The sequence below is a fragment of the Blautia aquisgranensis genome (assembly GCF_040096615.1).
In the GTDB taxonomy this organism is placed as follows: Bacteria; Bacillota; Clostridia; order Lachnospirales; family Lachnospiraceae; genus Blautia_A; species Blautia_A aquisgranensis.
In genome coordinates, this window is sequence record NZ_JBBMEJ010000006.1 from 1 (window position 1) to 57,671 (window position 57,671).

At 45.2% G+C, this 57,671-nt stretch carries 51 protein-coding genes and 1 rRNA gene (1 of these 52 running past the window's edge); 46 read left to right on the forward strand and 6 right to left on the reverse strand.

Translation table 11 applies throughout. The annotated features are described in order from the left end of the window. Positions 1-349 (forward strand): 23S ribosomal RNA (locus tag WMO28_RS06235); the annotation flags it as partial. A 504-nt stretch (positions 350-853) separates the two neighbouring features. After that, positions 854-1,552 (forward strand): energy-coupled thiamine transporter ThiT, encoded by a 699-nt coding sequence (locus WMO28_RS06240; protein ID WP_349056406.1) that lies wholly within the window; start codon positions 854-856, stop codon positions 1,550-1,552. A gap of 104 nt (positions 1,553-1,656) precedes the next feature. Here the strand turns inward: WMO28_RS06240 and WMO28_RS06245 are convergent, their stop codons facing one another. Next, positions 1,657-2,160 carry an Ig-like domain-containing protein gene (locus tag WMO28_RS06245; RefSeq protein WP_349056407.1) on the reverse strand — a complete coding sequence of 168 codons (504 nt, stop codon included), beginning with the start codon at positions 2,158-2,160 and terminating at the stop codon, positions 1,657-1,659. 216 nt (positions 2,161-2,376) lie between these two features. On the opposite strand from WMO28_RS06245, the gene WMO28_RS06250 reads away from it, so the two are divergent. From WMO28_RS06250 to pgeF, 7 genes are all read left to right on the forward strand, one after another. Next, a complete protein-coding gene (locus tag WMO28_RS06250) occupies positions 2,377-3,252 on the forward strand; it encodes a methionyl aminopeptidase (protein ID WP_349056408.1) in 876 nt (291 codons plus the stop codon). Between the two features lie 143 nt (positions 3,253-3,395). Next, positions 3,396-3,743 carry a 50S ribosomal protein L19 gene (gene rplS / locus WMO28_RS06255; RefSeq protein WP_178644269.1) on the forward strand — a complete coding sequence of 116 codons (348 nt, stop codon included), beginning with the start codon at positions 3,396-3,398 and terminating at the stop codon, positions 3,741-3,743. Positions 3,744-3,875: 132 nt separating this feature from the next. Continuing rightward, positions 3,876-4,484, forward strand: a complete 609-nt coding sequence (gene lepB / locus WMO28_RS06260; protein ID WP_349056409.1) for a signal peptidase I — start codon at positions 3,876-3,878, stop codon at positions 4,482-4,484. Positions 4,485-4,496: 12 nt separating this feature from the next. Continuing rightward, a complete protein-coding gene (ylqF, locus tag WMO28_RS06265; RefSeq protein WP_349056410.1) occupies positions 4,497-5,354 on the forward strand; it encodes a ribosome biogenesis GTPase YlqF in 858 nt (285 codons plus the stop codon). Further along, on the forward strand, positions 5,354-6,109 hold the full coding sequence (gene rnhB, locus WMO28_RS06270; protein ID WP_349056411.1) for a ribonuclease HII: 756 nt from the start codon (positions 5,354-5,356) through the stop codon (positions 6,107-6,109). The genes ylqF and rnhB overlap by 1 nt, the downstream gene beginning before the upstream one ends. Positions 6,110-6,159: 50 nt before the next feature. After that, complete coding sequence (locus WMO28_RS06275; protein WP_349056520.1) at positions 6,160-6,519, forward strand: YraN family protein; 360 nt, start codon at positions 6,160-6,162, stop codon at positions 6,517-6,519. Positions 6,520-6,537: 18 nt separating this feature from the next. Further along, positions 6,538-7,383, forward strand: coding sequence for a peptidoglycan editing factor PgeF (gene pgeF / locus WMO28_RS06280; protein ID WP_349056412.1), 846 nt, complete (start codon positions 6,538-6,540; stop codon positions 7,381-7,383). Here the strand turns inward: pgeF and WMO28_RS06285 are convergent. Continuing rightward, on the reverse strand, positions 7,370-8,542 hold the full coding sequence (locus WMO28_RS06285; protein WP_349056413.1) for a ribose-phosphate pyrophosphokinase: 1,173 nt from the start codon (positions 8,540-8,542) through the stop codon (positions 7,370-7,372). The two genes, pgeF and WMO28_RS06285, sit on opposite strands and share 14 nt — an antisense overlap. 145 nt (positions 8,543-8,687) lie before the next feature. On the opposite strand from WMO28_RS06285, the gene WMO28_RS06290 reads away from it, so the two are divergent. The 4 genes from WMO28_RS06290 to WMO28_RS06305 all read left to right on the forward strand — a co-directional run bounded on the left by WMO28_RS06290 (position 8,688) and on the right by WMO28_RS06305 (position 13,098). After that, on the forward strand, positions 8,688-10,073 hold the full coding sequence (locus tag WMO28_RS06290) for a DUF512 domain-containing protein (RefSeq protein ID WP_349056415.1): 1,386 nt from the start codon (positions 8,688-8,690) through the stop codon (positions 10,071-10,073). Further along, positions 10,036-11,361, forward strand: a complete 1,326-nt coding sequence (gene der / locus WMO28_RS06295) for a ribosome biogenesis GTPase Der (protein ID WP_178645219.1) — start codon at positions 10,036-10,038, stop codon at positions 11,359-11,361. Before WMO28_RS06290 ends, der begins: the two co-directional genes overlap by 38 nt. A 3-nt stretch (positions 11,362-11,364) precedes the next feature. Beyond that, entirely contained in the window at positions 11,365-12,012 is a 648-nt protein-coding gene (plsY, locus tag WMO28_RS06300) for a glycerol-3-phosphate 1-O-acyltransferase PlsY (RefSeq protein ID WP_178645220.1), read from the forward strand. Positions 12,013-12,087: 75 nt separating this feature from the next. Next, the gene (locus WMO28_RS06305; RefSeq protein WP_349056416.1) at positions 12,088-13,098 is read left to right on the forward strand and encodes an NAD(P)H-dependent glycerol-3-phosphate dehydrogenase; all 1,011 of its coding nucleotides are present in this window, start codon (positions 12,088-12,090) and stop codon (positions 13,096-13,098) included. 188 nt (positions 13,099-13,286) lie between these two features. Here WMO28_RS06305 and WMO28_RS06310 read toward each other — a convergent pair whose 3' ends face one another. Continuing rightward, the gene (locus tag WMO28_RS06310; RefSeq protein WP_349056417.1) at positions 13,287-14,114 is read right to left on the reverse strand and encodes an aldo/keto reductase; all 828 of its coding nucleotides are present in this window, start codon (positions 14,112-14,114) and stop codon (positions 13,287-13,289) included. A 347-nt stretch (positions 14,115-14,461) separates the two neighbouring features. Between WMO28_RS06310 and WMO28_RS06315 the strand changes: the two genes are divergently transcribed. From WMO28_RS06315 to WMO28_RS06395, 17 genes are all read left to right on the forward strand, one after another. Then, on the forward strand, positions 14,462-14,854 hold the full coding sequence (locus WMO28_RS06315; protein ID WP_349056418.1) for a DUF8180 domain-containing protein: 393 nt from the start codon (positions 14,462-14,464) through the stop codon (positions 14,852-14,854). Positions 14,855-14,914: 60 nt separating this feature from the next. Beyond that, positions 14,915-15,097, forward strand: coding sequence for a CooT family nickel-binding protein (locus tag WMO28_RS06320; RefSeq protein WP_178645223.1), 183 nt, complete (start codon positions 14,915-14,917; stop codon positions 15,095-15,097). 88 nt (positions 15,098-15,185) lie between these two features. After that, positions 15,186-16,118, forward strand: coding sequence for a methylenetetrahydrofolate reductase (locus WMO28_RS06325; protein ID WP_349056419.1), 933 nt, complete (start codon positions 15,186-15,188; stop codon positions 16,116-16,118). Positions 16,119-16,276: 158 nt separating this feature from the next. Beyond that, positions 16,277-17,047 (forward strand): ATP-binding protein, encoded by a 771-nt coding sequence (locus tag WMO28_RS06330; protein WP_349056420.1) that lies wholly within the window; start codon positions 16,277-16,279, stop codon positions 17,045-17,047. A 117-nt stretch (positions 17,048-17,164) separates the two neighbouring features. Further along, entirely contained in the window at positions 17,165-19,057 is a 1,893-nt protein-coding gene (gene cooS / locus WMO28_RS06335) for an anaerobic carbon-monoxide dehydrogenase catalytic subunit (protein ID WP_349056421.1), read from the forward strand. A gap of 44 nt (positions 19,058-19,101) precedes the next feature. Beyond that, positions 19,102-19,875 carry an ATP-binding protein gene (locus WMO28_RS06340; protein WP_349056423.1) on the forward strand — a complete coding sequence of 258 codons (774 nt, stop codon included), beginning with the start codon at positions 19,102-19,104 and terminating at the stop codon, positions 19,873-19,875. A gap of 17 nt (positions 19,876-19,892) precedes the next feature. Continuing rightward, positions 19,893-22,022, forward strand: a complete 2,130-nt coding sequence (acsB, locus tag WMO28_RS06345) for an acetyl-CoA decarbonylase/synthase complex subunit alpha/beta (RefSeq protein WP_349056425.1) — start codon at positions 19,893-19,895, stop codon at positions 22,020-22,022. A 186-nt stretch (positions 22,023-22,208) separates the two neighbouring features. Continuing rightward, on the forward strand, positions 22,209-24,335 hold the full coding sequence (acsB, locus tag WMO28_RS06350) for an acetyl-CoA decarbonylase/synthase complex subunit alpha/beta (protein WP_349056426.1): 2,127 nt from the start codon (positions 22,209-22,211) through the stop codon (positions 24,333-24,335). Positions 24,336-24,393: 58 nt separating this feature from the next. Then, on the forward strand, positions 24,394-25,335 hold the full coding sequence (gene acsD, locus WMO28_RS06355; protein WP_349056427.1) for an acetyl-CoA decarbonylase/synthase complex subunit delta: 942 nt from the start codon (positions 24,394-24,396) through the stop codon (positions 25,333-25,335). 19 nt (positions 25,336-25,354) lie between these two features. Next, the gene (gene acsC / locus WMO28_RS06360; RefSeq protein WP_349056428.1) at positions 25,355-26,701 is read left to right on the forward strand and encodes an acetyl-CoA decarbonylase/synthase complex subunit gamma; all 1,347 of its coding nucleotides are present in this window, start codon (positions 25,355-25,357) and stop codon (positions 26,699-26,701) included. A 109-nt stretch (positions 26,702-26,810) separates the two neighbouring features. Continuing rightward, positions 26,811-27,596, forward strand: a complete 786-nt coding sequence (gene acsE, locus WMO28_RS06365) for a carbon monoxide dehydrogenase/acetyl-CoA synthase methytransferase subunit (RefSeq protein ID WP_173737120.1) — start codon at positions 26,811-26,813, stop codon at positions 27,594-27,596. 149 nt (positions 27,597-27,745) lie between these two features. Next, on the forward strand, positions 27,746-29,686 hold the full coding sequence (gene acsV / locus WMO28_RS06370) for a corrinoid activation/regeneration protein AcsV (protein ID WP_349056429.1): 1,941 nt from the start codon (positions 27,746-27,748) through the stop codon (positions 29,684-29,686). A gap of 27 nt (positions 29,687-29,713) precedes the next feature. Then, positions 29,714-30,376: a DUF3786 domain-containing protein gene (locus tag WMO28_RS06375; RefSeq protein WP_349056430.1), complete on the forward strand. Its 663-nt coding sequence runs from the start codon at positions 29,714-29,716 to the stop codon at positions 30,374-30,376. A gap of 105 nt (positions 30,377-30,481) precedes the next feature. Continuing rightward, positions 30,482-32,167, forward strand: coding sequence for a formate--tetrahydrofolate ligase (locus tag WMO28_RS06380; RefSeq protein WP_349056431.1), 1,686 nt, complete (start codon positions 30,482-30,484; stop codon positions 32,165-32,167). Positions 32,168-32,266: 99 nt separating this feature from the next. Next, on the forward strand, positions 32,267-32,896 hold the full coding sequence (locus WMO28_RS06385) for a cyclodeaminase/cyclohydrolase family protein (RefSeq protein ID WP_021977714.1): 630 nt from the start codon (positions 32,267-32,269) through the stop codon (positions 32,894-32,896). An 11-nt stretch (positions 32,897-32,907) separates the two neighbouring features. Beyond that, positions 32,908-33,759: a bifunctional 5,10-methylenetetrahydrofolate dehydrogenase/5,10-methenyltetrahydrofolate cyclohydrolase gene (locus WMO28_RS06390; protein WP_178644328.1), complete on the forward strand. Its 852-nt coding sequence runs from the start codon at positions 32,908-32,910 to the stop codon at positions 33,757-33,759. 17 nt (positions 33,760-33,776) lie between these two features. Continuing rightward, entirely contained in the window at positions 33,777-34,541 is a 765-nt protein-coding gene (locus tag WMO28_RS06395) for a glucosaminidase domain-containing protein (RefSeq protein WP_349056432.1), read from the forward strand. A gap of 161 nt (positions 34,542-34,702) precedes the next feature. Here WMO28_RS06395 and WMO28_RS06400 read toward each other — a convergent pair whose 3' ends face one another. Further along, positions 34,703-36,211 (reverse strand): 4Fe-4S dicluster domain-containing protein, encoded by a 1,509-nt coding sequence (locus WMO28_RS06400; RefSeq protein WP_349056433.1) that lies wholly within the window; start codon positions 36,209-36,211, stop codon positions 34,703-34,705. Between the two features lie 382 nt (positions 36,212-36,593). On the opposite strand from WMO28_RS06400, the gene WMO28_RS06405 reads away from it, so the two are divergent. The 6 genes from WMO28_RS06405 to WMO28_RS06430 all read left to right on the forward strand — a co-directional run bounded on the left by WMO28_RS06405 (position 36,594) and on the right by WMO28_RS06430 (position 44,855). Beyond that, positions 36,594-37,073, forward strand: coding sequence for an NAD(P)H-dependent oxidoreductase subunit E (locus tag WMO28_RS06405; RefSeq protein WP_178644334.1), 480 nt, complete (start codon positions 36,594-36,596; stop codon positions 37,071-37,073). Next, positions 37,070-38,941: an NADH-quinone oxidoreductase subunit NuoF gene (locus WMO28_RS06410; RefSeq protein ID WP_021977709.1), complete on the forward strand. Its 1,872-nt coding sequence runs from the start codon at positions 37,070-37,072 to the stop codon at positions 38,939-38,941. The genes WMO28_RS06405 and WMO28_RS06410 overlap by 4 nt, the downstream gene beginning before the upstream one ends. Positions 38,942-38,956: 15 nt before the next feature. Then, positions 38,957-40,654 carry a [FeFe] hydrogenase, group A gene (locus WMO28_RS06415; protein ID WP_178644336.1) on the forward strand — a complete coding sequence of 566 codons (1,698 nt, stop codon included), beginning with the start codon at positions 38,957-38,959 and terminating at the stop codon, positions 40,652-40,654. 124 nt (positions 40,655-40,778) lie between these two features. Further along, positions 40,779-42,248, forward strand: a complete 1,470-nt coding sequence (gene spoIVA / locus WMO28_RS06420; RefSeq protein ID WP_349056434.1) for a stage IV sporulation protein A — start codon at positions 40,779-40,781, stop codon at positions 42,246-42,248. A gap of 437 nt (positions 42,249-42,685) precedes the next feature. Further along, a complete protein-coding gene (locus tag WMO28_RS06425; RefSeq protein WP_178641760.1) occupies positions 42,686-43,522 on the forward strand; it encodes a S8 family serine peptidase in 837 nt (278 codons plus the stop codon). A 121-nt stretch (positions 43,523-43,643) separates the two neighbouring features. Beyond that, positions 43,644-44,855 carry an NADP-dependent isocitrate dehydrogenase gene (locus WMO28_RS06430; protein ID WP_178641757.1) on the forward strand — a complete coding sequence of 404 codons (1,212 nt, stop codon included), beginning with the start codon at positions 43,644-43,646 and terminating at the stop codon, positions 44,853-44,855. An 84-nt stretch (positions 44,856-44,939) separates the two neighbouring features. Here WMO28_RS06430 and WMO28_RS06435 read toward each other — a convergent pair whose 3' ends face one another. After that, entirely contained in the window at positions 44,940-45,737 is a 798-nt protein-coding gene (locus tag WMO28_RS06435; protein ID WP_349056435.1) for a sirohydrochlorin cobaltochelatase, read from the reverse strand. 266 nt (positions 45,738-46,003) lie between these two features. Here WMO28_RS06435 and hemA point away from each other — a divergent pair, with 266 nt between their 5' ends. From hemA to WMO28_RS06470, 7 genes are all read left to right on the forward strand, one after another. Then, positions 46,004-47,233, forward strand: a complete 1,230-nt coding sequence (gene hemA / locus WMO28_RS06440) for a glutamyl-tRNA reductase (protein WP_349056436.1) — start codon at positions 46,004-46,006, stop codon at positions 47,231-47,233. Then, entirely contained in the window at positions 47,223-47,717 is a 495-nt protein-coding gene (locus tag WMO28_RS06445; protein WP_349056437.1) for a precorrin-2 dehydrogenase/sirohydrochlorin ferrochelatase family protein, read from the forward strand. The genes hemA and WMO28_RS06445 overlap by 11 nt, the downstream gene beginning before the upstream one ends. After that, complete coding sequence (hemC, locus tag WMO28_RS06450; RefSeq protein WP_349056438.1) at positions 47,698-48,597, forward strand: hydroxymethylbilane synthase; 900 nt, start codon at positions 47,698-47,700, stop codon at positions 48,595-48,597. Before WMO28_RS06445 ends, hemC begins: the two co-directional genes overlap by 20 nt. Beyond that, positions 48,594-50,099: a uroporphyrinogen-III C-methyltransferase gene (cobA, locus tag WMO28_RS06455; protein WP_178644410.1), complete on the forward strand. Its 1,506-nt coding sequence runs from the start codon at positions 48,594-48,596 to the stop codon at positions 50,097-50,099. Before hemC ends, cobA begins: the two co-directional genes overlap by 4 nt. Positions 50,100-50,101: 2 nt before the next feature. Beyond that, complete coding sequence (gene hemB / locus WMO28_RS06460) at positions 50,102-51,085, forward strand: porphobilinogen synthase (protein WP_178644408.1); 984 nt, start codon at positions 50,102-50,104, stop codon at positions 51,083-51,085. Beyond that, complete coding sequence (gene hemL / locus WMO28_RS06465; protein ID WP_178644406.1) at positions 51,085-52,365, forward strand: glutamate-1-semialdehyde 2,1-aminomutase; 1,281 nt, start codon at positions 51,085-51,087, stop codon at positions 52,363-52,365. The genes hemB and hemL overlap by 1 nt, the downstream gene beginning before the upstream one ends. 131 nt (positions 52,366-52,496) lie before the next feature. Next, positions 52,497-53,597: a beta-propeller fold lactonase family protein gene (locus WMO28_RS06470; RefSeq protein WP_178644403.1), complete on the forward strand. Its 1,101-nt coding sequence runs from the start codon at positions 52,497-52,499 to the stop codon at positions 53,595-53,597. An 85-nt stretch (positions 53,598-53,682) separates the two neighbouring features. Here the strand turns inward: WMO28_RS06470 and aroC are convergent, their stop codons facing one another. After that, positions 53,683-54,777 carry a chorismate synthase gene (gene aroC, locus WMO28_RS06475; protein WP_178644401.1) on the reverse strand — a complete coding sequence of 365 codons (1,095 nt, stop codon included), beginning with the start codon at positions 54,775-54,777 and terminating at the stop codon, positions 53,683-53,685. 227 nt (positions 54,778-55,004) lie between these two features. On the opposite strand from aroC, the gene WMO28_RS06480 reads away from it, so the two are divergent. The 3 genes in view from WMO28_RS06480 to pyk are tightly spaced (at most 31 nt apart) and all read left to right on the forward strand, a layout consistent with a single transcriptional unit that may run on beyond the window. Continuing rightward, complete coding sequence (locus tag WMO28_RS06480) at positions 55,005-55,946, forward strand: magnesium transporter CorA family protein (RefSeq protein ID WP_349056439.1); 942 nt, start codon at positions 55,005-55,007, stop codon at positions 55,944-55,946. 31 nt (positions 55,947-55,977) lie between these two features. Beyond that, a complete protein-coding gene (locus WMO28_RS06485) occupies positions 55,978-56,865 on the forward strand; it encodes a hypothetical protein (protein WP_178644399.1) in 888 nt (295 codons plus the stop codon). A 27-nt stretch (positions 56,866-56,892) separates the two neighbouring features. Further along, positions 56,893-57,671, forward strand: the 5' portion of a protein-coding gene (gene pyk / locus WMO28_RS06490; protein ID WP_349056440.1) for a pyruvate kinase. Its footprint extends 658 nt past the window's final position; only the first 779 of its 1,437 coding nucleotides appear in the window; it begins with the start codon at positions 56,893-56,895; its stop codon lies off the right edge, out of view.

A 57,671-nucleotide genomic window follows, 5' to 3' on the forward strand; every position in this document is an offset into this window, starting at 1 on the left:
CTGTTCGCCCATTAAAGCGGTACGCGAGCTGGGTTCAGAACGTCGTGAGACAGTTCGGTCCCTATCCGGCGTGGGCGCAGGATATCTGAGAGGAGCTGTCCTTAGTACGAGAGGACCGGGATGGACGGACCGCTGGTGGACCGGTTGGCTTGCCAAAGCCATGGCCGGGTAGCCAAGTCCGGAAGGGATAAACGCTGAAGGCATCTAAGCGTGAAGCCCCCCTCAAGATGAGATATCCCATTCTTTTAAGAAGTAAACCCCCTTGAAGACGACGAGGTAGATAGGGCAGGGGTGGAAGTGTGGTAACACATGGAGCTGACTGTTACTAATCGGGTGAGGGCTTGACCAAAAAGCCGAGGAAGCGGGCAGGGCAGATAAGGATCATACAGAAGCAAACTTGCTTGTGGACGTATGAGCATTAGCTGACTTGGACATTTGCGAAGCAAATGACATCGAGCAACGTAGTTGCGAGATGACCACCCGCTGGAGTAGCCAACAAAACAGGCGATGCAGCGAAGCTGCGAGCCCGTAAAAAAAGGCTGCACTCGACATGCAGGTTAAAACTTGATTCAAAAATCAAAAAAACGATTAATCATCAAATAAAACACATGTATGTAGTTTTCAAGCTACAAGGAAAGAGTAAACAGGAGAGCGGTTCATATAAATTGAATCTCTTTCCTGTTTTTATATTTTTCGTCATATTTTTTATCCAATATCAGAATATATTTACACCGGTTCATCTATATGCTACAATAGGCAGAATCAAGGGAGCCTGTCGAGGCTGAGAGGAAGTAAAAACTTCGACCTTTGAACTTGATTTGGGTAATCCCAACGAAGGAGGAGACGAAAGAGTATGTTTAATTTTCTTGTAACTGCCAATGGCGGTTTGACAACAGCTGGATACGTTGTATCCATTGTAGCAGTTCTGGTACTGGTTGTTCTGGTGGCAATACTGCTTCAAAAAAACACTTCAGCGTTGAAACTTACAACGCAGCAGCTGGTTACCTGCGCGGTAGCACTTGCACTTGCCTATGTAACTTCTTATATTAAATTATTTAAACTGCCATTTGGCGGTTCTGTAACCTTATTCAGTATGCTGTTCATTGTACTGATCGGTTACTGGTATGGCGTAAAAGTAGGAATTCTTACAGGGCTTGTGTATGGGATATTTCAGTTTCTTCAGGAGCCATATGTACTTTCATTTTTCCAGGTATGCTGTGATTATATTCTGGCATTTGGAGCAATGGGACTTTCCGGATTATTCAGAAATTCAAAAAAATATGGCCTTTTGAAAGCTTATATTGTAGCCATTCTTGCCAGAGGCGCTTTTCACGCATTAGGAGGATATCTGTACTGGATGGATTACATGCCGGACAATTTCCCAAAATCACTGACTGCATTATATCCGATCATTTATAACTACAGTTACATTCTTCTGGAAGGAGTACTGACGATTATAGTAATCTCTATTCCGGCAGTATCCAATGCACTGGGAAGAATGCGTGCAATGGCAACTGGCGGAAATCGACGCCCTGTGGCAGCAGAAAAATAAAGATAATAAAAAGGATCGCTTCATCATCTGATATTTATCAGAAGAAAGATGCAGGAGATCCTTTTTTTCATTAAACAGATATAAATTGTGTGGTAAGAAAATATTTACCGATAACATTTTTTGCAGGCAGTATAACCGCGCTGTTTAGCCTGACTCAAAGTAATTTTCCGGGCACGGTTTGGATTCATATTTCCACAATTTGAAATCCTGTGATATTTTTTGCCTGTAGCAGAGATCCATATAGAGGACTGAACCTGTGGTCTGGAAGCTTTTTTGGCCTTTACTGTAATCTGGCAACGTAAAGTATATTTACCGGTTTTGGCATAGATCGTTGTTTTTCCGGTAGATCTGGCTGTGATCTTTCCTTTGGAGTTTATGGTAGCAATACGTTTGTTCTGGCTGCTCCATTTGATTTTTCCAGAGGTATTTCTGACTTTTAATGTGGCAGATTTTCCAGCGTAGATGGAAAGCTTCTGGCTGCTTAGAGATGGCTTTTTCACAGTGGCGGCAGAAACGGTTGAAACAGTTCCGAGCACCGGAGCTGTGGCAGGAGCTGTCAGAGAAAGAGACAGCACCAGAATCAGTAAAAATTGCTTCAGTTTTTTCATTTGTAAGACTCCTTCCGTGAATAAGTTTATAGTTTCATTATAATTAAATAACAACAAAAAACAATAGGAACGCAGGAGTTTCGATAAAATTCGATATAATTAATATATAAAAGTTAAATGAAACAAACCAAAACAACAAACAAGACTTTCACATTTGAAGAAGTTGTGCTATGATAAAAAAGCAGAAAAATTTTCTGCGAAAAGGAGAGTAAAGAGATGTCTAAAAAAATCGAAAGAAATGATCCGTGCTGGTGCGGAAGTGGAAAAAAATATAAAAAATGCCATGAAGCATTTGATGAAAAAATGGAACTGATGAAAAAGAAGGGATATGCAGTTCTTGATCACGATCTGATCAAAACACCTGCACAGATTGAGAAAATCAAAGAGAGTTGTAAGATCAATATTGCAGTGCTTGATTATGTCGCAGAGCATATTGGACCAGGAGTAACTACACAGCAGATTGACGACTGGGTACATGAAGAGACGGTACGCCATGGGGGAATTCCGGCACCTCTTAATTATGAAGGCTTTCCAAAGAGCGTGTGTACTTCGATCAATGAGGTTGTATGCCACGGAATCCCGGATGAGGAGATTGTGCTTAAAGAAGGGGATATCGTCAATGTAGATGTATCTACGATCTATCAGGGATATTTTTCAGATTCTTCCCGTATGTTTTGTATCGGTAAGGTAAGTCCTGAGAAGGAGAAGCTTGTCCGCGTGACAAAAGAATGCGTAGAGCTTGGTCTTGAGCAGGTTAAGCCGTGGACTCCAATTGGAAACATGGGAAGTGCCGTACATAAGCATGCAGTTGAAAACGGTTATACTGTTGTAAGAGAAATCGGCGGTCACGGAGTTGGACTGGAATTTCACGAGGACCCGTGGGTAAGTTACACATCTAAGGAGAATACTGGTGTACTTATGGTACCTGGAATGATCTTTACGATCGAACCGATGGTAAACATGGGATCTGATGAGATCTATACAGATGAGATTGACGACTGGACAGTACGCACAGAGGACGGACAACCATCCGCACAGTGGGAGATCATGGTTCTTGTCACAGAGACAGGACACGAGGTTCTCTGTTGGTAGTCCGGAAAAAACGCCAAAATACGCAAAAAAATCCTTGCAATACAAACTTTTCTAGTGTATAATCAAATATGTTGTGAAAAAAGATGGTCCTCTGTTACCACATGGGTATTAAGAACATCCAGTATAATTAAGGAGAGAAAGACATGAACGAAATTATTAAGAACATTGAGTCTGCTCAGCTGAAAGCAGAAGTACCGCAGTTCCGCGTAGGAGACACAGTAAGAGTACATGCACTGATCAAAGAGGGAACACGTGAGCGTATTCAGATCTTCGAGGGTACAGTACTTAAGAGACAGGGCGGAAGCACAAGAGAGACTTTCACAGTAAGAAAGAGCTCCAACGGTGTTGGCGTTGAGAAGACATGGCCACTTCATTCCCCACACGTAGTTAAGGTTGAAGTTATCCGTCGTGGTAAAGTACGCCGTGCGAAACTGAACTACCTGAGAGATCGCGTAGGTAAAGCTGCTAAGGTTAAAGAGCTTGTAAAATAATTTCATATGTGAAGAGGCAGGGACAATAACATTTGCTATTGTCCCTCTTTTTACATCAGTATGAACGTGAACCGCATTCAGGAACAGACAGAGTTTTTTCCTTAATGGAGCGGTTCGTACAGGGGATAGAATATGAAATTAAATAAGAAGAAAACACTTGACGATCTGAAAGACAGCAGAGCGGTTTCCAAGGCAAGGGAGAGACTTCGGGATGACCGGACAAGAGGAATCGTCAAATGGATATTTGAGATCATTGTGACAGTTGTTTTTGCCGTGCTTGTGGCAATTTCCGCATTTCAGACAGTGACACTGCAGGAGAGTGCCATGGAGCCTACATATTCTGTAGGAGAGAAATTTTTTGTAAACAGAGCTGTTTATAAGATAAAATCACCGAAGCGTGGGGATGTGATCGTTTTCCGGACAAGTGTCAGTGATGATGCGGCACTTCATATCCGCAGAGTGATCGGACTTCCGGGTGAGACTGTTTTGATCAAGGATGGTCAGGTGTACATCAATGGAAAAGTATACGAAGAAAATGGTGCTTATCCGGATATTACGAACGCTGGTCTGGCTGACAGCTCGATCACACTGGAAAGTGGAGAATATTTTGTTCTGGGTGATAACCGGAATAACAGCGAGGACAGCCGTTTCAGTGACATCGGAAATATAAATAAGAAATACATTGTAGGAAAACTGTGGTTTACAGTTTCCCCGAAGAGTAAAATCGGATTTGTTAAATAAATGAGGTGAATTATGAACGTACAGTGGTATCCCGGACATATGACAAAGGCGAAGCGCCAGATGCAGGAAGATATCAAGCTGATCGATCTGATCATTGAGCTTGTTGATGCAAGAGTTCCGCTTTCCAGCCGTAATCCGGATATTGATGAGCTTGGAAAAAATAAAGCACGCATGATCCTTCTCAACAAAGCGGATCTTGCTGATGAGAAACAGAGCCGTGCCTGGATGGAATATTTCAAAGAAAAAGGATTTTATGCGGTAAGTATTGATTCCCGGAACAAAGGCTCCATGAAAGCAGTATCCGCAGCGATCACAGAAGCTTGTAAGGAGAAGACAGAGCGCGACCGGAGAAGAGGAATCAAGAACCGTCCGGTACGAGCTATGGTAGCTGGAATTCCAAATGTCGGTAAATCGACATTTATCAATACTTTTGCCGGAAAAGCCTGTGCAAAGACCGGAAATAAACCAGGTGTGACCAAGGGAAAGCAGTGGATCCGTCTGAATAAGAGTGTGGAGCTTCTGGATACACCTGGTATTCTCTGGCCGAAATTTGAGGATCAGGCAGTTGGTATGCGTCTTGCATATATTGGTTCGATCAAGGATGACATTCTGAATATCGAGGAGCTTGCACTTGGCCTGATCGGATATCTGCAGGAGTTTTATCCGGCAGCACTGACAGAGAGATACAGTCTGGAGGAAGACCAGAAGCCATTGGATATTCTTACATCTGTGGCGAAAGCAAGAGGCTGTCTCAAAAAAGGTGAGGAGCTTGATTACGAAAAAGCATCCAGACTTTTGCTGGAGGAATTCCGTTCCGGTAAGCTTGGCAGAGTTACCCTTGAGTTTCCGGAGAAACGTGAGGAAGCATAATGGAGACAATGAAAGATATCAAGGCGCGTTTTGCGTCAGCAGAAGAGGGCGATTATGACGCCCTTTTTCAGCACTATGAAAACGATGAGAGAAGCGGTGTACAGAAGCTGATCCAGCAGTACCGCAAAAAGCTGGAAGCTCTGGAAAAAGAACGTGCACGTACAGAGATCATGAAGGAGTATGAGCACAAGTATGAACACTTGGGTTATCTTTGTGGTATTGATGAAGTTGGAAGAGGCCCTCTTGCAGGCCCGGTGGTAGCCTGCGCGGTGATCCTGCCAAAAGACTGCGATATTCTCTGGCTTAATGATTCCAAGAAGCTGACAGCCAAAAAAAGAGAAGAACTTTATGATGTGATCCTGGACGGGGCAGTTTCTGTGGGAATCGGTATGACAAGTCCGGAGCGGATCGATGAGATCAATATTTTACAGGCTACCTATGAAGCCATGCGCCAGGCGGTAGGAAAGCTTTCTGTACAGCCACAGCTGCTTCTTAACGATGCGGTTACGATACCGGAGATCACGATTCCGCAGGTGCCGATCATCAAGGGAGATGCCAAAAGCGTATCCATTGCAGCGGCGAGTATTGTGGCCAAGGTAACGAGAGACCGTATGATGGAGGAATATGATAAAATTCTCCCGGAGTATGGTTTTGCATCCAACAAGGGGTATGGATCAGCTGCACATATAGAAGGACTGAAGAAGTACGGGCCAAGCCCGATACACAGAAAGACATTTATCACTCATTTTGTATAAAACAGAAATACAAAAGATACCTACACAGAGAGCAGAAAGGAAAAAAATTTCTGGAAGAAAATAAAAGAAAAACGGGCAGCTATTACGAAAGCCTTGCGGCAGATTTCCTGAAAAAAAGAGGATTACGTATTCTTGAGAGGAATTTCCGCAGCAGAAAAGGCGAGATCGATCTCATTGCCCGTGATGGGAAATATCTGGTATTTATCGAAGTAAAATATCGAAAAAATGGTTCCAGCGGAAGCTCTTTTGCAGCAGTCAGGAAAGAAAAACAGCGCACGATCAGTACAGTTGCGCTGTTTTATCTTATCCGGCATGGATATGGGGATAATGTCTGCTGCCGGTTTGATGTGGTAGGCATTGACGGAAAAGAGATCCACTGGATAAAAAACGCTTTTGATTTTTGCAGATGAAAGGGTTGAACACATAAAATGAAAATAAAATGGTATAGAGATAAACAGCTGATGAATGTAAAGGAGAAAGACGGAGTTACATGGCTTACATATCCGGATCTTGAGGTGCTTCCGGGAGTGGTACATGGCTTCAGTACGCGTCTTGGTGGCGTCAGTAAGGGAATTTACGAATCCATGAATTTAAGCTTTACAAGAGGCGATGACGAGGCAGCTGTACGGGAAAACTACCGGAGATTGTCTCAGGCGATGGGTTTTTCCATGGAAGATATCGTTACTTCAGATCAGACCCACACGACAAATGTGCGGGTAGTTACAGAAGAGGACAGGGGAAACGGTATTACGAAGCCACGACCATATACGGATGTGGACGGAATGATCACCAATGTTCCGGGACTGGTGCTGGCAACTTTCTATGCAGACTGTGTGCCGCTTTTCTTTGTGGATCCGGAGCATAATGCTGTTGGCCTTTCCCATTCCGGATGGATGGGCACTGTGGGTAAAATAGGAAAAGTAACTGTGGAAAAAATGACAGAAACATTTGGAACAGATCCGTCCAGACTTTATACAGCTATCGGTCCTTCAATCTGCCAGGACTGTTATGAAGTCGGTGAGGATGTGATTGACCAGTTTAAAGAAGCTTTTGAGGAAAAATACTGGGACGCACTTTTTTGCGAGAAACCAGATGGGAAATATCAGCTTAATCTGTGGGAGGCTAACAGAAGGATTTTTCTGGATGCAGGCATAAAAGAAGAGCGGATATCCATGCCGGGCATCTGCACCTGCTGTAATCCGCTCTTTCTTTATTCGCACAGGGCTTCTCACGGCAAACGTGGAAACCTGGGAGCATTTATTACTGTTCGTTGACTTTCTTCATGAGATCCATGATCTTTTCGTTGCTGGAACGAACTTTCTCAACGGATACATCATGATTGATGATATCAATGATACTTGCAAGATATTTGCTCATGTTCGCTTCGATATAGTAAGGACGTTCAAGAAGCTCAGGAGTACGGTAGTTAAGGTTGGTTGTGATAACTCTGTCCAGCCAGCCTTTTTCGTAGTATTCGTCGAATTTGGATAATCCGTCTGTGAACAGACCGTAGGTAGTGCAGACGAAGACACGTCCTGCTTTACGTTCTTTCAGCTGACGGGCAACATCGAGCATGCTTTCTCCGGAGGAAATCATATCGTCGATGATGACAACGTCCTTGCCTTCTACAGAGTCACCCAGGAACTCATGGGCAACGATCGGGTTCTTGCCGTTGACAACTGTGGAGTAATCACGACGTTTGTAGAACATACCCATATCGACTCCAAGAATATTGGAGAAATATACAGCACGTGACATAGCACCCTCATCAGGACTGATGATCATAAGATGATCATTGTCAAGCTTGAAATCCGGAATGTTCTTAACCAGTGCCTTCAGGAACTGATAAGTCGGGAAGAAGTTATCAAAGCCTTTCAGCGGAATGGAGTTCTGTACACGTGGATCATGTGCATCAAAAGTGATGATGTTGGAAACTCCCATCTCGCTTAATTCGCGAAGAGCAAGTGCACAGTCAAGGGATTCTCTCTTGGTACGTCTGTGCTGACGTCCTTCGTAAAGGAACGGCATGATGACATTGATACGGTGAGCTTTTCCGGTAGCTGCGGAGATGATTCTCTTAAGATCCTGATAATGATTATCCGGAGACATATGGTTCTCATGACCGCATACAGAATAGGTGAGACTGTAGTTGGTAACGTCTACCATGATGTAAAGATCAGTTCCGCGGACGGATTCCTTGATGTAACCCTTACCTTCACCGGTTCCAAAACGAGGGCATTCGCAGTCTACAAGGAAAGATTTCTCTGTATAGCCCTGAGGGATGATCGTGGATTTCTTGGCTGCTACAAGTTCTTTACGGAATTTAACCAGCTTTTTGTCAACCTCCTCGGCCAGGTCGCGGCATCCTGCGAGTGCTGCAATGCGGATCGGGGCAACAGGCATAGACTTTTCCAGCAATTCTATGTTTGGCATAATATTCCTCCTAAGTGTATGTCATAAAAAAATTCTCAGTCTATTTATAACATCAGACGCATGCGTCAGTCAAGGTGTTTTCTCAAAGTGTTGATTTTTCGAGCCAAAGTTGTTATTATATACGGGATAGAAAAGGGAGATAATGATGAAATTAAGAAAACATAAGATTTCCAGGGTGCTGCCCGACAGTATTGCCGAGGAGCTGGGGCTGGAGCCGGGGGACAGACTGATCTCTGTCAACGGACAGCTTGTGGAGGATGTCTTCGATTACCGGTATCTCATGAATGAAGAACTGGTCGTGCTTCTTGTGGAGAAGCCGGACGGTGAAGAATGGGAGCTGGAGGTAGAGAAGGAATATGAGGAAGACCTTGGAATAGAATTTGAGAACGGGGGACTGATGGATGACTATCGTTCCTGTTCAAATAAGTGCATTTTCTGTTTTATTGATCAGATGCCGCCGAATATGAGAGAGACCTTGTATTTCAAGGATGATGATTCTAGGCTTTCCTTTCTCCAGGGAAATTATGTGACGCTTACCAATATGAGTGAGCGGGATATCGAGAGGGTGATCCGCTATCATCTGGAACCGATCAATATTTCATTTCAGGCTATGAATCCGGAGCTTCGCTGCCGGATGTTGCATAACCGTTTTGCGGGAAAGGCACTTGAGAAGGTAGACACACTTTATAATGCAGGGATCACCATGAATGGGCAGATCGTACTGTGCAAGGGTGTGAACGACGGTGAAGAGCTGGAATACAGCCTTGAGAAGCTTTCCGCTTATGCACCTGTGCTTCAGAGTGTTTCTGTAGTTCCGGTAGGGCTTACGAAATACCGGGAGGGACTTTTTCCACTGAAATCTTTTGGCAAGGAAGATGCGGAGAAAGTACTGGAACAGATCGAACGCTGGCAGAAGATCATGATGGAAAGACATGGGATCCATTTTATCCATGCTTCCGATGAATGGTATATCCTGGCGGAAAGAGAGCTTCCCTGCGAGGAAGAGTATGATGGATATCTTCAGCTGGAGAACGGCGTGGGAATGTTAAGACTTCTGGAGACGGAAGTCCGGGAAACGCTTACAGAGCTTCAAGGAGATGACCGCCAGATAAAAGGAACCATTGCTACCGGCAAGCTGGCAGCACCTTTTATTCAGAAATATATCCGGGAGATTCAGAAGAAATTTCCTCAAGTAGAGATTCAGGTCAGAACCATAGAGAATCATTTCTTTGGAGAGGAGATCACGGTGTCCGGGCTTATCACAGGGCAGGATCTTAAAGGTCAGCTTTCCGGTCTCGACCTTGGAGAAAAACTGCTTCTTCCGTGCAGTATGATGAAAGGAGAGGAAGAGATCTTTCTGGATGATATGACGCTGGAGGAGCTTTCCGAGGCACTGGAAACAGAAATTGTAATCGTAGACACAGGAGGCTGTGATCTGGTGGAGGCCGTGATCAGTCCGCCGGAACATAAAAAAACAAGAAGGAGACAAATTTATGAGCAAACCAGTAGTAGCAATAGTGGGAAGGCCTAATGTAGGTAAGTCCACTCTGTTCAATGCACTGGCAGGTGATAATATTTCCATAGTAAAAGATACGCCAGGAGTAACACGAGACAGGATCTATGCAGATGTCACATGGCTTGACCGTACATTTACATTGATCGATACCGGTGGAATCGAGCCGGACAGCAGCGATATCATTCTTTCCAGAATGAGAGAGCAGGCTCAGATCGCAATTGATACCGCAGATGTGATCATTTTTATCACAGATGTACGCCAGGGACTTGTAGATTCTGATGCAAAGGTAGCAGATATGCTCCGCCGCAGCGGTAAGCCGGTACGACTTGTGGTAAACAAAGTAGACAGCCATCAGAAATATATGATGGATGTTTATGAATTCTATAATCTTGGAATCGGAGAGCCAATCCCTGTTTCCGCAGCAAACAGACAGGGACTTGGTGATATGTTGGATGAGGTGATCAAGGAGTTTCCGGACAAGAATGAGGAAGAGGATCAGGATGACATCCCGAAGATCGCTATCGTAGGTAAGCCTAACGTAGGAAAATCTTCTCTGATTAACAAGCTTCTGGGTGAGGAGCGAGTGATCGTATCCAATATTGCCGGAACCACACGAGACGCCATTGATACTAAGGTTACATGGAACAATAAGGACTATATATTTATTGATACAGCAGGACTTCGTCGTAAAGGTAAAGTCAAAGAAGAAATCGAGCGTTACAGTGTGATCCGTACAGTAACTGCTGTAGAGCGTGCAGATGTGGTTGTTGTTGTGATCGATGCGTCTGAGGGAGTAACCGAGCAGGATGCGAAGATCGCCGGAATCGCTCATGATAGAGGTAAGGGTATTATCGTAGCTGTAAACAAATGGGATGCCATTGAGAAGAATGATAAGACCATTTACAGGCATACAGAGAAGATCCGTCAGATTCTTTCCTTTATGCCATATGCACAGATCATTTTTATCTCTGCAAAAACAGGCCAGAGACTTCCGAAACTTTTCGAGAATATCGACATGGTCATTGAGAACCAGACACTTCGTATTCAGACAGGTGTTCTCAACGAGATTCTTTCCGAGGCCGTAGCGCTTCAGCAGCCGCCGTCTGACCGTGGACGCAGACTGAAGATCTTCTACATGACTCAGGTTGCGGTGAAGCCACCGACATTTGTTATTTTCGTTAACGATAAAGAACTTATGCACTTCTCCTATGTAAGATATCTGGAGAATAAGATCAGAGATGCCTTCGGATTTTCCGGAACTTCCCTGAAATTCATCATCCGCGAGCGCGGGGAAAAGGAATAAAATATGGAACGAATTATTTGTCTTGTTATCGGTTATATATGCGGACTTTTTCAGACTGGCTATATTATAGGAAAGGTTCACAAGACAGATATCAGGGAACATGGCAGCGGAAATGCAGGAACGACCAATGCTTTTCGTACCTTTGGAAAAAAAGCGGGAGCACTTACCCTGCTTGGGGACTGCCTGAAATGTGTGATCGCGATCGTGATCGTCCGGATGATCTATGGCAGATCCATGAGCAATATTCTTCCACTGCTGACACTTTATGGGGCATTCGGCTGTATTCTGGGACATAATTTTCCGATTTCCATGAACTTTCGTGGCGGTAAGGGAATCGCAGCTTCTGTTGGAATGATCCTTGCTTTTGACTGGAGAATTTTTATTGTCTGTGCAGCGATCTTTTTCGTTTTGTTTTTTGCAACGCATTATGTATCGCTCTGTTCACTTAGCGCTTATGCAGCTGCGCTTATTATGGTGATCGTTTTCGGCAGTATGGGATCTTATGGGATGGACCACTCACATACGATCGAGCTTTATATTGTGATGGCTGCGATGACAGCGATGGCATTTTACAGGCACAGAGCCAATATTGGAAGATTGCTCCATGGAACTGAGAGCAAAGTGTTCCTGAACAGTAAGAATAAAAAATAACGATGCCTGAGGTCAGGACGGTATCACAACAATAATAAAAATCATCAATCAGTAAAGAAATAAGAGGTAGAATTTATGGCAAAGATCAGCGTACTGGGTTCTGGAAGCTGGGGATCGGCTCTGGCACTTCTTCTCCATAATAATGGTCATGAAGTTCTTCTCTGGTCAGCGAGACCGGAGGATGCCAGAAAGCTCCGCGAGACGAGAGAAAATCCGACCAGACTTCCGGGAGTGCACCTTCCGGAAAAAATTGAGATCATGACAGATCTGGAGCGTGCGTTACGTGATGCGGATGCAGCAGTGCTGGCAGTAGCTTCCCCTTATATCAGAAGCACTGCACATAAGATGGCACCTTTTGTCAGGGAAGGTCAGAAGATCGTCAATGTTGCAAAAGGCATTGAGGAAAAAACGCTTAAGACACTCAGCGAAGTGATCGAAGAAGAAATTCCCCAGGGAGATGTTGCTGTGCTTTCCGGACCGAGCCATGCAGAGGAGGTAGGAAGAGGAATTCCTACAACCTGTGTGGTAAGCGCGCATACACAGGAAACAGCAGAGTATCTTCAGAGCATTTTTATGAGCCCTGTTTTCCGTGTATATACAACACCGGATCTTCTCGGCGTTGAGCTGGGTGGCTCTCTGAAGAATGTGATCGCACTGGCAGCAGGAACTGCGGACGGTCTGGGGTATGGAGATAATACAAAAGCGGCATTGATCACCAGAGGTATTACAGAGATCGCCAGACTTGGAAAGAAAATGGGAGCTCAGATGGAAACCTTCTACGGACTTTCCGGAATCGGAGATCTGATCGTTACCTGTGCAAGTGTACACAGCCGTAACCGAAAAGCCGGATACCTGATCGGCCAGGGACGGACAATGGAACAGGCTATGGATGAAGTACAGATGGTTGTGGAAGGTGTTTATTCCGCGAGAGCAGCGAGAGAGCTTGCTGAGAAGTATGAGGTTGAAATGCCGATCATAACAGAAGTGAATAAAGTGCTTTTTGAAGGGAAACCGGCAGCAGAAGCGGTTATGGATCTGATGCTGCGTGATAAGAAAGTCGAGACACCAATGCTTCCATGGAAATAGACTTCTGAGAATCTTATATAAGTATGCATAATAAAAAAGGATATCCGTATGGACCACATTTATATGGTCTTACAGGATATCCTTTTTGTTTATAATAAATTGTGGAACAGCTGTCTAACATGGAACTTACGCAGCGAAAGTGTATTGCAAAATCCGTCTGATTTAACTTAGGCAAACACCTGAAAAGATCAGAATTGAATATCCCGAAGGTCTTCAGGAACATGTGAGGTATGAAGATCTTCGTTTAAGGTATCGATGATTGCCATATCTTCATCCTCAATATTGAAATCAAAGATATCACCATTGCTTCGGATACGTTCAGGATTTACAGACTTCGGAATCACGGAAATTCCTTTCTGAATCGCCCAGCGAAGTCCGATCTGTGCCGGCGTTCTGGCGTATTTTGTTCCCAGAACACACATAACATCATTATCAAGATAGGCTCCCCGTGCCAGTGGAGCATAGGCCTGCACCTGAATTCCATAAGCCTTGCAGTATTCAATCAGCTCAGAAGGATAGCAGAGCGGATGACATTCAATCTGATTTACAGCCGGAACAATACCGGAAACCTTACGCAGCTCTTCCAGATGACGGATATCAAAATTGCTGACGCCGATACTTAAGGCACGCCCGGATTCCAGAATCTTCTCAAGCTCCTTCCAGGTGCTTAAGTAGCACCCCGGAACCGGCCAGTGGATCAGATAAAGATCTACATAGCTCAGTTTCAGACGATCCAGACTGCGGGAAAAAGCACCCTGCACATCACCAAGACGCTGGGCAGTATTCCAGATCTTACTTGTGATAAAGAGATCTTTACGAGGAATCCCGCATTTGGCGATTGCTTTACCGACACTTTCTTCGTTCTTGTAAACGGAAGCAGTATCAATCATACGGTAACCGGCGGAAATAGCAGAAGTAACGGCGGCTTCCGCCTGTACGTCATCGGGTAGTTTATATACACCAAGCCCCAGCAGGGGCATTTCTCTGTCGTTGTTCAGAAAAACAGTTTCTCTCAAAATAATTCCTCCTTGTATGTTCTGTTTCTCGCACTTTTTGCTATTATAGCACAAAAATATGAAAGAATCACATCAAATATATTACAAAAGTGATAAAGCTTGTACACTGTACAAATGTATATATAAGTAATATTTTGTGGTTTGGAGAAACTAACTTCGTTAAAATTGAAACAATCGGGTTAAAATGCTGTCAATGTTTTGAAAAAAGAGGAAAAAACGAGACGGAATTTTGGCTATTTTTTATAATAAATTTCTTGATAATGGAAGCGAAAAGATGTATAATGAATTTAATTGATAAATTCTTGTCATGAGCGTGTCCGCCATGCGGATACAGGAAAGGGGTATTTATGCATTTAATCAAAGATGAGAACGGCAATCTTGTTCAGCATGGACATGCTGACAGCCATGAACATACACATGAGCATACACATGAGGATGGTATGACTCACAGCCATACACACAGCCATGCAGAAGGAGACAGCCACTGCCATACACACGGAGAGGGACATTGCGGATCCTGTGAATCCGGAGACTGTAAGAATGAGACAGTAGCGCTTCTTACTTACATGCTGCAGCATAATGAACATCATGCAGCAGAATTGGATCAGATGGCAGACAATCTCAAAAAACTGAATATGGACGCAGCAGCAAAAACAATTAAAGAAGCCGTTGCTGATTTCCAGAAAGGAAATATGAGACTGGGACTTGCTCTTACACTGGTAAAAGAAGAGCTTAAATAAACGACAGAGAGATTTTGACAGCGCGGCAGCGGAACAGGCTGCTTATTGGAGGAAATGATTATGTGTCTTGCAACTGTTTATAAAGAGGAAGATAATTCTGTGATTTTTAAGAATGTAAGCCGTATTGACGTGGACGGAAATAAACTGATACTTCGCGATATCATGGGTGAAGAACGCGTGGTAGAGGGAAGCATTCTTATGGTGGATCTGGCAAACAGCATTGTGAAGCTTCAGTGCGATTAACACGATCAGCGATAGCTTTGCAAGATGTGATCTGAGGAGATGTTGGGAATCATCCTCAGAATAAAAGAAAAACGTGGAGGGACGATTCATGAAATTATCAGAGGCAATGCAGAAAAAAATGTTGCTTTCTTTTGAACTTTTTCCACCAAAAACCGAAAAAGGTATGACAAACCTGCCGGGAACCATCGAACATCTTATGAAGTACAGACCGGAATATATTTCCTGTACTTATGGCGCAGGCGGCGGAAATGTCGGCGCCAACAGGGAAGTATGCCAGATGATCAAGAATGCGGGAACGATTCCTGTGACGCATTTCACCGTGATCAAGAATACAAAAGAGGGAATCCGTGAGCAGCTTCAACAGTATCTTGCGGAAGGCGTTGATCATATGCTTGCTCTCAGAGGAGATATTCCTCTTGGTGAGACAACCACCTGTGGGGATTTCAACTATGCAACAGATCTGGTCAAGTTCGTGCGAGATGAGTTTGGCGATAAATTTGAGATTGCGGTCGCAGGTTCACCGGAAGGACATATTGCATGCAGAAGTCTGGATGCAGATATCGCAGTTCTGAGACAGAAGCAGGACAATGGCGCTGATTATATTATGACACAGCTCTGCTGGGATATGGAACAGTTTAAATACTGGCTGGATGCGATTCGTGAGGCCGGAATTACGATACCGGTAGATGTTGGCGTTATGCCAATTCTGGATCAGGCGGCGACCATTAACATGGCACTTTCACGTAATGGCTGTGTGATGGACAGAGAACTTTGCAGACTGATTTCCAGAAACTGGCTGTTCCCGAATCCGTTTAATGCGAAAGATTCAGACGGAAAACCGTTTGATATGTTCTATGAGGATAAGATCAGACGCTTTAAAGAAGAAGGAATCGAATATACGATCAGGCAGATCGATGAATATCGTGCGTTGGGAGTTGACGGAATTCATCTTTATGCACTGAATAAGTGGAAGGATGTATCGGAGATCATTGACCGATCCGGGCTTCGGACACTTATATAAGAAACATTAGAGATATTAATTAAATTGAATACGGATTTCCGGCACAGTGCGGAGGCGCCAGAATAAGAAAGATATGAACGTATCTATATATACGGGCACCTCCTATGTACGCCGAGCGTATGAGATTTTACTTACTAAAATCAGGAGGTGCCCGTTTTATGGCACATGTAATTGCAGTCGCTGGAAAAGGCGGCGTTGGAAAAACTACATTATGCGGAATGCTGATCCAGTATCTCTGCGAAAAGAAAAAAGGACCTGTACTGGCTGTAGATGCAGATGCCAATTCAAATCTGAATGAGGTTCTCGGTGTAGAAGTAGATACTACACTGGGAGACGTACGTGAGGAGATTGCTCACGCGGAGATGGCAGCGAAGAGCCCGATTCCGGCAGGAATGTCCAAAGCAGATTATGCGGAGGTACGTTTCGAGGACGCCCTTGCTGAGGAAGATGATTATGATCTTCTGGTAATGGGAAGAACACAGGGAAAAGGCTGCTACTGCTTTGTAAATGGCCTGCTTCAGGCACAGCTTGCCAAATACCAGAAGAATTATCCATATATTGTTGTGGATAATGAAGCAGGAATGGAACATATCAGCAGAGGAATCCTTCCAAGCATGGAGACAGCGATCCTTGTAAGCGATTGCTCCAGAAGAGGCGTACAGGCAGTGGGCAGAATCGCTGAACTTATTAAGGAATGCGATATGAAGCCTTCCCGTGTAGGACTTATCATCAATCGCGCACCAAAAGCAGAACTGAATCCTGGAATTCTTGAGGAAATCCAGAATCAGGGACTCGATCTGATCGGTGTAGTACCACAGGATGAGGCAGTCTATGAATATGACTGCGATGGTAAACCAACCGTTACTCTTCCTGAGGATAATCCGATGAGAAAAGCAGCTTTTGAAATTTTTGATAAATTAGGTTTATAATTAAATATAAACCTTTTTTTTAAAAAGAGAATAACCCATGGGTGGGGATGGGTTCCTGCCCGGGGCTTATTATAAAAAAGAAAAAATAAATAGATGTGCTATTAAAGGAGGTCTATAATGAGTGAATTCAAATTAACTACAGTGGAGGAATTTGAAGCCGCTACAGCCCGTCTTCTTGAGACAGGTGCAAAGGTAGGAGCAGATGCATGGCAGATCCGTGCAAAGAACCAGACTCCGCACTGTAAATTCGGTGAGCAGGGTATCTGCTGTCGTATCTGTGCAATGGGACCGTGCCGTATTACACCGAAGGCTCCAAGAGGAGTCTGCGGATGTGATGCTCATGGTATCGTAGGAAGAAACTTCCTTAAATTTACAGCTGGTGGTGCAGCTACTCACTCTGATCATGGTCGTGAGATCTGTCATACACTGTACTGCGCAAAAGAGGGCGGAAATTATCAGGTAAAAGATCCTGAGAAACTTCTTCGCATTGCTAAAGAGTGGGGCGTGGAAACAGAAGGCAAGGATATCTATGATCTGGCTCATGAGATGGCAGAGATCGGTCTTATGGAGTATGGTAAACCGTTCGGATATCAGAGATTCCTTGACAGAATGCCTGAAGGACAGAAAGAAAAGCTGATCGAGAACGAAATCGCACCACGTGCTATTGACCGTGAGGTTGCAAGTTCCCTGCATATGTCTCATATGGGATGTTCTTCTCTTCCGGAAGCACTTGTAAAACAGTCTCTTCGTTGCGGCATGGCTGATGGATGGGGCGGTTCCATGATGGGAACAGAGTTCTCTGATGTATTATTCGGAACTCCGAAGCCGATTGATACAGAGGCTAACCTTGGAGTAATGGTTGAAGAGAATGTCAACATTGTTGTACACGGACATGATCCGAGTCTTTCTGAGATGATCTGTGAGTATGCAGACAGCAAAGAAATGATCGATTATGCAAAATCCGTAGGAGCAAAAGGAATCACAGTTTCCGGTGTATGCTGTACTTCTAATGAGGTAGCTATGCGTCGTGGTGTTCCGATGGCTGGTAACTTCCTGCAGCAGGAGAACGTAGTACTGACAGGTGCCTGCGAGGCGATCGTAGTTGACGTTCAGTGTATCTTCCCTGCATTAGGACCTCTGAGCAAATGCTTCCATACCAAATTTGTTACAACTTCTCCGATCGCTCAGATGCCGGATTCTGAATTTATCAGATTCAACGCTGAGACAGCAGGAGAAAATGCAAAAGCAATCGTTAAGATGGCTATCGATAACTTCAAGAACAGAAAACCTGAGCTTGTACATATCCCACAGCTGAAACAGAAAGCTACTGTTGGTTACTCAGTAGAAGCGATCGTTAAAGTTCTTGATGGTGTTACAAACTCTCAGGTTGATGTGACAGGAACAACCAAACCATTACTTGAGTGCATCACTTCCGGTGTTATCCGTGGTGCTGTCGCTATGGTTGGATGTAACAATCCTAAGATCCGTCCTGACTATGCACATATCGAATTGATGAAGAAGTGTATCGCAAATGATATCGTTATCATTGCTTCCGGATGTTCAGCACAGGCAGCTGCAAAAGCTGGTCTGATGGACAAATCTGCAAGAGATCTCTGTGGTGCAGGTCTGAAACGTGTCTGTGAGCTGGCTGACATCCCGCCGGTACTTCATATGGGATCCTGTGTAGATATCTCCCGTATGATGATTCTGGCTGCTGAACTTGCAAAAGATTCAGGACTTCAGATCAATCAGCTTCCGGTAGTAGGATGTGCTCCTGAGTGGATGTCTGAAAAAGCTGTATCCATCGGTAACTACGTAGTTGGTACCGGTATTGATACATTCCTTGGTGTTGATCCATATGTTTCCGGTTCTTCAGAAATGTGTGAACTTCTTACAGAGGGAACAAGAAAATGGACAGGTGCTGCTTACACAGTAGAGACAGACATCGAGAAATTAGTTGATCTTATGATCGAGAGAATTGAAGAGAAGAGAACAGCATTAGGAATCTAATCCGTTGCGATCTTTAAAATGTTATAAAAGGTGGAAGACGTAAAATGAAAATAGCAGTAACCGGTAAAGGCGGAGTAGGAAAGACAACTTTCGCAGCAACACTTGCAAGATTGTACGCAGATGAGGGTAAAAAAGTCCTTGCGGCGGATGTGGATCCGGATGCGAACCTGGGTCTTGCCCTTGGATTTGACGAGGAAACATTGGATTCTATTGTTCCGATTTCAAAAATGCGTAAGCTTATAGAAGAACGTACCGGAGCCAACAGTCAGAATCAGTTTTATAAGCTGAACCCAAAGGTAGACGATATTCCGGATACTTATGGAAAAACCTGTAATGGCGTAAAGCTGCTTGTCCTTGGGACTGTGGAAACAGGTGGAGGCGGATGCGTCTGTCCTGAACATGTGATGCTTAAAAGAGTGATCAATAACCTTGTGATCCACAGAGACGATGTGGTGATCATGGATATGGAGGCCGGCCTGGAACATCTGGGCCGGGGCACCACGGAGAGCATGGATGAATTTATTGTAGTGATCGAACCAGGGGCAAGAAGTGTTCAGACCTATAAAAATGTCAAACGTCTTGCAAAAGATCTGGGAGTTTCCCAGGTCAAAGTCGTGGCCAATAAAGTAAGAAATCCGGAAGATGAAGAATTTGTCCGGAATAAGATTCCGGCAGAAGATCTGCTTGGGATGATCCACTACAATACAGAAGTTATAGATGCTGATCGTCAGGGAAAATCTCCCTACGATTTCAGTGAAACTGTAACAGCTGAAATCAGAAAAATCAAAGACAAAATTGATCAGAATTCAATTCTGTAAAAATAGGAGGTATTACAGTGACTTTATTTGATAGAGTATTCGGCGGAAACGATGCTGTATATGGTTTAACAGAGGGTGCTATTGACGGCGCGATCGCTCAGTATGGCGAAGATAAAGCTGTCAGCTTCCCGAATACCGCTTACAGCCTTCCTTGCTACTATGCTGTAACAGGAACAAAGGTTACAACCTTAAAAGAATTAAAAGAAGCTCTTGGCGTTGTTAAAACACTTATGACAAGAGAGAAAAGACTGAACGATGCATTCATGTCAGGTGTTGCTACAGCACTCTGTGCAGAGTTCATCGAGGTTCTGAAATATATCGACGGTGCTACTCCTTATGAAGAGCCATGCTACGGACATCTTGCAGATGCAGTGATCCGTGAGCTTGGTGTACCGCTTGTAACAGGCGATATCCCAGGTGTTGCTGTTATCCTTGGTGCTGCTCCTAGCGTAGAAGAGGGTGTTGCTCTTGTAAAGAGCTATCAGGCACAGGGTATCCTTGTAACACTGGTTGGCGGAATCATCGACCAGGTTGCCGAGGCTGGAATGAACACAGGGGCAAACGTTCGTGTTATCCCGCTTGGAAAAGATGTTACAGCTGTAATCCATGTAGTATCTGTAGCACTTCGTGCAGCCCTGATCTTCGGTAATGTAACTCCTGGAGATGCAGGAACACTTATGAAATATACAATGGATCGTGTACCGGCATTTGTTAACGCATTCAAACCTCTGGATGACGTTATTGTTGCATGCGGCGCAGGCGCTATCGCACTTGGCTTCCCGGTAATCACAAACGAAACAGAGAATATCTTCCGTGTACCGAAGAGCCTTATTGTTCAGGAAGATGTAAGCAAATTCAATGCAACATCTCTTGAAGCTCGTGACATTAAGATCAAGATCACAAACATCGATATTCCGGTTGCTTTCGCATCTGCATTCGAGGGTGAGATCATCCGTCGTAAAGACATGCAGGTTGAGTTCGATGGTTCCCGTGTAGACTGTGCAGAGCTTGTACATACATGTGATGCTTCAGAAATCGAAGACCATAAGATCACAGTTGTTGGTCCTGAGGTTGATGACATGGAGCTTGGAAGCAAGAACAGCATTGCTTACGTTGTAAAAGTTGCAGGCAAGAACATGCAGCCTGACTTTGAACCGGTTATCGAGCGTAAATTCCACAACTACATCAACTGCATCGAGGGTGTATATCATACAGGACAGCGTGATATGCAGCGTATCCGTATCAGCAAGACAGCATTCGAGGCTGGCTTCAAGATCAAACATATCGGTGAGGTTCTTTACGCATCTGTTAAGAACGAGTTCGATGCAGTCGTAGATAAATGTGAGGTTGTTATCTACACAGATCCTGCTGAGTGTACAAGAGTTCGTCATGAGGTTGCTATCCCGATCTTTGATAAACGTGATGAGCGTCTTGATACTCTGACAGATGAGTCTGTTGACGTATATTACAGCTGTATCCTCTGCCAGGCATTCTCCCCATCCCACGTATGCGTGGTAACACCGGAGAGACTTGGACTTTGCGGAGCTGTTTCATGGCTTGATGCAAAAGCTACACATCAGCTTGACCCGAACGGTCCTTGCCAGGTAATCACAAAAGAGCGTCCGATCAATGAAGAACTTGGTTCTTATGAAGATGTTGATGAGGCAGTTCAGAAACTTTCCCAGGGTGCTCTGGAGCACGTTACACTGTACTCCATCATGCAGGACCCGATGACTTCCTGCGGATGCTTCGAGTGTATCTGCGGTATCGAGCCATTCTCCAATGGTGTTGTTATCGCTAACCGTGAGTATGCAGGTATGACACCACTTGGAATGACATTCCCAGAGATGGCATCCATGACAGGTGGTGGAGTTCAGACTCCTGGATTCATGGGACATGGTAAACATTTCATTTCTTCCAAGAAGTTCATGAAGGCAGAGGGCGGTATCGAGCGTATCGTATGGATGCCTAAGGAACTGAAAGAGTTCGTTGCTGACAGACTTAATAAGACAGCAAAAGATCTCTACGGAATTGATAACTTCACAGATATGATCGGTGATGAGACAATCGCAGAAGATCCAGAGACACTGGTTGCATTCCTTACAGAGAAAGGACATCCGGCACTTGGACTTGATCCGATGATGTAATCCGACCAAATGCGGATATTTCATCCGTTTAACTTACTAGGGAAAGAATGCTTGCATTCTTTCCCTTACCGATTGAATAGTGCGCGAAATATCAATATGCTTGCGGAACATATTGAGAGAAACTTTATATATGACTGCCTCTGGCAGATCATATAAATAAAAAAACAGGAAATGGAGATGTGCAATATGTTGATTGACAGAATTTTCAACGGAAATGATGCTGTCTATGGCCTGACAGTACAGGCAGTAGACGGGGCAATTGCACAGCACGGAGCAGACAAAGCGGTGGGATTTCCGCATACAGCTTACTGCCTGCCCTGCTACTATGCAGTTACTGGCGTAAAAGTTAAGACCCTTGGTGAGATGAAAGAGGCTCTTGGGGTCGTGAAGACATTGATGACAAGAGAGCAGCAGCTTGATGACGCTTTGATGTCAGGTGTTGCAACTGCATTGTGTGCTGAATTTATTGAAGCTTTGAAATATCTGGATGGTGCGGAACCGTATAGTGAACCGTGCTACGGACATTTGGCAGACTCCATTATCCGAGAGATGGGTGTACCGCTTGTAACAGGTGATATTCCGGGTGTTGCAGTTATTCTTGGCTCTGCACCGACTGCGAAAGAAGGAGTGGATCTGATCAAGAGTTACCAGGCACAGGGTATTCTGGTAACACTGGTTGGCGGTATTATCAATCAGGCACAGGAGCTTGGCCTTAAGATGGGCTATAATGTAAGGATCGTACCTCTTGGAAAAGATGTTACATCTGTGATCCATGTAGTATCCGTTGCACTTCGTGCAGCACTGATCTTCGGTAATGTAACTCCTGGCGATGCAGCCAGCCTGCTTACTTATACGAAAGATCGTGTACCGGCATTTGTAAATGCGTTCAAACCGGTGGATGATGTGATCCTTGCAGCCGGAGCCGGAGCAATTAAGCTTGGTTTCCCGGTTATCACAAACGAAGACGAGAATGTGGAAGAGGTTCCGGGAGCTCTGATCGGCTGCGCGAATGTAGCCGACTTTAACAAGGTTTCCCTGGAAGCCAGAAATATCAAGATCAAGATCACGAAGATCGATATTCCGGTTGCCTTTGCTTCTGCATTTGAGGGCGAGATTATCAGACGTAAAGACATGCAGGTTGAGTTTGATGGTTCCCGTGTAGACTGCGCTGAGCTTGTCCAGACAAGAGACATGAGCGAAGTGGAAGATCATAAGATCACCGTCGTTGGTCCGGAAGTGGATGAGATGGAATTCGGCAGTAAGAACAGCATTGCATATGTTGTAGAAGTTGCCGGAAAAAAGATGCAGCCTGACTTTGAGCCTGTTATTGAGAGAAAGTTCCACAATTATATTAACTGCATTGAAGGTGTATATCACACAGGTCAGAGAGATATGCAGCGTATCCGTATCAGCATTGAAGCATTTAATGCTGGATTCCGTATCAAACATATCGGTGAAGTACTTTACAGTCAGGTCAAGAATGAGTTTGCGGCCGTAGTTGATAAATGTCAGGTTACGATCTATACAGATCCTGCTGAATGTACAAGAATCCGTCATGAAGTTGCCATTCCGGTATTCGACAAACGAGATGAGAGACTGGATAATCTGACAGATGAGTCTGTAGATGTATATTACAGCTGTATTCTCTGTCAGGCATTTTCACCGTCTCATGTATGCGTGGTAACGCCGGAGAGACTGGGACTTTGCGGAGCTGTTTCATGGCTTGATGCAAAAGCCACGAATCAGCTGGATCCGGCAGGTCCGTGTCAGGTGATCACGAAAGAACGTCCAATCGATGAGAATCTTGGTTCTTACGAGGATGTTGATGAAGCCGTCAGAAAATTCTCACAGGGTGCTCTTGAGCATGTTACACTTTATTCCATTATGCAGGATCCGATGACTTCCTGCGGATGCTTCGAGTGTATCTGCGGTATCGAGCCGTTTTCCAATGGTGTTGTTATTGCCAACAGAGAGTACGCAGGCATGACACCGCTTGGAATGACATTCCCGGAGATGGCTTCCATGACTGGTGGCGGAGTTCAGACACCTGGATTTATGGGACATGGCAAGCATTTCATTTCATCCAAGAAGTTCATGAAGGCAGAGGGCGGTATCGAGCGTATCGTATGGATGCCGAAGGAGTTGAAAGAGACAGTTGCGGAACGTCTCAATAAGACTGCGAAAGAGCTTTATGGTATCGATAATTTCACAGATATGGTCGGAGATGAGACTATCGCTACAGATCCTGAGGCACTTGTGGAATTTTTAACAGAAAAAGGCCATCCAGCCTTGTCAATGGACCCTATGATGTAGTATAATATAAGAAGCTCTGTAGTTTTTAATTATTATTTTTTAAGGAGGCTAACGAAAAATGCCGTTTAATCAGAAACCACAAAAGTTCAATGCAAAGATTAATGAAGTCACAATCGGAAGCGGAGATAAGACTGTGACTATTGGTGGGGATTGTACATTCCCGTTTTACTCTTTTGACGCAGAGTCAGAGAACTGCCCGAAGATCGGTGTAGAGATCTCTGATATGGGTCTTGAGGGTGTATCTGACGGTATCAAAGCATACTATGAAGGCGCTACAACAATGGGAGAGATCGCTAAGAAAGCTGCTGCAATGGAGGGTGCTGACTTTGTTGCACTTATCCTTGAGGGCGGAGATCCGAACGGTGTCAACAAATCCATTGATGAGCTGATCGAAGTTGTAAAAGAGGTTGCTGATGCAGTTGACTGTCCACTGGTTGTAGAGGGATGCAAGAACGTTGAGAAGGATGCAGAGCTCCTTCCGAAGGTTGCAGAGGCTCTTCAGGGCAGAAATGCACTGATCCTTTCTGAGAAGGAAGAGAACTACAAGGCAATCGGTGCAGCAGCAGGTCTTGCTTACAATCAGATCGTAGGCGCTGAGTCTGCCGTTGATATCAACCTTGCTAAACAGCTTAACGTTGTTACTACACAGCTTGGTGTAGATGCGAAGAAGATCGTTATGAATATCGGTAGTGCAGCAGCTGGATATGGATATGAGTACGTAGTTTCCACTATGGACCGTATCAAAGGTGCCGCTTTAGGACAGAATGATAACATGCTGCAGATGCCTATTATTACACCTGTTTCTGCTGAGACATGGAATGTTAAGGAAGCAACAGCTTCTGAGGCAGATATGCCTGAGTGGGGATCACAGGATGAGCGTGGAATCGACATGGAAGTTGAGACAGCAGCTGCTGACCTTGCAGCTGGTTCTGATGCAGTTATCTTAAGACATCCGGAATCTGTTAAAACAATTTCCAAACTGATCAAAGCACTCGCGTAATAAATAGGAGGATAGAGTTATGGCACTGAATGGTATTCAGATCTTTAAATTAACACCAAAGAAAAACTGTAAGGAATGTGGCTGCCCTACATGTATGGCTTTCTCCATGAAAGTTGCACAGGGCGCTATGAAAATTGAGCAGTGTCCTCATATGTCTGAGGAAGCATTAGCATCCCTTTCTGAGGCAACTGCACCGCCAATGAAAACAATCAAGATCGGAACAGGCGACGGAGAGTTTTCACTTGGTGGAGAGACTGTTCTTTTCAGACATGAGAAGACATTTGTAAGTAAAACAAGATATGCTGTATCACTTTGCACATGCATGAGTGATGAGGAAGTAGAAGCAAAACTTGCACAGATCCCACAGGTTGATTATGACCGTATCGGTGAGAGAATGCATGTAGAGCTTGTATATGTAAACTGCGATGAGAATGCAGATGCTGCTAAATTTACAGCACTTGTAGAGAAGGCTAAAGGACTTGGAAGAACACTGATCCTTGGCTGCACAGATCCTGAGATCGCAAAAGCTGCCCTTGAAGTATGCAAGGATGGCAAACCGGTTCTTAACGGAGCCAACGCTTCCAATTACGAGGCAATGAGCAAGGTTGCTACAGATGCAGGTGTGGTTCTTGGTGTATCCGGTAAGGACATCAACGAATTATACGATACTACAGCAGCACTGGAGAAACTTGGAAACAAGAATCTCGTACTTGATACAACAGGAGCTGACATTAAAGAGACCTTTGCAAATACTGTACAGGTTCGTCGTGCAGCTCTTAAGAATCAGGACAGAACATTTGGATATCCTTCTATCGTTAACCTTGTTAAGCTTGCGAAGGGTGACCATCATTTACAGGCAGCACTTGCTTCCCTGTTCACTATGAAATATGGTTCCATCGTTGTTATGGAGCAGATGACATATGCAGAGGCACTTCCGCTGTTCGGACTTCGTCAGAACGTATTCACAGACCCGCAGAAGCCAATGAAGGTAGAGCCGGGTATCTATCCTCTGAACGGAGCAGACGAGAATTCTCTCGTTGTAACAACAGTAGATTTCGCTCTTACATATTTCGTAGTTTCTGGCGAGCTGGAGCGTTCCGGTGTGCCGCTTAACCTGGTAATCAACGATGCAGGCGGACTTTCCGTACTGACATCCTGGGCAGCAGGTAAATTCTCCGGAAACAGCATCTCTGAGTACATCAAAGAGAATGTTGAGCCGAAGGTTAAATGCAGAAGACTGGTTATTCCTGGTAAAGTAGCAGTCCTTAAGGGAGATCTTGAGGCTAAGCTTCCTGGATGGGAGATCATCGTAGGACCAAGAGAAGCAGTACAGCTTGTGAAATTCTTAAAAGACCTGGATGCGTAAGCGATAAGGAAAATAAAAACTGACCGGTCAAAGAACCGGTAGTCATAAACGGCTGTGCAGTCAGTGCTGCACAGCCAAATCCTACAAACATGTAAAGGAGAACACGAGTATGGCAAAATTCGTAACAATTGGGGAGAGACTTTCAACAACAGCACCAGCAGTAAATAAGGCATTTACAGAGAGAGATCCTGAGCCGATCATCAAAAGAGCTAAACAGCAGCTTGATGCAGGCGCTACATATCTTGATGTAAATATCGGACCGGCTGAGAACGATGGCGAGGATCTTATGAAATGGGCAGTACAGCTTCTTCAGTCCGAGTTTGACAATGTTCCGCTTGCTCTGGATACAACAAACCAGAAAGCAATCGAGGCTGGTATTTCCGTATACAACAGAAGCAAAGGTAAACCGATCGTAAACTCAGCAGACGCTGGTGACAGAATCACAAATATCGATCTTGCAGCAGCTAACGACGCAATCTGTATCGCACTTTGCTCTTCCGGTATGGTTGCAGCAGACAATGATGAGCGTATGATGCACTGTCAGAACATGCTCGAGAGAGGTCTTGGACTTGGCATGGAAGCTGAGGATCTCTGGTTCGATCCGCTGTTCCTGGTTGTAAAAGGAATGCAGGACAAACAGATGGAAGTTCTTGAGGCAATCAAGATGTTCTCCGAGATGGGCCTGAACTCCACAGGTGGTCTTTCCAACAACAGTAACGGTATGCCGAAACATATCCGTCCGATCATGGACTCCGCTCTTGTAGCAATGGCTATGATGAATGGTCTTACATCTGCGATCGTTAACCCGAATGACCTTCGTCTTATGGAAACAATCAAATCCTGTGACGTATTCAAGGGTAACACACTTTACGCAGATTCTTACCTGGAAATCTAATTTGGCGTGTAAACAAAACAGGAGCGCTATTTCAGAGGCTGGGGGCTTCGGCCTTCAGTCTCTTTTTTAACTAATGTAGTTTAGTCTAACTCCCAGCGCCACGGTGAGAAGACAAAAAAGATTCACAGGGCGAGAAAGGTGGTTACCGGATGTTCAAGGTGACGTTTACATTTGAAAATGGCAGCAAGGTAGAAGCATTTGCCAATGCGGGGGATAATTTGCTTGAGGTTGCTCGTGGAGCCAATGTGGCTATCGATGCACCGTGTTCCGGAAACGGAGCCTGTGGAAAATGTCGGGTACAGTTAAAAGGCGGAGAACTGGACTCAAAGAAAACGCTTCATATTTCTGATGAAGAATATAATATCGGCTGGCGTCTGGCCTGCATGAGCAAAATCACTGCAGATGTGGAAGTTCTTGTTCCGGATATCGCATCCGCATATAAGAGCCGGATGAAAGTTGCCGACTTAAGCTCAAAAGAAGAAATCGCTATTTTTGAAAAAGCCAAGCATGATGTTGAAATGGCTGGCATAGAACTTACAAACAGTCTTGATGTTGTGGAAGTACATATGGATCCTCCGACTCTGGATGATACCATGCCGGATAATGAGAGACTGACACGTGCACTTCAGAAATTTATGAATCTAAAGCGCGTCAGAATTCCGTATGCTGTACTTAAAAAACTCCCGGATGTACTCCGCGAGAGTAAATTTAACGTAAAATGCGTACTTCGTACAACACCGAATGACATGTATGTATATGATATTTTTGACAGTAATAAAGATGTTGTGATCGGTGGTCTTGCCGTAGATATCGGTACCACAACAGTTTCTGCAGTTCTGATTAATATGGAGACAGGAGAGATCCTGGCAAAAAGTTCTTCCGGAAACGGACAGATCCGTTTTGGTGCGGATGTTATCAACCGTATCATTGAATCTCAGAAGCCGGGCGGAAAGAAGAAACTTCAAGACGCAGTGATCAAAGAGACTATTAACCCGATGATCCATGAGATGTGCAGAAGCATTCATTTTCCGGAGAATCAGATCTACCGGATGTGCGTGGCTTCCAACACTACAATGAATCATCTGTTTGCAGGAATCAATGCGGATCCGCTTAGAATGGAACCGTATATTCCGGCATTTTTCAAAACCAATTCTCTGTTTGCATCGGATGTGGGAATTGAGATCAATCCTGATGCACACATCATCATGGCTCCGAATATCGGAAGCTATGTAGGTGGAGATATCACAGCAGGTACACTGGTAAGTATGATCTGGAACAGACCGGAATTTTCTCTCTTTATTGACCTTGGTACGAACGGAGAGCTTGTATTCGGTAATTCTGATTTTATGATGAGTTGTGCATGTTCCGCAGGTCCGGCCTTTGAGGGTGGAGATATCAGCTGCGGTATGCGTGCTACAGATGGTGCTATTGAGGCATGTACGATTGATAAAGAGACTATGGAGCCGACGTATAAGGTTGTAGGCGAACCGGGAACTAAACCGGTAGGTCTTTGTGGTTCCGGTATCATTGATGTGATCAGCGAACTCTTTATGACAGGAATCATAAATCCGAAGGGCAAATTTGTCCGGGAAGGAAAGAGAATCCGTCATGATCATTATGGCATGGGAAGCTATGTGATCGCTTTTGAGGAGGAAGCAGGTTCTGTCAAGGATGTAGAGATCACAGAAGTCGATATTGACAACTTTATCCGTGCCAAGGGTGCTATTTTCTCAGCAATCCGTACGATGCTGAATTCTCTTGATTTCGACGTTTCCATGATCGACGATGTATATGTTGCCGGTGGAATCGGAAGTGGAATCAATATGGCCAATGCAGTGCATATCGGAATGTTCCCGGATATTCCTCTTGAGAAGTTCCATTACATCGGAAACTCTTCTCTTACAGGTGCATATCTGATGCTTCATTCTACACCGGCAGAGAAAAAGACTTACGAACTGGCAGCCAATATGACATATATGGAGCTTTCCACAGTTCCTACTTATATGGATGAGTTTGTAGGTGCGTGCTTTATTCCACATACAGATACGACATTATTCCCGTCTGTTATGGAAGAACAGCAGAAGAGATAAAGCAGACTAAAATGGCAGAGGTAAAACATGGCTTTTAGTATAAATGATTTGAACTATGAAAAAGACAGCAAGGAAAGGATGCCCTGGGAACATTACACAGAAGAGTTCCAGAAAGCAGATCCGGCAGAAATTGCCGGAAGGCTTTCCATTCCCTATGATGAGGAGAACAGACAATTAACTCTGAAATTTCTGGGAACAGTGTATCATATTTCTTGGCCGGATTTTCAGGTAACTCATGAAGATGATGATATGGGATTTTATCCTCTTGAAGAAATGATTTATGCGAAGATCCTTACGATTCGTTTTCTGCTGAACGGGACTGTTTCTCAGGGAAGCGGAAAATTCAAGACGTACAGGGAGATGCCCTGGGGAGAAGTGTATCTCCGTCAGTTTGACGGACGCTGCATCAAGCGTTTGGCCTTTACATATGGAAACAGGCTGAAAGATTTTCGCGGTATCATGGAGCATATCCACGCAACAGCTGTTGTCCATGGAGATGTTTCCTATCAGGTGGAGATATTCCCGGGATATCTGATTCAGATGATCCTGTGGGAGGGCGATGATGAATTTCCGCCGTCTTCACAGATTTTGTTTTCCGACAATTTTCCGGTTTCCTTTGCGGCTGAGGACATGGCTGTAATGGGAGACGTTATCATTGGATCTTTGAAGGCATTTCTGAAGTGCCTTTAAGACAGATTTACATTCTCTAGTTAAGAACAGGATGGGACCTGTTTTTATAGAATCGCAGTTTTAAGGGATTAAAAACTGTAAAAATACCTAAAGGGAGGTAACATTATGGGATTTAAAAGTGACATCGAGATTGCACAGGAGTGTGAAATGCTTCCAATCACACAGATTGCAGAGAAGGCAGGTATTGACGACAAATATCTGGAGCAGTACGGTAAGTACAAAGCAAAAATTGATTACAATCTGTTAAAAGAGAGTGACAAGAAAGATGGTAAGCTGATCCTCGTAACAGCTATCAACCCGACACCTGCAGGAGAGGGAAAAACAACAACAACCGTTGGTCTTGCAGATGCAATGCAGAAAATGGGCAAAAAAGTAATGGTAGCTCTTCGTGAGCCATCTCTCGGACCGGTATTCGGTGTAAAAGGTGGTGCAGCAGGCGGCGGTTATGCACAGGTAGTTCCGATGGAGGATATCAACCTTCACTTTACCGGTGACTTCCATGCGATCGGTGCGGCAAACAACCTTCTTGCAGCAATGATCGACAACCATATCTTCCAGGGCAATGACCTGAACATTGACCCGAGAAAGATCACATGGAGACGTTGCGTGGACATGAACGACCGTCAGCTTCGTAATGTAGTAGATGGTCTTGGCGGAAGAACAAACGGTATGCCTCGTGAAGACGGATACGACATCACAGTTGCATCTGAGATCATGGCAGTTCTTTGCCTCGCAAGTGACATCAAAGACCTGAAAGAGAGACTTTCCAGAATCATCATCGGATATACTTATGGTAAAGTTTCCGAGCAGAAACCGGTAACAGCTGGTGATCTTCATGCAGAGGGTGCTATGACAGCACTTCTGAAAGATGCCCTGAAACCAAACCTTGTACAGACACTGGAGCATGTTCCTGCAATCGTACACGGCGGACCATTCGCAAACATCGCTCATGGATGTAACTCCGTAACAGCTACAAAGATGGCTATGAAACTTGCAGATTATGCTATCACAGAGGCTGGATTCGGTGCTGACCTTGGTGCAGAGAAATTCCTTGACATCAAGTGTCGTATGGCAGATCTTCATCCAAGCGCAGTTGTTATCGTAGCTACTGTTCGTGCACTGAAATACAACGGTGGTGTTCCGAAGGCAGATCTGAACAACGAGAACCTTGAGGCTCTTGAGAAAGGTCTTCCAAACCTTCTGAAACATGTAAGCAATATCAAGAATGTATACAAACTTCCATGTGTAGTTGCTATCAATGCATTCCCGACCGATACCAAGGCAGAGCTTGACCTGGTTGAGGCAAAATGTAAAGAGCTTGGCGTTAACGTTGCACTTTCCGAGGTATGGGCAAAAGGCGGCGAAGGCGGCATGAAGCTTGCTGAGGAAGTAATCCGTCTTGTTGAGGAGCCGAATGACTTCACATATGCTTATGAGCTTGAGGGATCCATCGAGGATAAACTGAATAACATCGTACAGAAAGTTTACGGTGGTAAGAAAGTTGTTCTTACAGCAAATGCTCAGAAACAGGCAAAACAGCTGGAAGCACTTGGATTTGGCAACTGCCCGATCTGTGTTGCTAAGACACAGTACAGTCTGACTGATGATCAGACAAAACTTGGTGCACCGACAGACTTTGAGGTAACAGTACGTAACCTGAAGATTTCCGCAGGTGCAGGATTCATCGTTGCTCTGACAGGTGAGATCATGACTATGCCAGGTCTCCCGAAAGTTCCGGCAGCAACCAAGATCGATGTAGATGAGACAGGTAAGATCACAGGTCTCTTCTAATCGGAACATAAGATCAAAAACAACCGGAGGGGGGCTTTTTATAAAGCCCCCAATGGGCTCTAAAGAGTGCTAAAATAAGAATATAAGGAGGAGAGTCCTATGGGATTTTCTACCAGTACATGTACTGAATTTGTTGAGGTATTAAGCTCCAAGGCACCGGTTCCTGGCGGCGGCGGCGCTTCTGCTCTTGTAGGTGCGGTTGGTACAGCTCTTGGAAACATGGTTGGAAGCCTTACTGTTGGCAAGAAAAAATATGCAGATGTTGAGGACGAGATGTGGGAGCTGAAAAAGAAATGTGATCAGCTTCAGAAAGATTTCCTTCATCTGATCGAGAGAGACGCAGAAGTATTTGAGCCTCTTTCCAAAGCTTACGGAATGCCAAGAGAGACAGAGGAAGAGAAAGCTGAAAAAGCCCGTGTAATGGAGGCTGCTCTTAAGGAAGCATGCTCTGTTCCGATGGAGATCATGGAGAAATGCTGCGAGGCGATCGAGCTTATCGTTGAGTTCGGTGCAAAAGGTTCCAAGCTTGCGATCAGTGATGCCGGTGTAGGTGCCGCATTCTGCAAGGCTGCTCTTAAGGGAGCAAGCCTGAATGTGTACATCAACACAAAATCCATGGCTGACCGTGCGTATGCAGAGGAATTAAACAAAAAAGCAGACGCAATGCTTGAAAAATATACAAAGATCGCAGACGAGACATTCGACAGTGTGCTCGGACGTCTGAAATAGGAGGAACCAAAATGGCAAAGCAGTTATTAGGTAAAGAAGTTACAGCAGCTCTTAATGAGAAGATTAAAGCGAATGTGGCAGAGCTTCAGGCAAAGGGCATCAATCCTACACTTGGAATTATTCGTGTTGGTGAGAACCCAAGTGATATCTCTTATGAGAGAGGAGCTACCAAGCGTTGTGAGACACTTGGAGTTGCCTGCGAGAAGATCCTTCTTCCAGAGGACGTTTCTCAGGAAGAGCTTCTTGAAGTAATCGATAAAGTAAACAAAGATGATAAGATCCACGGTGTTCTTCTGTTCCGTCCGCTTCCGAAACATCTGGATCAGGCAGTGATCGAGAATGCACTTGCTCCGGAGAAAGATGTTGACTGTATGACAGATCTTTCCATGTCCGGTGTGTTCACTGGCAAAAAGATTGGATTCCCACCATGTACACCACAGGCATGCATGGAGATCCTGGATCACTACGGAATCGACTGCACAGGCAAGAAAGCAGTTGTTATTGGAAGAAGCCTTGTAGTTGGTAAACCGGCTGCAATGATGCTTGTTAAAAAGAATGCGACAGTTACCATCTGCCATACAAGAACTGTTGATATGCCATCTGTTGCAAAAGAGGCAGATATCGTGATCGTTGCAGCAGGACGTGCCGGTGTTGTTGGTGCTGATTATGTAAGAGCAGGACAGACAATTATTGATGTTGGTATCAATGTAAATGCGGAAGGCAAACTTTGTGGCGATGTTGATTACGCAGCAGTTGAACCGATCGTTGATGCGATCACACCGGTTCCGGGCGGAGTTGGAAGTGTTACAACATCTGTTCTTGTAGGCCATGTAGTTGAAGCAGCAATGAGAAAAGCTCAGTAATAAAGGAATATTTATATATGTACAGAATCCGAAATACTTTTTGTTTGCGGATGATGGTGCTTGCAGGCGTTCTGATAATCGGAACGCCTGTGGGCGTTTCTGCCAAAGAAGTAGACCATTCTATGGAAGGGCAGATCTCAAAACCACAGTCATCCGGGAAAAATAATGATGCAGACAGCTTTGTGGATGATTCTACAGATAACACCTATGGATACTATACGATCATGGGAGAAACTACTGTAAGCGTGGATGATATGGTGGCACAGTATGAAAAACAGAATGTGGAATATCCTTCTGCAGTTCTGAATGAAGGCGGTGCACCGGATATAGATACGTTCTGCTCGATCGTGACAGAGGAAGCAGACGCAGAAGGTGTCCGTGGTGAGGTCGTTTATGAGCAGGCCATGCTTGAGACCGGCTGGCTTCAGTTTCAGGGAGATGCCGGTGCAGGACAGTTTAATTTTTCCGGTCTTGGAACCACCGGCGGCGGTGTTGCAGGCAATTCTTTTCCGGATGTGAGGACGGGAATCCGCGCCCAGGTGCAGCACCTAAAGGCTTATGCATGTTCGGATGAGCTGAATCAGGCCTGTGTGGATAATCGTTTTCAGTATGTAACCAGAGAGAGTGCACCGTATGTAGAGTGGCTGGGTATACAGGAGAATCCCTATGGTGGCGGCTGGGCAGCAGGAAGAAGCTATGGTTATAAGCTTCGAAGTTTGCTTGCAGACCTGAAAGGCGAGGAATACACCTGGCCGGAGAGTACGGAGACTGTGGAGAAATGACAGAAATGGAGATATGTGCCGAATTCGGGCGCATGTCTCTTTTTTGGGGGAAAAAGTTGAATAGTTCATTTTGGGTAAGTAATATAAAAATCCTGCCGGTCAGATAAGTTCAGCTGACTGGCAGGATTTTTGAAATTATAAACAGATAATCGGTTGGAAAATCAATCCAGATTCAGATTTTCCAGTTTCTGAGAAGGAATTTTAGGATCAGAGGAGTCTACATATTTTTTCAGAGCTCTGGAGGTTTTCGCAAAGGCTGCATTTGTTCCTGCACCTCCGATACAGCCGCCCGGACAGGCCATGCCCTCGATCATACAGCCTTTGATCTTTCCGGCTTTTGCCAGAGTGAGGACTTTTTTGCATTCGGCAAGACTTTCGGCGTGTTCAATATGAACCGGGACATCCGGGTAATATTCTTTGAGGCAGGCTTCAATGGCACCGGCGACACCACCGGCGATCGCGTAGCCTCTTCCGGCAGCAGTGGCAGGTTGTGTTTTTTCCGGTGTGTCCTCACAATCTGACGGAACAATTTTTTTGGCGTCAAACATGCCCCAGAGTTCCTCAAAGGTGATAACAAAATCTACATCACTTCTTACAGAATGACGCATTGCTTCCAGCTTTTTCGAAGCACAGGGTCCGATAAATACAACCTTTGCATCCGGGTGCTCTTTTTTGACGATACGGGCGGTGGCTACCATCGGAGTCAGTTCCTGGGAGATGTTATCGATCATATCCGGAAAATATTTCTTTGCCATTACAGACCAGGATGGGCAGCAGGAGGTGAGCAGGAACGGAAGATTTCCGGTAGCTACTTCCTTAGCATAATGGTGAGCCTCAGAAATACAGCCGATATCAGCACCGAGAGCAACCTCATAAACATCAGAAAAACCAAGTCTGGTCAAAGCGGAACGGAATTTGCCTGGAGTGACATCCTCGCCGAACTGATTGATATAGGCAGGAGCCACCTCCGCTATAATTTCATTGCCTTCTCTGAGTGCATGTGCCAGCTGAAAAATCTGCGATTTGTCTGAAATAGCACCAAAAGGACAGCTTACCATACACATTCCGCAGGAAACGCACTTGTCCTGATTGATGGAAGCGCGGCCAAGTTCGTCACTTTCAATAGCCTTTACACCACAGGCACGTTCGCAGGGGCGTTCCTTATGAGCGATAGCATCATAGGGACAGACTGCCTTGCATCTTCCGCAGTGGATACATTTTTCCTGGTCGATAAAAGACCTTCCGTTGACCATGGAGATGGCACCCTTTGGACAGGTAAGCATACAGGGGTGTGCAACGCAGCCGCGGCACATATTGCTGACCTCGTATTTGTTGGATTCGCATGCGGAACATGCGGAAGGGATCACCTGCATAAGTGGCGGCTCGTAGTATTTCTCATCGATATTGCTGGCTTTTACACCATCGGTAAGATGAACCGAACGGTTCTCGGGACGAAGAGAAAGGCCCATGGCCAGACGGACACGCTCGCTTGCGACTGCACGTTCACGGTAGATGCTTTCACGGTATCTGGCCCGTTCCTCAACAATATTATACGGAATGGATTCAATATCGTGGATCAAAGATTCATCCGAGGAGTTAAATCCGATGCTGGCAATTTCTGTAAAAATCTTTCGTCGGATCTGTTTAACAGGGGTGTCAAAATTTCGCATAAGTATTCTCCTTTTATTATTGATAAATGTTTTCCACGCACTTTTCTTCATAGTATAGTAAATGAGAAATAAAATCAATAAGGAGATGAAAACTTTCGACAGGATATCGTTTTTTTTATATCAGGAATGTTAATAATTGAACATATTTTGAAGAAAATAGACACAAAACTGGTAAGCCTTTGTAAACATTTTAATATATTCTGAAAAAAGAGAAAAATCACTTGTGAAAAATGACGATGTAAGTTATAATTAAAAGCACGATAATAGTGCAAATTACTGGTTTGCACAACTGCGCGGCACTGACAGAGTGTTAAAAACCTGACTACTATATAAGGTCAGATCAATCAAGTGGAAAATCTATCAGAAACAAGGAGGGAACCGAATGTTAGACCAGACGTATTACAAAAAAACGGATGAGATCATCGAGCACTACGGCCGGAAAGCTGCATCGCTGATACCGATCATGCAGGATATTCAGGCTGAGTACCGTTATCTCCCGGGAGAGCTTCTTACTTATGTTGCGGAACAGATTGGTGTAAAAGAAGCAAAGGCGTACAGTGTAGCCACTTTCTATGAGAATTTTTCCTTTGAGCCGAAAGGCAAGTACATTATCAAGGTATGTGACGGAACTGCCTGTCATGTACGTAAGTCCATGCCTGTAAAGGAAGCAATGCTTAAAGAACTTGGGCTGAACCATAAGAAACACACAACCGATGATATGCTTTTTACAGTTGAGACAGTATCCTGTCTTGGTGCCTGCGGACTTGCACCGACCTTAACTGTAAATGATGAGGTTCACCCGAAAATGACACCTGAGAAGGCTATTGAGCTTTTAAATGAATTGAGAGGTGAGAGCGTATGAGTATAACCAGTATGGAAGATCTGAAAAACAAACAGGCTGAGGTTAAGAAGAATCTTGATGGCTATACCTGCCGTGTTCTCGTCTGTTCCGGTACCGGATGTATCGCTTCCGGTGCTCAGAAGATTTACGAAGAAATGTCAAGACTCTGTGAAGGTATCGAGGGTGTTGCGGTTGAGATGCAGAAGGATGTTCCTCATGTAGGTATCGTTAAGACCGGATGCCAGGGATTATGTGAACTTGGACCTCTTATGAGAATTGAGCCATATGATTATCAGTATGTTCATGTTCAGGTAGATGACTGCCGCGAGATCGTAGAGAAAACCGTGATCTGCGGACTGCCGGTTGACCGTCTGTTCTATCGTCATAATGATGAGGCCTGTCCACATCCAAGCGATATTCCGTTCCTGAACCAGCAGACAAGGATCGTTCTTGAGAACTGTGGTAAGATCGATGCAGAGTCTATTGATGAATATATTTCCGTAGGTGGATTTTCCGCTATGGCGAAGGCTTTCTTTGAGATGACCCCGCAGGGCGTTATTGATGAGATCACAAAATCCGGTCTCCGTGGCCGTGGTGGTGCAGGTTTCCCTGCTGGCAAGAAATGGTCACAGGTAGCACGCCAGCCGGAGAAAGTACGCTATGTAGTATGTAATGGTGATGAGGGTGACCCGGGAGCTTTCATGGATGGTTCCGTAATGGAAGGTGATCCTTACAAGATGATCGAGGGTATGGTGATCGCCGCTTATGCAGTAGGCGCAGAAGACGGTTACATTTATGTACGTGCCGAGTATCCTCTTTCTGTACAGAGACTTCGAATGGCCATTGAGCAGGCAGAGTCTTATGGCCTTCTTGGTGATAATATCCTTGGTTCCGGTATTAATTTCCACTTACATATCAACCGTGGTGCCGGAGCGTTCGTATGTGGTGAAGGTTCTGCCCTGACTGCATCCATCGAGGGTAACAGAGGTATGCCTCGAGTAAAACCTCCGAGAACTGTTGAGCAGGGTCTGTGGGGCAAACCTACGGTTCTTAATAACGTAGAGACTTATGCCAACGTACCGAAGATCATCCTTCAGGGTGCTGACTGGTTCCACACCATCGGTACAGAGGGAAGCCCTGGAACCAAGACCTTCTCACTTACAGGTTCCATTGAGAACACCGGTCTTATCGAGGTTCCAATGGGAACAAGCCTCCGTCATATCATTTATGATATCGGTGGTGGCCTTAAGAGTGGTGCTGCATTTAAGGGTGTACAGATCGGCGGTCCTTCCGGCGGATGTCTGATCGATGATCAGATCGATCATCCTCTTGATTTTGATTCTGTTAAAAAACTGGATGCCATCATGGGCTCCGGCGGACTTGTTGTTATGGATGAGAATACCTGTATGGTAGAGGTTGCACGTTTCTTCATGAGCTTTACACAGCGTGAGAGCTGCGGTAAATGTGTTCCTTGCCGTGAGGGTACCAAACGTATGCTTGAGATCCTGGAGAAGATCGTTGCAGGTAAAGGTGAGCTTTCCGATCTGGATGAGCTGGAAGAACTTGCAAACATGGTTCAGAGTATGGCTCTGTGCGGTCTAGGTAAGAGTGCGCCGCTTCCGGTCATCAGTACTCTGAAGCGTTTCCGTGACGAATATGTAGAGCATATCGTAGATAAGAAATGCCGCGCGAAGGTCTGCACGGCGCTCCGTCAATTCCATATCAATCCTGAGTTCTGTATCGGCTGTGGCAAGTGTGCGAAGAACTGTCCGGCAGGTGCGATTTCAGGAAAGATCAAGCATCCACATGTAATCAACAACGACGTATGTATCAAATGCGGTTCCTGTAAGGATAACTGTAACTTTGATGCGGTTTATGTGGAAGCATAGAAGGGAGGATATCTTATGGGTACAATGACAATTGACGGAAGAAAAGTAGAATTTACCGACGAAAAAAATGTCCTGACAGTCATCAGGAATGCCGGTATCAATATCCCCACACTGTGCTACCATTCAGAGCTTTCCACATTTGGAGCCTGTCGTCTCTGCACAGTTGAGGATGACAGAGGCAGGACTTTTGCATCCTGTTCCGAGCAGCCGAGAGATGGAATGGTGATCTATACCAACTCCGGCCGTATCAAGAAATATCGTAAACTGATCGTAGAGCTTCTGCTTGCAGCACATTGCCGTGACTGTACAACCTGTGTAAAGAGCGGTGAATGTATTCTTCAGGAGCTGGCACACCGCCTTGGTGTACGTAACATCCGTTTTGAAAATACGAGAGAGCAGCATGAGATCGATGAAAGCTCACCGTCCATTATCCGTGATCCGAATAAATGTATCCTCTGCGGTAACTGTGTACGTGCCTGTGAGGAACTTCAGGGAATCGGAGCTCTTGGTTTTGCGTTCCGTGGAACTGAGGCTATGGTCATGCCTGCATTTAACAAGAAGATCACAGAAACACAGTGTGTAAACTGTGGACAGTGTCGTGTTTACTGCCCGACAGGAGCTATTTCCATCCGTACACATATGGACGAGGTATGGGATGCTCTGGCTGATAAGGATACCCGTGTGGTTGCACAGATCGCGCCGGCAGTCCGTGTTGCAGTTGGTGATCATTATGGCCTTGCCAAAGGCAGAAGTGTAATGGGCAAGATCGTAAATGCTCTTCATAAGATGGGCTTTGATGAAGTCTATGATACAACCTTCAGTGCTGACCTTACCATTATGGAAGAGACCAAGGAGTTCTTAAACAGAGTGGAAAAAGGCGAGAACCTTCCACTCCTGACTTCCTGCTGTCCGGCATGGGTGAAATTTATCACCGATCAGTATAAGGAATACGTTCCAAATATCTCCACCTGCCGTTCCCCACAGGGAATGATGTCTGCAGTTATCAAGGAATACTTCCGTGATCCGGAGCATGCAGCAGGCAAGAAAACAGTTATGGTTTCCATTATGCCATGTACAGCCAAGAAGGCAGAGGCGATCCGGCCAAATAGCTTTACAGAAGGCGAGCAGGATACCGATATCGTTATCACAACCACAGAGCTTCTCCGCATGATCGACAACTTTGGTCTTGATTTTGCAACACTGGATCCGGAAGCATGTGATATGCCATTTGGATTTGGTTCCGGCGGTGGTGTTATCTTTGGTGTTACCGGTGGTGTTACCGAGGCCGTTCTTCGAAGACTGAGTCCGGATCACAGCAAGGAAGCCATGCATGAGATCGCAGAGTGCGGTGTCCGTGGTGAAGAGGGAATTAAGGAATTTACCGTTCCGTATAAGGGCATGGATATCAATGTATGCGTAGCCAGCGGCCTTGCAAATGCAAGAACCGTTATGGAACGTGTAAAGAACGGCGAAGCAAACTATCACCTGATCGAGGTTATGGCATGCCGCCGTGGATGTATTATGGGTGGCGGTCAGCCGACCAGATCCGGCGACAGAACCAAAGCTGCAAGAGCCAAAGGTCTGTATAATGCAGATAACACCATGATCATCAAGAAGTCGGATGAGAACCCACTTGTTCTGGAACTTTATCAGGGACTCCTCAAAGGAAAAGAGCATCATCTTCTTCATAATGATTTTTATATTCAGGATTAAATCCGGCTGCTTTTAGATGAGCAGAATATACGAAGCCTCTCAGGCATATACTGTGATATACGGGGACTGTCCGTCGGACAGTTCCCGGGATCACAGGCCAATATATGCAGGGAGGCTTTTTTATATGGAAAACTTTCAGGTTTACCATGATATCCAGGCGCGAACCGGCGGGGATATCTACATAGGGGTTGTGGGCCCGGTACGTACAGGAAAATCCACATTTATCCGAAGATTTATGGAGCTGGTTGCGCTGCCGGCTATGAGCCAGGAAAAAAAGGCGGAGCTGCAGGATGAGCTGCCCTTAAGCGGAGCCGGAAAAATGATCACAACCGTAGAACCGAAATTTATTCCGAAAGAAGCAGTGGAAGTTGCCATAGGAGAAAACCAGAAAATTTGGGTAAAGCTTATTGACTGTGTAGGTTTTCTGGTAAAGGATGCAGCTGGAAATATTGAAGAAGGCCGGGAGCGAATGGTAAAAACACCATGGTTGGAAAAGGCAATTCCTTTTCATGATGCAGCCAGGATCGGAACCGAGAAGGTAATCCGGGAACATTCCACAATAGGAATCCTGGTTACGACTGACGGAAGTTTTGGAGAGATTCCAAGAGAAAATTTTGTTCCGGCAGAGGAGCAGACAGTAAAAGAGCTGAAAGCACAGGGAAAGCCATTTCTGATACTGGTAAATTCTGAGAGCCCATACAGTGAAGAAACGGAAAAGCTTGTAAAAGAGCTGGAAGAAAAATATGGCGTTTCCGCTCTGGGAGTGAACTGCGAGCAGCTTCGCAGGGAAGATGTGACCCGAATCTTGGAAAAGATCCTCTATGAATTCCCAGTCAGTGAGATTGAACTGTTTGTTCCAAAGTGGGTGGAAATGCTTTCTCCGGAGAATGAAGTAAAGGCGGCACTTTTGAATGAGATCCGGGAAAAAATGACAAAGCTTGTTCATATGCGGGATGTAAATAAAGATGCCCTACGGCTGGAAAGCCCATATGTGGAAGATACTCTGCTGGAACAGATCAGCCTTTCCAATGGAACTGTGCGTGTTCGGATTTCTGTAAAAGACAGCTATTATTATCAGATGCTAAGTCATATGAGCGGGATTCCGATGGAAAGTGAATACGAACTGATCCAGACGATGAAAGAGCTTGCAGGAATGAAAGAACAGTTTGTGCGTGTTCAGGCAGCGCTGGAAGCAGTGCGGGGAACCGGTTACGGTGTGGTAATTCCGGAGCTTTCGGAGATTACGATCGAAGATCCGGAGGTGATCCGTCAGGGAAATAAGTTTGGAGTCAAGATCCGTTCCAAGAGTCCTTCGATTCATATGATCCGTGCAGGAATCGAAACAGAGATCGCACCGATCGTAGGAACGGAGCAGCAGGCAGAGGATCTGATCCGATATATCAAAGAGAGCCCCGAGCGTGGCGAAAGTATCTGGGAAACGAATATTTTTGGGAAATCGATCCAGCAGCTTGTAGAGGACGGAATCCGCAACAAGCTGACCATGATCAGCGAGGAAAGTCAGGTGAAGCTTCAGGATACCATGCAGAAGATTGTCAATGACAGTAAAGGCGGATTGGTATGTATCATTATATAAAATGATTGCTTGTAAAAAAAAGGACGTTCAGCAGGCGTCCTTTTTTTCATGATGTTTTTTCCATTCGGCGATAAACTGCAATTGTTCCTGGTCGGAAAGTTCCTGAGAAGCTGCATCATTACCCGCAGCCGCGCAGCAGAAAAGAATAAAAATCTGAATTCCAAAAAATATGAGAAAAAAGAAAAGCATAGAAAAACCTCCTTGATTTTCAGATATGGCATCTGGTTCCAGTTCATGAAAACATTTCTTGAACTATTACAAGTATGGGAGGAAAAAGTGGATTTTATACATTATATGACAGAAACTGGAAAAGATACGGTCATATATGTATGAGGAAACAGGACAAATTATAAAATTTTCATATCTGAAAAGTTGCGAGATGGAAACAGCAGGAATAAGCTAAAGGGAAACCATCTGTCCGGCAGGAGATTTTTTCCATGCATAAAAAAGTGTATACAGGAAAAGGCATCGGTGTGGCAGTATTGGACACCGGGATCTTTCCACATATAGATTTCGGCAGCCGAATCAGAGCTTTCTGTGACTTTACAAAAGGAAAAACAGGGCCGTATGATGATAACGGACATGGGACACATGTAAGTGGTATTCTGGGAGGAGATGGAAAAGCCTCTGAGGGCAGGTATAAAGGAGCGGCACCCGGCTGTGAACTCGTTGCTCTGAAAGTACTGGACCGGTTCGGGAACGGAAGCAGGGAAGATATATTGAAAGCTTTTGACTGGATCATGAATTTCGGGCAGATCTACAATGTCCGCATTGTTAACATCTCTGTAGGAACGACCTCCCGTGGCAGAAACGAGCAGCAGAAGTTACTTCGGGGAGTTGACGCACTCTGGGATGCAGGGTTTGTGGTGGTGGCAGCAGCCGGGAATCAGGGGCCTGGAAGTGGAACTGTGACAGCTCCGGGAAGCAGCCGGAAGATCATAACAGTGGGCTCCAGCGATATGCTTCAGGGGAAAAAAGCAGTTTCCGGAAGAGGCCCCACATTTGAATGTGTATGCAAACCGGATCTGGTGGCACCTGGAAACCGGATCATAGCCTGTGCCACAGGTTATCCTTACTCTTATGGCATTAAAAGCGGGACCTCCATGTCAACACCGTTAGTGTCCGGAGCAGTTGCCTGTCTCCTGGAAAAAGATCCGCAGCTTTCCAATGTGGATGTAAAGATGTTGTTAAGAGAAAGTGTGGACGATATGGGACTTCCCAGAAATCAGCAGGGGTGGGGAAAATTTAACTGTGAAAAGCTGATGAATGGTTAAATTATTATACAATTCTTATAAACATCACATGGTAAAGCATAAAAGCGTTGACGGAAATGGAAAATATGAGTACAATGTACAGTAAAAGTGCAAAAGAAAGACTCTAAAGGAGAAAAATATCATGGAAAAAATTAAAATGCAGACACCTTTAGTTGAGATGGATGGAGATGAGATGACACGAATCTTGTGGCAGATCATCAAGGATGAACTTCTCACACCGTATCTGGATCTGAATACAGAGTATTACGATCTTGGTCTTGAGCACAGAAACGAAACAGACGACCAGGTTACCATTGATGCGGCAGAAGCAACCAAGAAATACGGTGTTGCCGTAAAATGTGCTACGATCACACCGAATGCTGCCAGAATGGAAGAGTACGATCTGAAAAAAATGTACAAGAGCCCTAACGGAACAATCCGTGCTATTCTTGACGGAACCGTATTCCGTGCCCCGATTGTTGTAAAAGGGATTGAGCCATGTGTGAAGAACTGGGTGAAACCGATCACACTTGCACGTCACGCATATGGTGATATCTATAAGAACACAGAGTTTTATATCGATAAGCCAGGTGATGCGTATCTGGTATTTGAGGGCGAGGACGGAGAAGAGCGTAAGGAACTGATCCAGCATTTTGACGGAGCTGGTGTTCTTCGTGGTATGCATAATCTGGATGATTCTGTGAAGAGCTTTGCAAGAAGCTGCTTTAATTACGCGCTGGATACGAAACAGGATGTATGGTTTGGAAGCAAGGATACTATTTCCAAGACATACGACGGAAGATTCAAGGAGATTTTCCAGCAGATCTTTGACGCTGAGTTCAAGGATAAATTCGAGGAAGCAGGACTTACTTATTTCTACAGTCTGATCGACGATATTGTAGCCCGTGTCATGAAAGCAGACGGTGGATTTATCTGGGCATGCAAGAACTATGATGGCGATGTTATGAGTGATATGGTTTCTTCTGCATTCGGTTCCCTGGCCATGATGACTTCTGTTCTGGTATCCCCGAAGGGATATTTCGAGTATGAGGCAGCTCACGGAACTGTACAGAGACATTATTACCGTCATCTTGAGGGAAAAGAAACCTCAACGAACTCCGTTGCAACGATCTTTGCATGGACAGGAGCTCTTCGCAAGAGAGGCGAACTGGACGGAAATGACGCACTTGTAGATTTTGCAGGCAAGCTTGAGAAGGCAACTCTGGATACCATCGAGAGCGGAAAGATGACAAAGGATCTTGCACTGATCACAGCGCTTAAGGATGTACAGGTGCTGAACAGCAAGGACTTTATCCTTGCAGTGAAAGCAAAACTGGATGAGATGATGGCATAAGATTTTGAAACTTCAATTATAAGAAGATTAAAAAAACTGCACCGGAAGATTTCTGAAAGAAATCACGGTGCAGTTTTTTGTAACTTAAGCTTCCTGGTTCATGGCCTGCTGTACATGATCTACAAGGATGCGGCGTACTTCCGGGTATTCTCCCAGACCCTTAAGGACAGGCGTAACTTCATATCCTTCAGAAGAAAGACGGTTCAGCCAGGAATCCGGTTCCTCGCCGGCCAGATCATTCTGTGCATGGTCACCGGCTACGATCATAAAAGGAGCCAGCACGATCTTCTTCGGATGAAAGCTTCCTGTGGCACGGAGCAGGGAATCCAGTGCAGGATAGGCTTCCACAGTGCCAAGAAAAATATTTTTATGTCCGGTATCCTTGAAACGGTAATCCAGAGCAGCATAAACAGAGTTGGCGAAATGTTCGGTTCCGTGACCCATAAGAACAAGGGCTGTTTCCGAATCCATATCGCTGAACTCGTCTGCTACGGCCTGAACGACAGCCTGGTTGTCTTCTTCTGTGGTGAGAAGAGGATTTCCGAAAACAATACTATGAAACTGATCTTTAAAAGAAAGAGCATCTGCCTTCATCTGGTCATTCTCAATGCCGTTGATCACATGTGTGGGCTGTACTACAACATCTGTGATTCCGTCATGAAGCATCTGCTCCAGGGCTTCTTTTACTGTGTGGATAATGATTCCGTCACGTTTCTTAAGCTTGGAAATGATCATCTTGCTTGTCCATGCACGATAGGTGGGACAGGCAGGGAACGCATCGGCGATATCTTTTTCGATCGCGTCGATGGTAACTTTACGCGTATTCTCGTAGCTGGTGCCGAAGCTGACTACAAGGATCGCTTTTTTGGGCGCTGCATTCATACTGGGATTTCCTCCATCCTGAAATTTAAGCGGATATCCGCAATCCGCATTTGCTTTAATTCCGTATTTTCTACCTTAAAACATTATAAAAGGAGGGTGCGGGATTGTCAATCATAGTTGACTTTCCAGACGGAAATGTTTATCATAATATAAGACTGCGAAAATGTACGAAATATACATGAATACACGTATAAAAAAAGAAATTTTCAGCAGAAAAGTCCAGAGCGCAGGGCTTTTACCATAGAAACAAAGGAGAAACAAATGACATGAGTATATTCATGCTTGGAATCGACCATAATATGGCACCTGTAGATATCAGAGCTCTTTTTGCATTTACCAGAAAGAACACAGGGGAAGCACTGGAACAGCTTCGAAAAGAGCCGGGAATCTGCGGGTGTATTATTCTGTCAACCTGCAATCGACTGGAATTGTGGGTGAGTACAGATGGCGATGAGAAGCCACAGCTGTATCAGTGGCTTTGTGCCCTGAAAGGAGTACAGGGAGGAGATTATCAGAAATACTTCACCAGCAGGGAGAATGAAGATGCGGTAGAACACCTTTTTTATCTTACCAGCGGACTGAAATCCCAGATTCTCGGCGAGGATCAGATCCTTACCCAGGTGAAAGATGCCTTAAGCTTCGCGAGAGAGGCCTTTACAACGGACAGTGTTCTGGAAGTTCTGTTCCGTATGGCTGTTACAGCAGGTAAGAAGATCAAGACAGAGGTTCCTTTTTCCCATGGAAATCCTTCTGTGATCCATCAGGCGATCCGTTTCCTGGAGGATGGCGGCTATCATGTGCGTAATAAGGTCTGCATGGTGATCGGAAACGGAGAGATGGGAAAAATGGCTGCCCAGACGCTCAGAGAAGCAGGAGCAGATGTAACAGTTACTATCCGTCAGTACAGAAGCGGAGTGGTAAATATCCCTGTCGGATGCAATCGGATCAATTACGGCGAGAGAATGGATTATCTGCCGGAATGCGACCTGGTCGTCAGCGCAACTGCCAGCCCGAACTACACTCTTACAGAGGAGCTGTTCGAGGATGTGCGGATGGAGCGGCCAATGGTGCTGATCGATCTGGCAGTGCCAAGAGACATAGATCCCGAAATTGGAAAGAAAAACAACATTACGCTGTATGATATGGACAGCTTCCGTGTTGCGGAGACACCGAAGGAGCTGGCAGATAATCTGGAAGCAGCAGGCATGATCGTGAAAGCGCAGATGGATGAATTTTTTCAGTGGCTGGAGGGTCGTGACATCATTCCGCGTATCCAGGAGATCAAGGCGGATGCTGTGGAGGATCTGAATCTGAGAATCGAGAAGATTTTCCGGAAAACACCTATGGAAGATTCGGATCGTGAAAAATTAAAAAAAGCAGTGGATACTGCAGCCGGAAAAGTTGTGAACAAGCTGATCTTCGGACTCCGTGACAGTCTCAATCAGGAAGCTTTTCTGGAATGTGTGGAAGGACTGGAGAAACTTTATGAAGAATAAACCTTATTTCCCCATGTTTATAGACCTGTCAGATAAGAATATCGTTGTGGCAGGGGGTGGCAAGATCGCTACCAGAAGAATAAAAACGCTTCTGAAATTTACAAGAAATATCACAGTAGTGGCAACAAAGGTCACTCAGGAGCTTATGGATCTTGGAAAAGCCGGAACAGTAACTTTACATATCCGCCCGGTGAAGCGTTCGGATTTTGCCAGTGCGTATATGGTGATCGCGGCGACCAATGACTGGAAGCTGAACGATGAGATCCACCGCGTCTGTAAGGAGGAGGGCATTTATGTAAATGTAGCCTCCGACAGAGAAGCCTGTGATTTTTATTTTCCGGGCATCTATATGCGTGATGAGATGGTGGTCGGTGTTACTGCCAGTGGTCTTGACCACAAAAAAGCAAAGCTTATAAGGGAAGAGATCCAGAAAGCACTGGAAAAAGTATTAGAGGAGCAGGACGATGAAAACGACGAAGAATAAGATCGTGATCGGTAGCAGGGAGAGTAAGCTTGCGGTGCTGCAGAGCGAGATGGTCCGCGATTACATAAAAAAACAGAATCCGGATCTGGAAGTAGAAATCCTTACTATGAAGACCACAGGGGATATCATTTTGGACCGCACACTGGATAAAGTAGGCGGAAAGGGTCTTTTTGTAAAGGAACTGGATAAAGCTCTGATGGATGGAAGAAGTATTCTGTCTGTGCACAGCCTTAAAGATATGCCCATGGAAGTCCCTGAGGAGCTTCCGCTTCTGGCTTTTTCCAGAAGAGAGGATCCGAGAGATGTGCTGGTATTGCCGGAGGGTGTTACGGAACTTGATAAAAACAAGCCTCTTGGATGCTCCAGCTTAAGACGTACACTTCAGCTTAAGAAACTGTATCCGGACATGGAAGTGAAGAGCATCCGTGGCAATCTTCAGACCAGACTTCGTAAGTTGGATGAGGGACAGTACAGTGGTCTGATCCTGGCGGCAGCAGGTCTGAAAAGACTGGGCCTTGAGAATCGGATCAACCGCTATTTTACAGCAGATGAGATCATTCCGGCAGCAGGACAGGGAATTCTGGCAGTGCAGGGCCGTGAGGGAGAGAACTATGATTTTCTGGAGGGCTACTGCGATGAGAATGCCTGGGCTGCAGGAACTGCCGAGAGAGCTTTCGTAAAGCTTCTGGATGGAGGATGCTCCTCACCGGTAGCTGCCCATGCAGAGATCGATGGAGAAGAAATTTATCTTCGTGGACTTTATTACAATGAAAAGGACGGCTCTTATGTAACAGGAACCCTGCGCGGATCAAAAACAGACGCAGAGAAGCTTGGCAGAGAGCTTGCAGAAACTCTTCGGGAAAAAGGAGAACACAGATGAAAACAGGAAAAGTGTGGCTGGTAGGTGCAGGTCCTGGCGATATCGGTCTTTTCACATTAAAAGGCCTTCAGGTTCTTAAAAAAGCAGATGTGGTTGTTTATGACAGCCTTGTGGGGCAGGGAGTGCTGTCACAGATTCCGGCAGATGTGAAACTGATCAATGTGGGAAAACGTGCCAGTCATCATATCATGCGTCAGGAGAATATCAACCAGGTGCTTCTTGAGGAGGCACAGAAAGGTTATCGGGTAGTCCGCTTAAAAGGAGGAGATCCTTTCCTTTTCGGAAGAGGCGGAGAGGAGCTGGAGCTGCTTGAGGAGAATGGAATTCCGTACGAGGTAGTTCCGGGAGTTACTTCATCTATTGCAGTTCCTGCATACAATGGAATTCCGGTGACACACAGAGATTTCTGCTCTTCGGTTCACATTATTACAGGACATAAAAGAGCAGGAAAGGAATATGATATTGATTTCCGTGCTCTTGTTAACACAAAAGGTACGCTTGTATTTCTTATGGGGGTATCTGCACTGCCGGATATTTGTGCAGGTCTTATGAATGCCGGAATGGACAAAAATATGCCCGCCGCTATCCTGCAGAAGGGAACCACAGCCGGTCAGAAACGGATCGTGGCAACGGTTTCCACACTGGAGGAAGAGGTAGCGCGTCAGGGAATCGAGACTCCGGCGATTATTGTAGTAGGCAAGGTATGCACACTGGCTGAGAAATTTGGCTGGTATGAAAAACTGCCTCTTGCAGGCTGGAAGGTTCTTGTTACAAGACCAAAGGAACTGATCTCAAGAACTGCAGACAAGCTTCGTGAAAAAGGTGCCGAGGTTCTGGAACTTCCGGCGATCCGTACAGTGCCTGTGGAAGATCAGAGCGGGCTTCATGCAGCATTTGATAAACTGGAAGCTTTTCAGTGGATTGTATTTACAAGTCCTACAGGAGTGAGAGTATTTTTTGATGAGCTGATCTCCTATGGAAAAGACATCCGTGCTCTGGGAACTGTACGTCTGGCAGCAATCGGTGAGGGAACAAAAAAGGCTCTTAGAGAGCGGGGGATTATGGCGGATTTTATGCCGTCTGTATACGACGGAGATACTCTCGGAAAAGAACTTGCCGGAATACTTTCCGGAGGAGAGAAGATCCTTATCCCGCGTGCAGAGAAAGGCAACGAAAATCTCACAGCATTTTTGAAAGAGGCAGGAGCCAAAGTGGAAGACATTCCCACTTATCAGACGGTTTATGAAATGAGTCAGCTAATCGATGAGAAAAAAGAATTCGAAAACGGTGAGATCAGCTGTGCAGTATTTACAAGTGCTTCCACAGTAAAAGGTTTTGTGGAAGGAACAAAAGGACTGGATTATTCAAAGGTTACGGCTGCCTGCATTGGCAAACAGACTAAGGCAGCAGCTGAGAGCTTTGGAATGAAAGCATATATGTCAGAAAAAGCCACCATTGACAGTCTTGTCAAGCTGGTGGAGGATATGAAAAGGAGCGAATGATCATGGAACTGACAAAAAGACCAAGAAGATTAAGAGGCAGTGAAAACCTTCGTAAGATGGTGCGTGAGACAAGAATGGATAAATCTTCTCTTATGTATCCAATGTTTGTAATGGAAGGAGAGAATAAGGAGGAAGAGATTCCATCCATGACAGGTCAGTACCGTTACAGCCTTGACCGTCTTCCGTATAAGCTGGAGCAGCTTGCAAAGGCAGGAGTGGGAAGTGTCATGTTTTTCGGCATTCCGGACCACAAGGATGAAGTGGGAAGCGGAGCCTATGATCCGGAGGGAATCGTTCAGAGAGCCCTTCGCGTTGCAAAAGAGAAATTTCCGAAGCTTTATTATGTGACAGATGTGTGCATGTGTGAATACACTTCTCACGGCCACTGCGGTGTTCTCTGCGGCCACGATGTGGACAATGATAAGACCCTGGATCTTCTGGCAAAGACAGCTCTGTCTCATGTAGAGGCAGGTGCAGATATGGTAGCACCGTCTGACATGATGGACGGCCGTGTGGCAGCGATCCGTCAGTGCCTGGACAAGGCAGGACACTACACCACACCGATTATGTCCTATGCGGTAAAATATGCTTCTGCCTTTTATGGTCCGTTCCGTGAAGCAGCAGATTCAGCCCCGTCTTTTGGAGATAGAAAGAGCTATCAGATGGATCCCCACAACAGCAGAGAGGGCCTGAAGGAAGCACTTGCAGATGTGGAAGAGGGCGCAGATATCATCATGGTAAAACCGGCTCTTGCATACCAGGATATGATCTGGCAGGTAAAAGAGGCAACCAACGTACCGGTTGCAGCCTACAGTGTCAGCGGTGAGTACGCCATGGTGAAAGCCGCCGCAGCAAACGGATGGATCGATGAGGAGCGTATTGTAGGAGAGATGGCAACAGGAGCATTCCGTTCCGGAGCACAGATTTATCTTACCTACTATGCAGAGCTTCTTGCTAAGCTTATGGACGAAGGGAGAATCGGCTGATGACAAGATCAGAGCAGTTATTTGAACGTGCAGTAAAAAGAATTCCAGGTGGTGTAAACAGTCCGGTAAGATCCTACGGGGCGATCGGAGAGGCACCACGTTTTATTGAAAAAGCAGACAAATGCTATGTTTATGACGTAGATGGAAACCGTTATGTAGATTACATTGATTCCTGGGGACCGATGATCCTTGGCCATAATTTCCCGGCGATCCGCGAGAGCGTGATCAAGGCCTGTGAGAATGGTCTGAGCTTTGGCTGTGCCACAGAGATCGAGGTGGAGATCGCAGAATATATCTGTGAGCGCATTCCTCATGTGGATATGATCCGTATGGTAAACTCCGGAACAGAAGCAGTAATGAGTGCAATTCGTGCAGCTAGAGGTTTCACAGGAAAAGATAAGATCATCAAGTTTGCCGGCTGTTACCATGGACACAGTGACTGTCTTCTGGTAAGTGCAGGCTCCGGTGTAATGGCAAGCGGTGTTCCGGACAGTGCCGGTGTTCCGAAGGGCTGTACACAGGATACCATGACTGCTGTTTATAATGACGCAGACAGCGTGGAAGCACTTCTCAAAGAGGCAGAGGGAAATGTGGCAGCAGTGATCGTGGAAGCGGTTGGAGCTAACATGGGTGTTGTTCCTCCGAAACCAGGTTTCTTAAAAAGACTTCGTGAACTCTGTGATGAGCATAACTGTCTGCTGATCTTTGATGAGGTTATTACAGGATTCCGTCTTGCTTTCGGCGGTGCGGCAGAATATTTTGGTATCCGCCCGGATCTTGTTACTTATGGAAAGATCATCGGTGCGGGAATGCCAGTAGGCGCTTACGGCGGACGTAAGGAGATCATGGATCTGATCTCACCATGCGGCCCGGTATATCAGGCAGGAACCTTAAGCGGAAACCCGGTAGCTATGGCTGCAGGCTTTACACAGCTGAAATATCTCTATGAGCATCAGGAAATCTACAAAGAACTGGAAGCAAAAGGCGAGAAGCTTTATGGTGGCCTGAAGAAAATCGTGGAAGAAAAAGGTCTCCCGTATCAGGTGAATTATAATTCTTCCCTGGCAAGCATCTTCTTTACAGATCAGGAAGTAAAGGATTATGTTTCTGCAAAAACTTCCAATCTTGATCTCTTTGCAAAATACTTTAAGGGAATGCTGAAGAGAGGTATCCATCTGGCTCCATCACAGTTTGAGGCCATGTTCCTTTCCACTGCTCATACCGACGAAGTGATCGATCAGACACTGGAAGCCATGAGAGGTGCACTAGGAGATCTGTAATTCATAGAATGACATTTTTGCACGGGAATTTACACAAAGATAACAGTCAGGAAACTTGTTCTTACCAAAGCTTTGTGATAAAATAGACATAAGAATACGCAATGAATGTGAAAGCAGGAGGCCAGAAGCTTATGGGAAAAAAGAAGTACGTGGCTTACGTGGGAACCTATACTCACGGAACCAGTAAAGGAATTCAGGTATATGATGTAGACGTAGAGAATGGAACACTTACAGAACGCAGCGAGGTCGAGGTCAGCAATGCCTCTCACCTGGCAATCTCCAAGAACGGTAAATATCTGTACTCCATCGAGGATGAGGGTGTAGCCGTATTCAAGAGAGATGAGAATGGAGATCTTTCCCGTATTAACAGTGTAGATATCAACGGAATGCGTGGCTGTTATCTTGCAACAGATGTAGACGGAAGATATCTCTATGTAGCAGGCTATCATGATGGCAAGGTAACGGTTGTACATACACATAAAGACGGCCGTCTGGGAAGTGTTATGGACGGTGTGTTCCACAAGGGACTGGGAAGTGTTGCAGAGCGTAACTTCCGTCCGCATGTAAACTGTGTCCGCCCTACTCCGGATAACAAATATCTGTGTGCAGTAGATAACGGTATCGATCAGGTTAAGATCTACCGGATCAACAAGAAGAAAGATAAGTTAGAGCTGGTTGATATCTTACGCTGCCCGAGAGAAAGCGGTCCGCGTATTATCCGTTTCAGTGATGACGGAAGATTCGCATATCTTCTTTTTGAGCTGAGCAACGAGGTTAAGGTGTACAGCTATGACGGAAGCGGCAAGAACCCGGAATTCGAGCTTCTGCAGAGTATCACCACTCTTGGCAAGGAAGATGCCAACGACGCGATCCACAATGCAGCTTCCGGTATCTCTCTTTCCGCAGACGGCAAATATCTTTTCTGTACAACAGCAGGTGAGAATACTGTGACCATGTATGCGGTAAATCAGGAAACTGGTCTTCTGACAAAGAAATTTACACTTCCGATCAGCGGTGATTATCCGAAGGATCTTATGATCTTCCCGGACAATAAGCACATTGCTATTGCAAACCATGGAAGCGACAGTATCACAGTCTTTACGGTGGATTATGAGAAAAATATCATCATGATGAATGAGAAGCCGAGAAAGATTGAGACACCGAACTGTATCCATATCTGGCCGGTACCGGATATGTGGGAGAATACTTCCGAGGAAAGTACTGAAGAATAAAATTTAACAGACATACAAAAAAGACAGGCTCAGGGACGAGCGAACACTTTTCCCGGAGTCTGTCTTTTTCTAATATTGGACGAATCTACCTGTGATAAAACTCATGGATGCGATCCATGCGTGCACTCATATTGGCAAAAAGCGCATCGGTGATCGTAAGAGCAGCCATGGCCTCTACAACAACGACTGCCCGCGGAACAATCACAGGATCGTGGCGTCCCTTGATCTCAAGATCAAGTTTTTCTCCTGCACTGGTTACAGTAGCCTGTGGCTGACTGATGGACGGTGTAGGTTTGATATGGGCGCGAAGGATGATGTCGCTTCCGTCACTCATACCACCCATGATACCGCCGGCATGGTTGGAGGTTTTTGAGATAATACCGTTCTCTTGGGTAAAACCGTCATTGTCCTGGGAACCGGTAAGTTGACTTACCTGGATACCATCGCCAATTTCCACAGCTTTTACAGCACCGATAGACATAATGGCATGGGCAAGAGTAGCGTCCAGCTTATCAAAAACCGTATCGCCGAGACCAGCCGGAACATTTTTGATCCGGCATTCAATGACTCCGCCTGCACTGTCCTGATTTTCCAGACATTTTTCCAGATATGCGGAGGCTTTTTCAGCAGCAGCGGCATCTGGCATACAAAGAGAATTGTTACGGATCTCTTCTTCCGAAAAAGTCTGAATTTCTACAGGACCAATGGATTTTGCGTAGGTAGTGAAGGTAATGCCAAGTTCATTTAAAAGTTTGATGGCGATGGCACCGGCTGCTACACGTCCGGCTGTTTCACGTCCGGAAGAACGGCCGCCGCCACGGTAGTCACGGAAACCGTATTTCTGGTCGAAGGTGAAATCAGCATGTCCCGGGCGATAGGAATATGCGATGTTTCCATAATCCCTGGAACGCTGGTCTGTGTTGCGGATCAGAAGAGAAATCGGGGTTCCGGTGGTTTTTCCCTCGAAAACGCCAGAAAGGATCTCGACCAGATCGCCTTCCTTACGGGCGGTTGTGTAACGACTCTGACCGGGTTTACGGCGGTCAAGAAAAACCTGGATATCCTCCTCGCAGAGGGAAAGTCCGGCAGGACAGCCGTCAAGAACAGCACCGATCGCCTTTCCATGAGATTCGCCCCAGGTGGTAACTACGAATTTTTTTCCGAATGATGACTGACTCATTTGTATAACTTCCTTTCGTTGGAATTCTGGAATTATTATATAGGAAGCAGGAAAAAATGTAAAGAAGCGGGGAAAGCAGAATGAATTTTTATGTAAAGATCATGTGAAATTATAAGAAAGCTTCCATAAAATAAAAATGTATGAATTGACAAAGCTATTTTGACTATTTATAATGAAAAATGAATTTTGCCCTGGCAAAAGAAAAGCAAAAGAAGGGAAGTGAAATCGTGGTAAGGATTTATAAGACAATAGACGGAGCCATCCACCAGATACAGGAACCGGAGGAGGGCTGCTGGATTGCGCTGACGAATCCGACGGCAACAGGGATTTTTGAATTTTCCGAGAAGTTTGATATAGAGGTTGACGATCTGCGATCCCCTTTGGATGAGGAAGAACGGTCACGTATCGAAGTTGAGGATAATTATACACTGATCTTGGTGGATGTACCTATGATTGAGGAACGTAATGATAAGGACTGGTATGGAACGATTCCTCTTGGTATTATCGTTACAAATTCCATGATCTTTACTGTCTGCCTGGAGGACACCCCGGTTCTGACCAGATTTATGGAGGGAAGAGTACGGAGCTTTTTTACCTATATGAAGACCCGTTTTATTTTCCAGATCCTTTACAGAAATGCGAGTATGTACCTGCGTTATCTGCGTATTATTGACAAGAAGAGTGAGCAGGTGGAAGAGAAGCTGCACCTTTCCACAAGAAATGAGGAGCTGATTGAGCTCCTTGAGCTGCAGAAATCCCTGACATACTTTATCACATCACTCCGATCCAATGAGGTCGTGCTGGAGAAACTTCTGAAGATTGACAGCATCAAGAAATATCCGGAGGATACGGATCTTCTGGAGGATGTTATCACAGAGAACAAGCAGGCAATCGAAATGGCTAATGTGTACAGCGGAATTCTGAATGGAACCATGGATGCTTTTGCGTCTATTATTTCCAATAATATGAACATCGTCATGAAGGTTCTGGCGATTATCACGATCGTTATGAGCATTCCGACGATCGTGTTCAGTGCCTATGGAATGAACGTAGCCGGTTCCGGTATGCCGTTGTCTCAGAGTTCCTGGGGATTTCTGATCATTATCCTGTTCTCAGTAGCAATCAGTGCTGTGGCAGCGATCATTCTTTCCAAGAAGCGATTTTTCTGATTTTTTGAAGATTTTCTGAAAGGAGATTTTAATGAAATTTATCAACAAACTTGAACGTAAGTTTGGAAGATTTGGAATCCCGAATCTGACGGTCTATATCATTGGATGTTACGTGCTGGGATATTTTCTGGCCATGTTTGCACCGGGAGTCTTAAATATGATGAGCTTGGATATGTCCATGGTCATGAAGGGACAGATCTGGCGTCTTGTGACATGGGTGATCTATCCACCTTCCAGTGTTGGAGGAACAGGCAATCTTCTGATGTTTCTTCTGGCTATCTTTTTCTTTTACTATCCGATCGGTACTTCACTGGAGCGTACCTGGGGAACCTTCCGGTATACATTGTATATTTTTTCGGGATTTCTGTTTACCGTGATCGCAGCGGTACTTCTGTATGCGTTTACAGGTGGTTATGTAACAATCGGCGGTTTTATGGTTCCATATGGAAGCATCTTCACAACGTACTATATCAGCCTTTCTATTTTCCTTGCATATGCGGTCACATATCCGGATCTGCAGCTTCTGCTTATGTTTGTTATTCCGATCAAGATGAAATGGATGGCATTTATATATGGACTTTTTATCGCATGGGATATTGTATCCTATCTTAGAGCAGGACTTTGGGTAGGCGTTGTCCCGATCGTGGCATCGCTTTTGAATTTTGTGATTTTCTATTTCAGTACACGGGATATGAACCGTTATAATCCGAAGGAGATTCACAGAAGACAGCAGTTCAAAAAAGCTATGGCTCCTACAAGAACGGGCTATGGTCCGGACGGAATTGCCAAACACAAATGTGCGATCTGCGGACGCACGGAGAAGGACGATCCAAATCTGGAATTCCGTTTCTGCTCAAAGTGCAAGGGGAATTATGAATATTGCCAGGATCATTTATTTACGCACAAACACGTACAGTAACATGAAAAAAGAGGGAGGATATTCAAAATGAAAAGAACGAAGATCATCTGTACACTTGGACCTGCCAGCAACAACAGGGAAACACTGAAGGCTCTTATGGAGAATGGAATGGACATTGCCAGATTCAACTTTTCTCATGGAGACCATGAGGAGCAGAAGGGCCGTGTGGACATGATCAAGGAGCTTCGTGAGAAACTGGATATGCCTATCGCTATGCTTCTTGATACAAAAGGACCGGAGATCCGTACCAGACTTTTAAAGGACGGGCAGAAAGTAAAACTGGAATCAGGGAACCAGTTTGTGCTTGGAATCGGTGATTTTGAGGGTGACGACAAAAAAGTTGCCATAACATATGAGACACTTTATAAAGATGTAAAACCGGGAAACAGAATCCTCATTGATGACGGACTGATCGAGCTTGAGGTTCAGGAGATTAAAGGAACCGATATCATCTGCAAGATCCTTAATGGTGGTGAGCTGGGAGAGAAGAAGGGTGTAAATGTACCTTACGTAAAAGTAAATCTTCCGGGAATCACAGAGCAGGATAAGAGTGATATTCTTTTTGGTATTGAGCAGAAATTTGATTTCATTGCAGCATCTTTTGTCCGTTCTTCCGCAGTAATCCGTGAGATCCGTCAGCTTTTGGATGACAACGGCGGTCACGATATCGGTATCATTGCCAAGATCGAGAACGCAGAGGGTGTCGAAAATATTGATTCTATCATTGAGGTTTCTGACGGAATCATGGTTGCGCGAGGAGATCTTGGTGTAGAGATCCCGGCCAGCCAGGTACCACATATCCAGAA

Coding starts and splice junctions, on each gene's coding strand:
- WMO28_RS06240 (WP_349056406.1), top strand. CDS start 854: ATGTTTAATTTTCTTGTAACTGCCAATGGCGGTTTGACAACAGCTGGA.
- WMO28_RS06245 (WP_349056407.1), bottom strand. CDS start 2,160: ATGAAAAAACTGAAGCAATTTTTACTGATTCTGGTGCTGTCTCTTTCT.
- WMO28_RS06250 (WP_349056408.1), top strand. CDS start 2,377: ATGTCTAAAAAAATCGAAAGAAATGATCCGTGCTGGTGCGGAAGTGGA.
- rplS (WP_178644269.1), top strand. CDS start 3,396: ATGAACGAAATTATTAAGAACATTGAGTCTGCTCAGCTGAAAGCAGAA.
- lepB (WP_349056409.1), top strand. CDS start 3,876: ATGAAATTAAATAAGAAGAAAACACTTGACGATCTGAAAGACAGCAGA.
- ylqF (WP_349056410.1), top strand. CDS start 4,497: ATGAACGTACAGTGGTATCCCGGACATATGACAAAGGCGAAGCGCCAG.
- rnhB (WP_349056411.1), top strand. CDS start 5,354: ATGGAGACAATGAAAGATATCAAGGCGCGTTTTGCGTCAGCAGAAGAG.
- pgeF (WP_349056412.1), top strand. CDS start 6,538: ATGAAAATAAAATGGTATAGAGATAAACAGCTGATGAATGTAAAGGAG.
- WMO28_RS06285 (WP_349056413.1), bottom strand. CDS start 8,542: ATGCCAAACATAGAATTGCTGGAAAAGTCTATGCCTGTTGCCCCGATC.
- WMO28_RS06290 (WP_349056415.1), top strand. CDS start 8,688: ATGAAATTAAGAAAACATAAGATTTCCAGGGTGCTGCCCGACAGTATT.
- der (WP_178645219.1), top strand. CDS start 10,036: ATGAGCAAACCAGTAGTAGCAATAGTGGGAAGGCCTAATGTAGGTAAG.
- plsY (WP_178645220.1), top strand. CDS start 11,365: ATGGAACGAATTATTTGTCTTGTTATCGGTTATATATGCGGACTTTTT.
- WMO28_RS06305 (WP_349056416.1), top strand. CDS start 12,088: ATGGCAAAGATCAGCGTACTGGGTTCTGGAAGCTGGGGATCGGCTCTG.
- WMO28_RS06315 (WP_349056418.1), top strand. CDS start 14,462: ATGCATTTAATCAAAGATGAGAACGGCAATCTTGTTCAGCATGGACAT.
- WMO28_RS06320 (WP_178645223.1), top strand. CDS start 14,915: ATGTGTCTTGCAACTGTTTATAAAGAGGAAGATAATTCTGTGATTTTT.
- WMO28_RS06325 (WP_349056419.1), top strand. CDS start 15,186: ATGAAATTATCAGAGGCAATGCAGAAAAAAATGTTGCTTTCTTTTGAA.
- WMO28_RS06330 (WP_349056420.1), top strand. CDS start 16,277: ATGGCACATGTAATTGCAGTCGCTGGAAAAGGCGGCGTTGGAAAAACT.
- cooS (WP_349056421.1), top strand. CDS start 17,165: ATGAGTGAATTCAAATTAACTACAGTGGAGGAATTTGAAGCCGCTACA.
- WMO28_RS06340 (WP_349056423.1), top strand. CDS start 19,102: ATGAAAATAGCAGTAACCGGTAAAGGCGGAGTAGGAAAGACAACTTTC.
- acsB (WP_349056426.1), top strand. CDS start 22,209: ATGTTGATTGACAGAATTTTCAACGGAAATGATGCTGTCTATGGCCTG.
- acsD (WP_349056427.1), top strand. CDS start 24,394: ATGCCGTTTAATCAGAAACCACAAAAGTTCAATGCAAAGATTAATGAA.
- acsC (WP_349056428.1), top strand. CDS start 25,355: ATGGCACTGAATGGTATTCAGATCTTTAAATTAACACCAAAGAAAAAC.
- acsE (WP_173737120.1), top strand. CDS start 26,811: ATGGCAAAATTCGTAACAATTGGGGAGAGACTTTCAACAACAGCACCA.
- acsV (WP_349056429.1), top strand. CDS start 27,746: ATGTTCAAGGTGACGTTTACATTTGAAAATGGCAGCAAGGTAGAAGCA.
- WMO28_RS06375 (WP_349056430.1), top strand. CDS start 29,714: ATGGCTTTTAGTATAAATGATTTGAACTATGAAAAAGACAGCAAGGAA.
- WMO28_RS06380 (WP_349056431.1), top strand. CDS start 30,482: ATGGGATTTAAAAGTGACATCGAGATTGCACAGGAGTGTGAAATGCTT.
- WMO28_RS06385 (WP_021977714.1), top strand. CDS start 32,267: ATGGGATTTTCTACCAGTACATGTACTGAATTTGTTGAGGTATTAAGC.
- WMO28_RS06390 (WP_178644328.1), top strand. CDS start 32,908: ATGGCAAAGCAGTTATTAGGTAAAGAAGTTACAGCAGCTCTTAATGAG.
- WMO28_RS06395 (WP_349056432.1), top strand. CDS start 33,777: ATGTACAGAATCCGAAATACTTTTTGTTTGCGGATGATGGTGCTTGCA.
- WMO28_RS06400 (WP_349056433.1), bottom strand. CDS start 36,211: ATGCGAAATTTTGACACCCCTGTTAAACAGATCCGACGAAAGATTTTT.
- WMO28_RS06405 (WP_178644334.1), top strand. CDS start 36,594: ATGTTAGACCAGACGTATTACAAAAAAACGGATGAGATCATCGAGCAC.
- WMO28_RS06410 (WP_021977709.1), top strand. CDS start 37,070: ATGAGTATAACCAGTATGGAAGATCTGAAAAACAAACAGGCTGAGGTT.
- WMO28_RS06415 (WP_178644336.1), top strand. CDS start 38,957: ATGGGTACAATGACAATTGACGGAAGAAAAGTAGAATTTACCGACGAA.
- spoIVA (WP_349056434.1), top strand. CDS start 40,779: ATGGAAAACTTTCAGGTTTACCATGATATCCAGGCGCGAACCGGCGGG.
- WMO28_RS06425 (WP_178641760.1), top strand. CDS start 42,686: ATGCATAAAAAAGTGTATACAGGAAAAGGCATCGGTGTGGCAGTATTG.
- WMO28_RS06430 (WP_178641757.1), top strand. CDS start 43,644: ATGGAAAAAATTAAAATGCAGACACCTTTAGTTGAGATGGATGGAGAT.
- WMO28_RS06435 (WP_349056435.1), bottom strand. CDS start 45,737: ATGAATGCAGCGCCCAAAAAAGCGATCCTTGTAGTCAGCTTCGGCACC.
- hemA (WP_349056436.1), top strand. CDS start 46,004: ATGAGTATATTCATGCTTGGAATCGACCATAATATGGCACCTGTAGAT.
- WMO28_RS06445 (WP_349056437.1), top strand. CDS start 47,223: ATGAAGAATAAACCTTATTTCCCCATGTTTATAGACCTGTCAGATAAG.
- hemC (WP_349056438.1), top strand. CDS start 47,698: ATGAAAACGACGAAGAATAAGATCGTGATCGGTAGCAGGGAGAGTAAG.
- cobA (WP_178644410.1), top strand. CDS start 48,594: ATGAAAACAGGAAAAGTGTGGCTGGTAGGTGCAGGTCCTGGCGATATC.
- hemB (WP_178644408.1), top strand. CDS start 50,102: ATGGAACTGACAAAAAGACCAAGAAGATTAAGAGGCAGTGAAAACCTT.
- hemL (WP_178644406.1), top strand. CDS start 51,085: ATGACAAGATCAGAGCAGTTATTTGAACGTGCAGTAAAAAGAATTCCA.
- WMO28_RS06470 (WP_178644403.1), top strand. CDS start 52,497: ATGGGAAAAAAGAAGTACGTGGCTTACGTGGGAACCTATACTCACGGA.
- aroC (WP_178644401.1), bottom strand. CDS start 54,777: ATGAGTCAGTCATCATTCGGAAAAAAATTCGTAGTTACCACCTGGGGC.
- WMO28_RS06485 (WP_178644399.1), top strand. CDS start 55,978: ATGAAATTTATCAACAAACTTGAACGTAAGTTTGGAAGATTTGGAATC.